This is a genomic window from Parasphingopyxis sp., assembly GCF_052168295.1.
GTDB lineage: Bacteria > Pseudomonadota > Alphaproteobacteria > Sphingomonadales > Sphingomonadaceae > Parasphingopyxis.
In genome coordinates this window covers 1-54,911 of the sequence record NZ_JBQLZN010000015.1, presented here as the reverse complement: position 1 = coordinate 54,911, position 54,911 = coordinate 1, and the positions used below count along the sequence as shown (strand labels likewise).

General features: G+C 63.4%; 57 protein-coding genes and 1 tRNA gene. 36 read left to right on the top strand and 22 right to left on the bottom strand.

The genetic code is table 11. The features are described 5' to 3' along the window. Nucleotides 1-49: 49 nt before the first annotated feature. Genes rimI through ACTS1Z_RS02245 form a run of 4 tightly spaced genes read right to left on the bottom strand, consistent with a single transcriptional unit; the run spans nt 50 to nt 2,356 of the window. Complete coding sequence (rimI, locus tag ACTS1Z_RS02260; RefSeq protein WP_442622809.1) at nt 50-541, bottom strand: ribosomal protein S18-alanine N-acetyltransferase; 492 nt, start codon at nt 539-541, stop codon at nt 50-52. After that, the gene (tsaB, locus tag ACTS1Z_RS02255) at nt 538-1,152 is read right to left on the bottom strand and encodes a tRNA (adenosine(37)-N6)-threonylcarbamoyltransferase complex dimerization subunit type 1 TsaB (RefSeq protein ID WP_442622808.1); all 615 of its coding nucleotides are present in this window, start codon (nt 1,150-1,152) and stop codon (nt 538-540) included. The genes rimI and tsaB overlap by 4 nt, the downstream gene beginning before the upstream one ends. A gap of 15 nt (nt 1,153-1,167) precedes the next feature. Further along, complete coding sequence (locus tag ACTS1Z_RS02250; protein ID WP_442622807.1) at nt 1,168-1,758, bottom strand: malonic semialdehyde reductase; 591 nt, start codon at nt 1,756-1,758, stop codon at nt 1,168-1,170. A gap of 28 nt (nt 1,759-1,786) precedes the next feature. Next, entirely contained in the window at nt 1,787-2,356 is a 570-nt protein-coding gene (locus ACTS1Z_RS02245; protein WP_442622806.1) for a NifU family protein, read from the bottom strand. A gap of 112 nt (nt 2,357-2,468) precedes the next feature. Between ACTS1Z_RS02245 and ACTS1Z_RS02240 the strand changes: the two genes are divergently transcribed. The 4 genes from ACTS1Z_RS02240 to ACTS1Z_RS02225 all read left to right on the top strand — a co-directional run bounded on the left by ACTS1Z_RS02240 (nt 2,469) and on the right by ACTS1Z_RS02225 (nt 6,025). Further along, a complete protein-coding gene (locus ACTS1Z_RS02240) occupies nt 2,469-2,843 on the top strand; it encodes a DoxX family protein (protein ID WP_442622805.1) in 375 nt (124 codons plus the stop codon). Between the two features lie 15 nt (nt 2,844-2,858). Further along, complete coding sequence (locus ACTS1Z_RS02235; protein WP_442622804.1) at nt 2,859-3,515, top strand: DUF2461 domain-containing protein; 657 nt, start codon at nt 2,859-2,861, stop codon at nt 3,513-3,515. A 253-nt stretch (nt 3,516-3,768) separates the two neighbouring features. After that, nucleotides 3,769-5,103, top strand: a complete 1,335-nt coding sequence (locus tag ACTS1Z_RS02230; RefSeq protein WP_442622803.1) for a DEAD/DEAH box helicase — start codon at nt 3,769-3,771, stop codon at nt 5,101-5,103. Between the two features lie 142 nt (nt 5,104-5,245). Next, complete coding sequence (locus ACTS1Z_RS02225; RefSeq protein ID WP_442622802.1) at nt 5,246-6,025, top strand: class I SAM-dependent methyltransferase; 780 nt, start codon at nt 5,246-5,248, stop codon at nt 6,023-6,025. On the opposite strand, the gene ACTS1Z_RS02220 is transcribed toward ACTS1Z_RS02225, so the two are convergent. After that, complete coding sequence (locus ACTS1Z_RS02220; RefSeq protein ID WP_442622801.1) at nt 6,022-6,636, bottom strand: peroxiredoxin family protein; 615 nt, start codon at nt 6,634-6,636, stop codon at nt 6,022-6,024. The two genes, ACTS1Z_RS02225 and ACTS1Z_RS02220, sit on opposite strands and share 4 nt — an antisense overlap. A gap of 172 nt (nt 6,637-6,808) precedes the next feature. On the opposite strand from ACTS1Z_RS02220, the gene ACTS1Z_RS02215 reads away from it, so the two are divergent. Next, entirely contained in the window at nt 6,809-7,342 is a 534-nt protein-coding gene (locus ACTS1Z_RS02215; protein ID WP_442622800.1) for a hypothetical protein, read from the top strand. A 15-nt stretch (nt 7,343-7,357) separates the two neighbouring features. On the opposite strand, the gene ACTS1Z_RS02210 is transcribed toward ACTS1Z_RS02215, so the two are convergent. From ACTS1Z_RS02210 to hslV, 4 genes are all read right to left on the bottom strand, one after another. Then, a complete protein-coding gene (locus tag ACTS1Z_RS02210; RefSeq protein ID WP_442622799.1) occupies nt 7,358-8,407 on the bottom strand; it encodes a phosphatase domain-containing protein in 1,050 nt (349 codons plus the stop codon). A 96-nt stretch (nt 8,408-8,503) separates the two neighbouring features. Continuing rightward, nucleotides 8,504-9,814 (bottom strand): ATP-dependent protease ATPase subunit HslU, encoded by a 1,311-nt coding sequence (gene hslU, locus ACTS1Z_RS02205; protein WP_442622798.1) that lies wholly within the window; start codon nt 9,812-9,814, stop codon nt 8,504-8,506. Between the two features lie 60 nt (nt 9,815-9,874). Further along, complete coding sequence (locus ACTS1Z_RS02200; protein WP_442622797.1) at nt 9,875-10,930, bottom strand: FAD-dependent oxidoreductase; 1,056 nt, start codon at nt 10,928-10,930, stop codon at nt 9,875-9,877. 81 nt (nt 10,931-11,011) lie between these two features. Next, on the bottom strand, nt 11,012-11,572 hold the full coding sequence (hslV, locus tag ACTS1Z_RS02195) for an ATP-dependent protease subunit HslV (RefSeq protein ID WP_442622834.1): 561 nt from the start codon (nt 11,570-11,572) through the stop codon (nt 11,012-11,014). Between the two features lie 108 nt (nt 11,573-11,680). On the opposite strand from hslV, the gene ACTS1Z_RS02190 reads away from it, so the two are divergent. After that, nucleotides 11,681-13,588 (top strand): PAS domain S-box protein, encoded by a 1,908-nt coding sequence (locus tag ACTS1Z_RS02190; protein ID WP_442622796.1) that lies wholly within the window; start codon nt 11,681-11,683, stop codon nt 13,586-13,588. A gap of 9 nt (nt 13,589-13,597) precedes the next feature. Here the strand turns inward: ACTS1Z_RS02190 and ACTS1Z_RS02185 are convergent, their stop codons facing one another. Both ACTS1Z_RS02185 and ACTS1Z_RS02180 read right to left on the bottom strand, forming a co-directional pair. Continuing rightward, the gene (locus tag ACTS1Z_RS02185; RefSeq protein WP_442622795.1) at nt 13,598-14,215 is read right to left on the bottom strand and encodes a DUF6969 family protein; all 618 of its coding nucleotides are present in this window, start codon (nt 14,213-14,215) and stop codon (nt 13,598-13,600) included. Beyond that, on the bottom strand, nt 14,200-14,499 hold the full coding sequence (locus ACTS1Z_RS02180) for a hypothetical protein (protein ID WP_442622794.1): 300 nt from the start codon (nt 14,497-14,499) through the stop codon (nt 14,200-14,202). The genes ACTS1Z_RS02185 and ACTS1Z_RS02180 overlap by 16 nt, the downstream gene beginning before the upstream one ends. A gap of 190 nt (nt 14,500-14,689) precedes the next feature. Here ACTS1Z_RS02180 and ACTS1Z_RS02175 point away from each other — a divergent pair, with 190 nt between their 5' ends. Beyond that, nucleotides 14,690-16,024: a hypothetical protein gene (locus tag ACTS1Z_RS02175; RefSeq protein ID WP_442622793.1), complete on the top strand. Its 1,335-nt coding sequence runs from the start codon at nt 14,690-14,692 to the stop codon at nt 16,022-16,024. Nucleotides 16,025-16,033: 9 nt separating this feature from the next. Here the strand turns inward: ACTS1Z_RS02175 and ACTS1Z_RS02170 are convergent, their stop codons facing one another. From ACTS1Z_RS02170 to ACTS1Z_RS02155, 4 genes are all read right to left on the bottom strand, one after another. Beyond that, on the bottom strand, nt 16,034-16,447 hold the full coding sequence (locus ACTS1Z_RS02170) for a holin family protein (RefSeq protein WP_442622792.1): 414 nt from the start codon (nt 16,445-16,447) through the stop codon (nt 16,034-16,036). Between the two features lie 135 nt (nt 16,448-16,582). Next, a tRNA-Pro gene (locus tag ACTS1Z_RS02165) sits at nt 16,583-16,659 on the bottom strand. A 75-nt stretch (nt 16,660-16,734) separates the two neighbouring features. Next, the gene (locus ACTS1Z_RS02160) at nt 16,735-17,421 is read right to left on the bottom strand and encodes a nitroreductase (RefSeq protein WP_442622791.1); all 687 of its coding nucleotides are present in this window, start codon (nt 17,419-17,421) and stop codon (nt 16,735-16,737) included. A 3-nt stretch (nt 17,422-17,424) separates the two neighbouring features. Next, nucleotides 17,425-17,742 carry a putative quinol monooxygenase gene (locus tag ACTS1Z_RS02155; protein WP_442622790.1) on the bottom strand — a complete coding sequence of 106 codons (318 nt, stop codon included), beginning with the start codon at nt 17,740-17,742 and terminating at the stop codon, nt 17,425-17,427. Between the two features lie 169 nt (nt 17,743-17,911). Between ACTS1Z_RS02155 and yajC the strand changes: the two genes are divergently transcribed. The 4 genes from yajC to ACTS1Z_RS02135 are packed head-to-tail and all read left to right on the top strand — an operon-like array spanning nt 17,912 to nt 21,218. Then, a complete protein-coding gene (gene yajC, locus ACTS1Z_RS02150; protein WP_442622789.1) occupies nt 17,912-18,235 on the top strand; it encodes a preprotein translocase subunit YajC in 324 nt (107 codons plus the stop codon). A gap of 15 nt (nt 18,236-18,250) precedes the next feature. Continuing rightward, nucleotides 18,251-19,855 carry a protein translocase subunit SecD gene (gene secD, locus ACTS1Z_RS02145; protein ID WP_442622788.1) on the top strand — a complete coding sequence of 535 codons (1,605 nt, stop codon included), beginning with the start codon at nt 18,251-18,253 and terminating at the stop codon, nt 19,853-19,855. Continuing rightward, a complete protein-coding gene (gene secF / locus ACTS1Z_RS02140) occupies nt 19,855-20,832 on the top strand; it encodes a protein translocase subunit SecF (RefSeq protein WP_442622787.1) in 978 nt (325 codons plus the stop codon). The genes secD and secF overlap by 1 nt, the downstream gene beginning before the upstream one ends. After that, on the top strand, nt 20,832-21,218 hold the full coding sequence (locus ACTS1Z_RS02135) for an Mth938-like domain-containing protein (protein ID WP_442622786.1): 387 nt from the start codon (nt 20,832-20,834) through the stop codon (nt 21,216-21,218). Before secF ends, ACTS1Z_RS02135 begins: the two co-directional genes overlap by 1 nt. Here ACTS1Z_RS02135 and ACTS1Z_RS02130 read toward each other — a convergent pair. Further along, a complete protein-coding gene (locus ACTS1Z_RS02130; RefSeq protein WP_442622785.1) occupies nt 21,198-22,364 on the bottom strand; it encodes a glycosyltransferase in 1,167 nt (388 codons plus the stop codon). The two genes, ACTS1Z_RS02135 and ACTS1Z_RS02130, sit on opposite strands and share 21 nt — an antisense overlap. Before the next feature lie 102 nt (nt 22,365-22,466). Here ACTS1Z_RS02130 and ACTS1Z_RS02125 point away from each other — a divergent pair, with 102 nt between their 5' ends. The 4 genes from ACTS1Z_RS02125 (at nt 22,467) to ligA (ending at nt 27,593) form a co-directional block, all read left to right on the top strand. Continuing rightward, the gene (locus tag ACTS1Z_RS02125) at nt 22,467-23,267 is read left to right on the top strand and encodes an outer membrane protein assembly factor BamD (RefSeq protein WP_442622784.1); all 801 of its coding nucleotides are present in this window, start codon (nt 22,467-22,469) and stop codon (nt 23,265-23,267) included. Nucleotides 23,268-23,307: 40 nt separating this feature from the next. Next, complete coding sequence (gene recN, locus ACTS1Z_RS02120; RefSeq protein WP_442622783.1) at nt 23,308-24,969, top strand: DNA repair protein RecN; 1,662 nt, start codon at nt 23,308-23,310, stop codon at nt 24,967-24,969. A 61-nt stretch (nt 24,970-25,030) separates the two neighbouring features. Continuing rightward, nucleotides 25,031-25,411 (top strand): putative quinol monooxygenase, encoded by a 381-nt coding sequence (locus ACTS1Z_RS02115; RefSeq protein ID WP_442622782.1) that lies wholly within the window; start codon nt 25,031-25,033, stop codon nt 25,409-25,411. Between the two features lie 49 nt (nt 25,412-25,460). Then, a complete protein-coding gene (gene ligA, locus ACTS1Z_RS02110; RefSeq protein WP_442622781.1) occupies nt 25,461-27,593 on the top strand; it encodes an NAD-dependent DNA ligase LigA in 2,133 nt (710 codons plus the stop codon). Between the two features lie 171 nt (nt 27,594-27,764). Here ligA and ACTS1Z_RS02105 read toward each other — a convergent pair whose 3' ends face one another. Next, complete coding sequence (locus ACTS1Z_RS02105) at nt 27,765-28,484, bottom strand: TIGR02117 family protein (protein ID WP_442622780.1); 720 nt, start codon at nt 28,482-28,484, stop codon at nt 27,765-27,767. 35 nt (nt 28,485-28,519) lie between these two features. On the opposite strand from ACTS1Z_RS02105, the gene phhA reads away from it, so the two are divergent. Next, nucleotides 28,520-29,401 (top strand): phenylalanine 4-monooxygenase, encoded by an 882-nt coding sequence (phhA, locus tag ACTS1Z_RS02100; RefSeq protein ID WP_442622779.1) that lies wholly within the window; start codon nt 28,520-28,522, stop codon nt 29,399-29,401. Here phhA and ACTS1Z_RS02095 read toward each other — a convergent pair. From ACTS1Z_RS02095 to ACTS1Z_RS02085, 3 genes are read right to left on the bottom strand one after another with little or no spacing between them, the layout of a single operon-like run. Then, nucleotides 29,346-30,305: a 50S ribosomal protein L11 methyltransferase gene (locus ACTS1Z_RS02095; protein ID WP_442622833.1), complete on the bottom strand. Its 960-nt coding sequence runs from the start codon at nt 30,303-30,305 to the stop codon at nt 29,346-29,348. The two genes, phhA and ACTS1Z_RS02095, sit on opposite strands and share 56 nt — an antisense overlap. Continuing rightward, nucleotides 30,277-30,999, bottom strand: a complete 723-nt coding sequence (locus ACTS1Z_RS02090; protein ID WP_442622778.1) for an SDR family NAD(P)-dependent oxidoreductase — start codon at nt 30,997-30,999, stop codon at nt 30,277-30,279. Before ACTS1Z_RS02090 ends, ACTS1Z_RS02095 begins: the two co-directional genes overlap by 29 nt. 39 nt (nt 31,000-31,038) lie before the next feature. Beyond that, nucleotides 31,039-32,355 carry a methyl-accepting chemotaxis protein gene (locus ACTS1Z_RS02085; protein WP_442622777.1) on the bottom strand — a complete coding sequence of 439 codons (1,317 nt, stop codon included), beginning with the start codon at nt 32,353-32,355 and terminating at the stop codon, nt 31,039-31,041. Between the two features lie 154 nt (nt 32,356-32,509). Between ACTS1Z_RS02085 and sdhC the strand changes: the two genes are divergently transcribed. From sdhC to ACTS1Z_RS02055, 6 genes are all read left to right on the top strand, one after another. Beyond that, nucleotides 32,510-32,947 carry a succinate dehydrogenase, cytochrome b556 subunit gene (gene sdhC / locus ACTS1Z_RS02080; protein ID WP_442622776.1) on the top strand — a complete coding sequence of 146 codons (438 nt, stop codon included), beginning with the start codon at nt 32,510-32,512 and terminating at the stop codon, nt 32,945-32,947. After that, the gene (gene sdhD, locus ACTS1Z_RS02075) at nt 32,947-33,327 is read left to right on the top strand and encodes a succinate dehydrogenase, hydrophobic membrane anchor protein (RefSeq protein WP_442622775.1); all 381 of its coding nucleotides are present in this window, start codon (nt 32,947-32,949) and stop codon (nt 33,325-33,327) included. The genes sdhC and sdhD overlap by 1 nt, the downstream gene beginning before the upstream one ends. Continuing rightward, nucleotides 33,327-35,129, top strand: a complete 1,803-nt coding sequence (gene sdhA / locus ACTS1Z_RS02070; RefSeq protein WP_442622774.1) for a succinate dehydrogenase flavoprotein subunit — start codon at nt 33,327-33,329, stop codon at nt 35,127-35,129. Before sdhD ends, sdhA begins: the two co-directional genes overlap by 1 nt. Nucleotides 35,130-35,131: 2 nt before the next feature. Further along, nucleotides 35,132-35,470, top strand: a complete 339-nt coding sequence (locus tag ACTS1Z_RS02065; RefSeq protein WP_442622773.1) for a hypothetical protein — start codon at nt 35,132-35,134, stop codon at nt 35,468-35,470. Nucleotides 35,471-35,489: 19 nt separating this feature from the next. Then, nucleotides 35,490-36,803: a M20/M25/M40 family metallo-hydrolase gene (locus ACTS1Z_RS02060; RefSeq protein ID WP_442622772.1), complete on the top strand. Its 1,314-nt coding sequence runs from the start codon at nt 35,490-35,492 to the stop codon at nt 36,801-36,803. Nucleotides 36,804-36,871: 68 nt separating this feature from the next. After that, nucleotides 36,872-37,894 carry a C13 family peptidase gene (locus ACTS1Z_RS02055; RefSeq protein WP_442622771.1) on the top strand — a complete coding sequence of 341 codons (1,023 nt, stop codon included), beginning with the start codon at nt 36,872-36,874 and terminating at the stop codon, nt 37,892-37,894. Here the strand turns inward: ACTS1Z_RS02055 and ACTS1Z_RS02050 are convergent. After that, nucleotides 37,891-39,039, bottom strand: coding sequence for an alpha-hydroxy acid oxidase (locus ACTS1Z_RS02050; protein ID WP_442622770.1), 1,149 nt, complete (start codon nt 39,037-39,039; stop codon nt 37,891-37,893). The two genes, ACTS1Z_RS02055 and ACTS1Z_RS02050, sit on opposite strands and share 4 nt — an antisense overlap. 173 nt (nt 39,040-39,212) lie before the next feature. Here ACTS1Z_RS02050 and ACTS1Z_RS02045 point away from each other — a divergent pair, with 173 nt between their 5' ends. The 5 genes from ACTS1Z_RS02045 to zapE all read left to right on the top strand — a co-directional run bounded on the left by ACTS1Z_RS02045 (nt 39,213) and on the right by zapE (nt 44,069). Continuing rightward, nucleotides 39,213-40,154 (top strand): D-alanine--D-alanine ligase family protein, encoded by a 942-nt coding sequence (locus tag ACTS1Z_RS02045; RefSeq protein ID WP_442622769.1) that lies wholly within the window; start codon nt 39,213-39,215, stop codon nt 40,152-40,154. Between the two features lie 84 nt (nt 40,155-40,238). Continuing rightward, nucleotides 40,239-41,606 carry a cell envelope integrity protein CreD gene (gene creD, locus ACTS1Z_RS02040; protein WP_442622768.1) on the top strand — a complete coding sequence of 456 codons (1,368 nt, stop codon included), beginning with the start codon at nt 40,239-40,241 and terminating at the stop codon, nt 41,604-41,606. Nucleotides 41,607-41,713: 107 nt separating this feature from the next. Next, a complete protein-coding gene (locus ACTS1Z_RS02035) occupies nt 41,714-42,496 on the top strand; it encodes a succinate dehydrogenase iron-sulfur subunit (RefSeq protein WP_442622767.1) in 783 nt (260 codons plus the stop codon). 14 nt (nt 42,497-42,510) lie between these two features. Next, on the top strand, nt 42,511-42,963 hold the full coding sequence (locus tag ACTS1Z_RS02030; protein WP_442622766.1) for a PaaI family thioesterase: 453 nt from the start codon (nt 42,511-42,513) through the stop codon (nt 42,961-42,963). Beyond that, entirely contained in the window at nt 42,960-44,069 is a 1,110-nt protein-coding gene (zapE, locus tag ACTS1Z_RS02025) for a cell division protein ZapE (RefSeq protein ID WP_442622765.1), read from the top strand. The genes ACTS1Z_RS02030 and zapE overlap by 4 nt, the downstream gene beginning before the upstream one ends. A gap of 3 nt (nt 44,070-44,072) precedes the next feature. On the opposite strand, the gene ACTS1Z_RS02020 is transcribed toward zapE, so the two are convergent. After that, the gene (locus ACTS1Z_RS02020) at nt 44,073-44,603 is read right to left on the bottom strand and encodes a winged helix-turn-helix transcriptional regulator (protein ID WP_442622764.1); all 531 of its coding nucleotides are present in this window, start codon (nt 44,601-44,603) and stop codon (nt 44,073-44,075) included. Nucleotides 44,604-44,677: 74 nt separating this feature from the next. Between ACTS1Z_RS02020 and ACTS1Z_RS02015 the strand changes: the two genes are divergently transcribed. The 9 genes from ACTS1Z_RS02015 to ACTS1Z_RS01975 all read left to right on the top strand — a co-directional run bounded on the left by ACTS1Z_RS02015 (nt 44,678) and on the right by ACTS1Z_RS01975 (nt 54,736). Continuing rightward, complete coding sequence (locus ACTS1Z_RS02015) at nt 44,678-45,058, top strand: VOC family protein (RefSeq protein WP_442622763.1); 381 nt, start codon at nt 44,678-44,680, stop codon at nt 45,056-45,058. Between the two features lie 5 nt (nt 45,059-45,063). Beyond that, entirely contained in the window at nt 45,064-45,570 is a 507-nt protein-coding gene (locus ACTS1Z_RS02010; RefSeq protein WP_442622762.1) for a hypothetical protein, read from the top strand. Nucleotides 45,571-45,735: 165 nt separating this feature from the next. Continuing rightward, nucleotides 45,736-46,698 (top strand): malate dehydrogenase, encoded by a 963-nt coding sequence (gene mdh / locus ACTS1Z_RS02005; RefSeq protein ID WP_442622761.1) that lies wholly within the window; start codon nt 45,736-45,738, stop codon nt 46,696-46,698. Continuing rightward, a complete protein-coding gene (locus ACTS1Z_RS02000; protein WP_442622760.1) occupies nt 46,695-47,339 on the top strand; it encodes a hypothetical protein in 645 nt (214 codons plus the stop codon). Before mdh ends, ACTS1Z_RS02000 begins: the two co-directional genes overlap by 4 nt. Continuing rightward, nucleotides 47,336-48,220: a succinate--CoA ligase subunit alpha gene (gene sucD / locus ACTS1Z_RS01995; RefSeq protein WP_442622759.1), complete on the top strand. Its 885-nt coding sequence runs from the start codon at nt 47,336-47,338 to the stop codon at nt 48,218-48,220. The genes ACTS1Z_RS02000 and sucD overlap by 4 nt, the downstream gene beginning before the upstream one ends. Nucleotides 48,221-48,276: 56 nt before the next feature. Next, nucleotides 48,277-51,180, top strand: coding sequence for a 2-oxoglutarate dehydrogenase E1 component (locus ACTS1Z_RS01990; RefSeq protein WP_442622758.1), 2,904 nt, complete (start codon nt 48,277-48,279; stop codon nt 51,178-51,180). 2 nt (nt 51,181-51,182) lie between these two features. Continuing rightward, the gene (gene odhB / locus ACTS1Z_RS01985; protein WP_442622757.1) at nt 51,183-52,457 is read left to right on the top strand and encodes a 2-oxoglutarate dehydrogenase complex dihydrolipoyllysine-residue succinyltransferase; all 1,275 of its coding nucleotides are present in this window, start codon (nt 51,183-51,185) and stop codon (nt 52,455-52,457) included. 31 nt (nt 52,458-52,488) lie between these two features. After that, nucleotides 52,489-53,898 carry a dihydrolipoyl dehydrogenase gene (lpdA, locus tag ACTS1Z_RS01980; RefSeq protein WP_442622756.1) on the top strand — a complete coding sequence of 470 codons (1,410 nt, stop codon included), beginning with the start codon at nt 52,489-52,491 and terminating at the stop codon, nt 53,896-53,898. Between the two features lie 145 nt (nt 53,899-54,043). Then, on the top strand, nt 54,044-54,736 hold the full coding sequence (locus ACTS1Z_RS01975; protein ID WP_442622755.1) for a PepSY domain-containing protein: 693 nt from the start codon (nt 54,044-54,046) through the stop codon (nt 54,734-54,736). The last annotated feature ends 175 nt before the right edge of the window (nt 54,737-54,911 follow it).

Genomic DNA, 54,911 nt, shown 5'->3' with positions numbered 1-54,911 from the left:
ATTGATGTAGGTCCGAAACGGATAAATCAACCGTTTTGGGACGAATTGACTATGCTGTCTGCGGATCTAGTTGAAGCGCCAAGGTAATTGCATCGAAGCGCTCGCCATTCCGGCCGCTATAATAGTCTTTTCGTCTTCCGATTTTCTCGAAACCGACTGCCGAATACAGATCGGAGGCGGCATTTCCGTCGCGTACTTCAAGGTGCAGCCGGGTGGCGCCGCGGGCCGCTGCGGTCCGCGCTACTTCCATCAGCATGTTCCGCCCGATCCCGCGCCCCCGATATTCGGGCTGCACGGCGATCAGCAGGAGTTCCGCCTCGTCGACGATCATCCGCGAGAGCGCAAAGCCGGCGGGACGGTCCCCCTGGCGATCGACGATGATCCAGCTATTGGCGTCGCCGAGCATGCCCCGGCATTGCGCCCGGGACCAGCCTTCGCCGAACCGCGGGTCGAATGCCTCTTCCATTATCGCCATGACATCGTCCAGATCGCGGGCGGCCGCGCTGCCGGTGGGCAGCTCGCGGGAGGCGATCACCGTCATTGCGAGGGACGGGCGTCGGGCGCCCGGCCATAAATCGGTTTCGGCGGCAAAGCGCGGAATGCTTCGGGGAGCAGGCGTACATCGGCCGCGCGCGGGAACAGGCTCATCGCCTCTCCGGTGCCCGCAAGCGCAACGAGTTCCTGTGCCGCATTGCCCACCAGCAGCGGTTCTTCGATCGCCGCAATCGCGGCCTCGGGTTGCAGCGATGCGAGCGGCGCTATTTCGGCAAAGGGTTCCTTGCTGAAGCGCTGCACGAACATTTCGCCATGACCTCCGAGAATCGTTACCGCCAGTCTATCGGCTGCGCCGCCATCGGAAAAGGCCATCGCGGCCATCAAGGCGAGCGCGGAATAGCCATACACGTCGACGGACCAGCCAAGGCCGAGCGCGCGGGCGGTGGCGAGGCCGACGCGCAGCCCGGTGAAGCTGCCCGGCCCGCAATCGACGAGTATGGCATCCGCGCGGCCACTATCAGGCAGTTCGGCGATCATCGGGACCAGTTTCTCGGCATGGCCGCGGCCGACGATTTCGTGCCGTTCGGCCACGATCGTGTCGCCATCTATCAGCGCCACCGAACAGGTGTCGGAGGCGGTATCGATTGCGAGGAACATGCCGGTCCGCGCGGATCAGACGATTGTGTTGAACGTATCGAATTCGGGCCGCGGGCTGCGATCGAAAATCGTTTCCGGATCGCCATAGCCGAGCGTCGAGATGAAATTCGCCTTGTGCTTGGTGCCGTCGAAAAAGGCCGAATTGACCTTGTCATGATCGAAGCCCGACATCGGGCCGGTATCGAGGCCGATGGCGCGCGCCGCAATGATGAAATAAGCGCCTTGCAAGGAGCTGTTGCGGAACGCGTGATCCTTGCGGCCTTCCGGATCGCCTTCGAACCAGCTTTTCGCGTCGGTATGCGGAAAAAGCCAGGGCAGTTCTTCGTGGAAATCCGGATCCATGCCGATCACGACGGCGGCGGGCGCCGCGCGGATCTTGTCCTTGTTGCCCTCCGATGCGCAGTCGGCGAGCCTGTCTTTCGCGTCTTGGCTCATGCACCAGACGAAGCGTGCCGGTTGCTGGTTCGCCGATGTCGGCCCCATCTTCAGCAGCTCGTATATCCGGTGGATATGGTCTTCGGTGACCGGCTTGTCATGATAGCCGTTATAGGTGCGCGCGGTGCGAAAAATCGTGTCGAGCGCGTCGTCAGACAGCGGCTTTCCCATCAATATCCCCTCTTGGAAACGGTTCGGATCAGATCGCGCGGACTTCGGTCACTTCCGGCACATAGTGTTTGAGCAGCTGTTCGATGCCCTGTTTCAGCGTCGCGGTGGAGGACGGGCAACCCGAACAGGCGCCCTGCATCTGCAGGAATACCTTGCCCTGCTGGAAGCCGCGATAGACGATATCGCCGCCGTCCTGGGCGACGGCCGGACGCACGCGCGTTTCGATCAGCTGACGGATCTGCGCGACGATCTCGGCGTCCTCGGGATCGTCCTCGAAGCTTTCCGCCGGCACCGAGATGTCGGCCGCGCTGCCTTCCTTGAACAAGGGCGCGCCGCTCGCGAAGTGGTCGAGCATGACGCCCAGCACATCGGGTTTGAGTGTGGCCCAGTCGACGCCCTGCGCCGCCGTCACCGAAACGAAATCATATCCGTAGAACACGCCGGTTACGTCGCCGAGATTGAACAGCGCTTCAGCCAGCGGCGAGGCGCTCGCCTCTTCGGGCGCCGCGAAATCGCGCGTGCCGGTCGCCATAACCTGCTGACCGGGCAGGAATTTGAGAGTCGCCGGATTGGGCGTCGCTTCGGTTTCTATCAGCATGGTTCGGACATGGCGTTTCGGCGCTTGGGGATCAAGAGGTTGCCGGTTTTCCATTTGACAGTGAACGGGTTCCCGAACAGGTTGAACGCGGGTTTATGAGAGGAGAATTGCAATGGTCGTATTGCTGGGTCGGATTCTGCTGGGCGCGCTGTTCGTCATGGCCGGTTTCAACAAAACGCAGGGCATCGAAGGACTTGCCGGATTTCTCGAAACTGGCCCCGTCCCGGCCTTCATGGCCTGGCCCACCGCGATCTTCGAAATCGTCGCCGGGCTCATGGTCATTCTAGGGTTCTACACGCGCTATGCGGCAATCGCACTCGCGCTCTTCTGCGTGGCGACCGGCGTATTCTATCACCCGGCCGAGGGTGGCGGGATCGATATCGGCGCGATGCTCAAGAATTTCTCGGTCGCGGGCGGATTCCTGATGCTCTACGCGCATGGCGCGGGCATGCTCAGCATCGATGCACGCCGCGGCGGCATCGACTAGGCGCGAGCGTCGGTCATGATCCCCAAGAGCCTGTTCGATTTTCTCCGGGAACTGGCCGACAATAACAACCGCGACTGGTTCAACGCGAACAAGGATCGCTACAAGGCGGAGGTCGTCGCGCCGGTCTCCGCCTTTATCGAACGGATGGCGCCGCGCGTTCATGCGATCAGCGAGCATATCGTCGTCGACCCCCGGCCCAATGGCGGATCGATGTTCCGCATCTATCGCGACACGCGTTTCTCGAAGGACAAGACGCCCTACAAGACGCATGTCGGCTGCCAGTTCCGTCATGCGGCTGGCAAGGATGCGCATGCGCCGGGCTTCTACGTGCATTTCGAACCGGGCAAATGTTTCTTCGGTGGCGGCATCTGGCAACCGCCGTCCGAACCGTTGCGCGCCATCCGGCAACGGATCGTCGACAAGCCGAAAGAATGGCAAGAGGCGGTTGCGGGGATCGACGTCCGGGGCGATCAGCTGAAGCGAGGGCCCAAGGGCTTCGATCCCGAGCATCCGCTGATCGAGGACCTGAAGCGCAAGAGCTTCTTCGCCATGCATGAGGGCAAGGAAACGCTCGCCCGGTCGAAAAAGCTCGAGGATGAAGTGGACGCGCAGTTCCGCAAGGCCGCGCCGCTCATGCGGTTCGTTGCGGAGTCGATCGGGGTCGCTTTTTAGCCTTTAGCGCAATTTGCTTGCGTATTCGCGCAACATAACCCATATGCGCTGCAGCGCAGCATGAAGCGGATATCCCGCTTCTCCCAACAATCGGCAGCGTGATCGTCCGCCACTAAGCGGAACCGGCCGGTAACCAGCGCACGAATTTCCTGAGGCTTCCCTTATCACGCGGGTCGTTTCGCAACCCGCGGACATGCGGTTGCGCACCCGAACGATGGCGCGCGCCCGCATCCGCTCAATATGAGTATATCCATTGACAAAATTTTCCGATCTCGGCCTGGCCGAACCCATTCAACGCGCGCTTGCCGCAAAAGACTATACGACGCCGACGCCGATTCAGGTGCAGGCAATTCCGCCGCTGCTCGACGGCCGCGATCTGTGCGGCATCGCGCAGACCGGCACCGGCAAGACGGCCGCCTTCGCGCTGCCCTCGCTCGATTATCTGGCGGAGGAGGAAGTGGCGCGCATGCCCAAGGCGTGCCGCATGCTGATCCTCTCGCCGACCCGCGAGCTGGCGAGCCAGATTGCCGACAACATGCGCGGCTATGCCAAATATCTGCGGATGCGGATCGAGACCGTCTTTGGCGGCGTGCCGATCAACAAGCAGAAGCGCAAACTCGAAAACGGTGTGGACGTGCTGGTGGCAACGCCGGGCCGGCTGCTCGACCTGATCGATCAGCGTGCGCTGACACTGAGTGAAGTCGAAATCTTCGTGCTCGACGAAGCGGACCAGATGCTGGATCTCGGCTTCATCCACGATTTGAAGCGCATCGAGCGGCTCCTGCCGCAGCGCCGCCAGAGTCTGTTCTTTTCGGCGACCATGCCGAAGAACATCGCCGCTCTCGCCGACAAATTCCTGTACCAGCCGGTCAAGGTGTCGGTCGCGCCGCAGGCGACGACGGCCGAGCGCGTCGAACAATATGTGACGTTCGTCGGGCAGAAGGAAAAGCAGGCGCTGCTCACGATGACGCTGCGCGACGAGGATATCGAGCGCGCGCTCATCTTCTCGCGCACCAAGCATGGCGCGGACCGCATTGTCCGCTTCCTTGCCGGCGCGAAGATCGGCGCTGCCGCGATCCATGGCAACAAGAGCCAGCCGCAGCGCGAGGCCGCGCTCGCCGCGTTCCGGTCCGGCGAGATCAAATATCTGGTCGCGACCGATATCGCGGCGCGCGGCATCGATATCCCGGCGGTCAGCCATGTCTTCAATTTCGACATGCCAAACGTGCCCGAGCAATATGTGCACCGGATCGGCCGCACGGCCCGGGCCGGCGCGAGCGGAATCGCCATCTCCTTCGTCAATGACGAGGACGAGCGCGGTTATCTCAAGGCCATCGAACGGCTAACCGGCGTTCGTCTCGAAAAGCGGGCCTTGCCGGAAGATTTTATCGCCAAGGCCGCGGAACTGCCCAAGGCCGCGCCGCGTAGCCATGGCAAGGGGCCGCGCAACGGCAAGCCCAAATCGAACAATCGCCGCCGCGGCGAGCGCAACGACGGGCAGGGGCAGAAGCGCCGCCGTCGCCGCAATCGCAACGCCAATGGCGTGGGCGCGCATCGCGGCGCGGTAAAACGCCAGGGCGGCCGCTAGAGCCTGAAAACCCGAGCGAATGCGGATTGTCGGGCGCCATCGGTGCGTTCGACGATCCGCGTCCGCTCTAGGTCGAAAACGGATTGCCGCGCCGCGTGGACTGTTCTGGTCCTGACCAATGATGTCAGGAAAGGACAGAATCATGGGGAAATTCTTTACATTGATCGCGGCGGCCGCGTGTCTGGCGATGCCGGGCATCGCACAGGCGGCGCCCGCCGACATAGAGGCGGCGCTCGCGCACACGGACCGAACCGATGCCGATCGCGAGCAGGACGAAGCACGCCAGCCCGTTCGCGTGCTCGGCTTTCTCGGCCTCGAAACCGGCGACCGCGTGTTCGATTTCATCGCAGCCGGCGGCTATTACTCGGAACTGATGGCGCGCGCTGTCGGGCCTGACGGCTTCGTCATGGCGCAGAACTCGCCGCGGCTCATCGCGCAATTCGATGGGCGCAACGGCATCGACGCGCGCGGCTATGGCACGCGTATTCCGAACAGCACGTCCTACGAATATGAAGTCGACGAAATCTCCTTCGAACCGGAGAGCATCGATTTCGCGCTGTTCAATCTGGTCTTCCACGATTTCTGGTTCGTGTCGGGCGAGGACGCGCCGATGCTGTCGGAGGATCCCGATGCTTTCCTGGCCGAATTATATGCGGGCATGAAGCCGGGCGGCATCGTCGGCATCGTCGATCATGTCGGTCTCGCCGGATCCGATCCCGCCACGGAAACGGCGCGCGCGCACCGGATCGATCCGGCGGTCATCCGGTCGATGATGACCGAAGCCGGTTTTGTGCTCGAGGAAGAAGCGGATTTCTTCCGTAACCCAGCGGACGATCATCAGTTGCTCGTCTTCGATCCGGAGATCCGCGGGCAGACCGACCGGGTCGTCTACCGGTTCCGCAAACCCGGCGGCGAGGATTAGAGCGCGTCGACGGCGGCCACGATGTCGCTGAGTGCGGGCCGTTCGCGATAATCGGTTTCGACCATCGTCGCCTGCACCACGCCGTCCGTGCCGATCACGATGATCGCCGGCCGCGGCACGCCATGGGCGAAGCTGCCCTCGCGATATTGCGGATCGCGCAGGTCGAACGCGTCGATCATCGCCGAACCCTCGTCTGAGAGCATCGTGTAACCGATATCTTCGCGCTCGGAGAATTCGGCTAGGATTTCGGGCGCGTCGTAGCTTAGCGTCGCAAAATTGTAGCCGCGCTGTTCGAGCTGCGGCTGCAGGTCGCGGAATTCGACCATCTGCGCCTGGCATACGGTGCACCAGTCGGCCGATCGGTTGAACGCGAGCACTACGCCGTTTTCGCCGACCAGATCGGCGAGGCGCCGTTCCGCGCCGGTCGCGTCGCGGGTTACGAAATCGGCCGGAATGGATTCGCCGACGGCAGGGCCGCCATTTTCCATCGGCGCGCTGGCGGCCGTTTCGACCTGCTCTGCAGGATCGTTTTCGCTGGCCGTGTCTTGCGTACAGGCCGCAATGCCGAGTGTCGCGGCAGCGGAGAGAAAAAAGATGGTTGTCGCACGCATGGTGTGGGCTCCTGAAAAAACTGTCCGTTTCCTGTTCGCGATTCTCACGCGAAAGGTTACGATCTAGATCACAGTTTTGAACGATATATGGCATTCGAGGCATATTCGTCAGCCCGGCCTCTTGCCTGCTAGCCGTCCGGCGTGAAATATAGCGACGAAGGGGTGGGGCACCATGAACAAGAATATCATCATCATCATCGGCGCGGCGGTCACGGCTTTTCTCGCGGTGCTGCTCATTCCGCGATTGCTCGATAGTGACGAGGATGCGTCCGATGCGCCGGCCTCTTCGCAGGCGGCCGGGGAAAGCGGATCGGCGGGCAGCGACGGTTCAGCGTCCGACGACGAAAAAGATGAGCCGGCCGCATCCACACCGTCTCGCAGCGGTTCCAATCCCGTTCTCGAAGCGCAGCTAGAGGAGGCCGTGCGCCAGGTGAATGCCGGCGGCCCGATCGTTATCGACGAATTCACGACGATGACCTCGGCCCGGGCGCAGGGCAATCGCATCCTCTACCGCTATGAGATTTCGGAGAATCTGAACGCCGCCCAGGTGTCCTCGTTCCAGCAATATGCGTCGAGCCAGAACCAGCAGACAATCTGCACGCGTACCGAAACGCGTCAGCTCATCGATATGGGCGGCGAAATCGAATATGTATATTACGGCCCCGGCAACCGGTACCTGTTCAGTACGGCGATAACCGGCTGCTGATCGGCTCGGGGCGGATCAGCCCCGCGATTCCGCGGCATCCACGACCCGCGCCGTTTCGCCGGCCGGATCGAAGCCCAGTTCGGACAGCATGTCATGCCCGGCATCGAAAGCCGGGCCCGTCCAGACGGGTACGCCCGCCGCCCGAAGACTGTCGAGCGCCGCCTGCTTTTCCGCTGCGATCACTTCCCCGGTTGCCATGCGGATAAAGGTTGCGGCGACCCGGCCAGGATGGTCGCGCGCCACGTGCCAAAAGGCTTCGGCATCGCCCTGGGTGTCGTCGCCGATCAGGACGAAGCGCAAATCGGGATAGAAATCGAGGATGCGGCTGATCGCGTCGGTCTTGTGCGCGCCATGGCTCGATTTCCCGAGCGTTTCCTTGTTGAACCCCCAGTCGCGCAGCAGCATCGGTCCGCGCGGGATATCGTTGAGCCGTTTGAACTCGGTGAGGAAGCCGTAGAGATTCCAGGGGCTCGACGAGACGTAAAAAAAGGCGCGACGCGGATCGGCATCGGGGCTGGGCCCTGCCGGATTGCCGAGCTGGCCGAACAGGTCTGCCGCCCCCGGCACCGCCAAGCGGTCGCCGGGCATCTCGAACAGGAACCGGCGCCAATTGCTGAAAAATTCATGCGCGCCGGATTCGATCACCGTATCGTCGATATCGGAAATAACGCCGAGCCGGCCGTCGGTCCCCGGGCTGAGGATCGGGGCCTGCTCGTCATCGGCCATGTCGAATTCGGGGAGCGAGAGCGTTATCTCGTGCCATTCGGAATGGAGGGGCAGCGGCGTTTCCTCGATCTGCAGATCGAAATCGACAAAGCCCTCGGCGTCGGTTTTCGCCTCTGCCGATACGCCGAGCCCATCGAGCTTCACGGTCACGCCCGGCACCTCGTGCGACGAGTAAAGGCGCAATAAACCGATCAGCTTTTCCGATGCGCCCTCGCCGTCCCAGAGCGGCTTGTCGCGCCGGAGCACGCGGGCGCGGGCCGATAGCCGGCTTTCGTTCCGGAAACCCGCATAGGCGGCGATGGATAGCGGCAGATCGTTTTTGAACAGACCGAGCGGCATGGTTTCTCCTTTCGCTACCAGCGCTTCGGCCCAGCGGAAGGTTCCGTCACGCCAGCGGACGATGCCGATCCGCTGTCCTGTGCTCAGGCGATCCGGCTAAAGCACATATTTGCTCAAGTCGGTGTCGCGCGCGACTTCGGCGAGCTGTTTTTCGACATAGGCCGCGTCGATAACCAACGTGTCGCCATCTTCGCGCTCCTCCGAGCCGGCGGCGAAGCTGACATCTTCGACCAGCTTCTCCATCACGGTCTGCAGCCGCCGCGCGCCGATATTCTCGACCGACTGGTTCACCTCGGCGGCGATCTTCGCCAGCGCGGCGATCGCGTCCTCGGTGAATTCGATCTCGACGCCCTCGGTGCCGATCAGGGCGCGATACTGTTCGGGCAGATTCGCCTTCGTTTCGGTCAGGATGCGCACGAAATCTTCTTCGGTCAGCGCGCGCAGCTCGACACGAATCGGCAGGCGGCCCTGCAGTTCGGGCAGCATGTCGCTGGGCTTGGCGACGTGGAAGGCGCCGGAGGCGATGAAAAGGATATGGTCGGTCTTCATCGGGCCGTACTTGGTCGCGACCGTCGTGCCCTCGATCAGCGGCAGGAGATCGCGCTGGACTCCTTCGCGGCTCACGGAGCCCCCGCGCACGTCGCTGACGGCGATCTTGTCGATCTCGTCGAGAAACACGATTCCGTTCGCCTCGGCGTTGGCGAGCGCGACGCGGGCGACATCGTCCTGATCGAGGCGTTTCTCGGATTCTTCCTCGACGAGTTTGTCCCAGGCGTCCGCAACCCGCATCTTGCGTTTCTTGCGTGGCTGCTGGCCGAACGCTTTGCCCATCATGTCGGAGAGATTGATCATGCCGACCTGGCCGCTCATCCCCGGGATTTCCATCGGCATGTTCGGCGTGTCCTCGACCTCGATCTCGACTTCGGTGTCGTTCATGTGATTGTCGATGATACGCTGGCGGAAGCTTTCCCGGGTCGCATCGCTAGCGCCCTTGCCGGTCAAAGCGTCGAGCAGCCGCTCCATCGCTGCCTTGGAGGCATCTTCGCGCACGGCTTCGCGGCGGCGGTCCTTTTCGAGCCGCACCGCATCCTCGACGAGATCGCGGGCAATCTGCTCGACATCTCGGCCGACATAGCCGACCTCGGTAAACTTCGTCGCTTCGATCTTGACGAAGGGCGCATCGGCGAGCTTGGCGAGGCGCCGGCTGATCTCGGTCTTACCGCAGCCGGTCGGCCCGATCATCAGGATATTCTTCGGCGTCACTTCGTTGCGCAATTCTTCGGGCAGGCGCTGCCGCCGCCAGCGGTTGCGCAATGCCACGGCGACCGCACGCTTCGCATCGGTCTGCCCGATAATATGCTCGTCGAGCGCAGCCACGATGGCTTTGGGAGTAAGGGCGTCGTTCATGGAGTCTCGTCAGGAAAAGAGAAAAAGTTCAGGGCAAACATGGGTGCTGGATGGGGAGCGTCAAGCCTCCGCCGCGCAGCGCCAGCTCTCCGCCAAGGCGCGGTGCCGGTCGACAATGCGCGCAATGTCCTCCGGTTGGGGTTCGGCCGTCCATTCGCCATGTTCGAACGTACCGCCCAGGACGATGCCGTCCGGGCGCGGGAACATGTATCCCTGGCGCAGGGTATAGGCATAGTCGATCTCGGGTTGCGGGATCAGGATGGCGAGCTGACCACGTACCGGTTCGAGCTCCTCGTCGCCGAACAATGCGCGGGCGCCGAGCCCGGTACAGTTGAATACGAGCCGTTCGGGCAGCGCGGAGATCTCGGACGGTTCTGCGAAGTCGCGGACGGCGATCGACCCGCCGGCAATTCTGATGTCGCGCATCAGCGACGAGAGGAAACGGCCGGTTTCGACATACATGGTCCGGTAACGGAGCATGTTCTCCGCTGGGAAGGGGTGCGCCGCGTAGGATAGCGCCTGCCGGTCCGGAAAGACCGGATTATGGGCTTCGGAGCGCAAACGGCCCTCGTCATAGGTCGGCAGCCAGCGGATTCCGTAATCGTCGCCGATCATGATCTGCATGCGGCGGCGGGTGAAGTCCGCAGCCAGTCTCTGCCTTGAGAGCCAGTCCTGCGTTACGCTGCCGCGATCGTAATGGCTTGCCGGCATGATCTGGCCGCCGGCGATATTCGAAACCGTGTTGGGTGGGAGCGCTTTGGCGTAAATGTGAACGACAAAGCCTGCCTCCTGCAAAAGTCGGGCGGTCGTGAGCCCTAAAGCGCCCGCACCGATCACGGCCACCGGACCGGCATGCCCGGGCAGGCCGAGCGCAATCGCCTCGCGCGACGATCCCCAGCATAAGGATATGCCGCCGCCGCCATGGCCGTAATTATGGACGACCGTCTTGCCGTCGAACAGCTGGGCTTCGACCCGATAGCCTGAGGGTCTGTAAGGCCGCAGCCCTGCGACCGTCCGGATTACACGGTTGGGCGAAACATTGACGCGCGGCAGGCAGGCGACACTGGATAGTGAAGGAGGGCGGGGGGTGGTTGTTGCGCAGCCGGTTACCGTCATTGCCGCCGATCCCGCCACAAAGGCGCGCCGGGAAAGCAAAAGGCGTGATGGACTGCCGGTCACGCCCGCTTGCATAAAGAACTAGCTGTCAGAGTCGATTGTTTCGATCGTAAGCTGATCGTTGGTGTAGACGCAGACTTCGGCGGCGATCGCCATCGCGCGGCGCGCGATCTTTTCCGCATCTTTTTCATAGTCTTTGAGGGCGCGGGCCGCGGCAAGCGCATAATTGCCGCCGGAGCCGATCGCCGCGACGCCATCCGCCGGTTCGAGCACATCGCCGTTACCGGTCAGGATCAGCGTGATCTCCTTGTCGGCGACGACCATCATCGCTTCCAGGTTGCGCAGATATTTGTCGGTCCGCCAGTCCTTGGCGAGTTCGACCGCCGCGCGCATGAGTTGTCCGTTATGGCGTTCGAGCTTGCTTTCCAACCGTTCGAACAGCGTGAAGGCGTCCGCCGTCGCTCCGGCGAACCCTCCGATAACCTTGCCATCGCCCAGCTCGCGCACCTTGCGCGCGTTCGGCTTCATCACGGTCTGGCCCATCGAGACCTGGCCATCGCCCGCGATCACTACTTTATCGGAATCCCGGACGGCGAGAATGGTCGTCCCGTGCCAGGGTGCGTTGCTGCGATTATCGTCCATGCGCGCCGATATATGCCTGCTGCGCGCCGCCGCAACCGTGCCGGGTCTTAAGATCGTGGTAACCATTATTCGTTACTGGTTTTTCAGACGGTTAGGGGGTCATCCGGAATGGCGTTGATCGACGATCCACTGGTGGCGGAATTGCTCGCCGAAGTCAGCGACTTCGGCATATTTGCGATCGATCTGGAAGGGGTCTGTACGGCCTGGCAGCCGATCTCGAGCAATTATCAACTGGCGCCCATGGACTCGGTTATCGGTCACACGCTCGACAAATTCTATTCGCCCGAAGACCGCAAAGCCGGTAAATATTGGGACAATCTGCGGATTGCGAAAGAAACCGGCCGGATGGATACCGAAGGCCTGCGCGAACGCTGGGACGGCAGCTATTCCTGGACCCGCGTCAGCATCGTCAGGAAGGACGATGATGACGGCAACCATGTCGGCTATATCGGCGTGGCCTATGATGCGACACGTCAGCGCGATGCCGCCCGGGCGCTGCACGCCAGCGAGCAGGCATTGCGCACGCTCGTCGACGGGCTGCGCGATCATGCGCTCTATATGCTGAGCAACGATGGCCGGATCACCAACTGGAACGCGGGCGCGGAACAGATAACCGGCTACTCCGCGGACGAGGCGCTCGGCCAGCATTTCTCGATCTTCTTCAGCAAGAAGGACATTGGCCGCGGTATTCCCGAACAGATACTCGAACAGGCGCGCGTGGCGGGCAGCTATCGGGAGAAAGGCTGGCTCGTCAAAAAGGGCGGCGAACGGTTCCGGGCCAAATTGTTCGCCCAGGCCCTCTATGAAGAGAATGGCGAGATACTCGGTTTTGGCGGTATCGCGCGCGATATCACCCGGCAACATGCGGTGGAGCGCGATCTTGCCGCCGCAAATGAAGCGCTGATCCAGTCCGAAAAGCTTCGCTCGCTCGGCGAACTGACCGGCGGCATCGCGCACGATTTCAACAATCTCCTGACGGTCGTGCGCGGATCGGCGGAGCTGCTGAAACGCGATACGCTATCGCCCGAAAAAAAGGCGCGGCATATCGACGCGATTGTTGAGACAGCGGACCGCGCGGCGGAACTCACCGGACAATTGCTCTCCTTTGCGCGGAAACAGCCGCTGCAGCCCAAGCGCATCAATATCAACACGATCATTGCGGGGATGACGCCGCTTCTCGACCGCACGCTCGGCGGCAGCGTCAGCATACTCAATGCGCAGGACGCAACCTTGTCGGACGTTCTCGTCGACCCCGTTCAGCTCGAAAACCTCATCCTCAACGCTGCGATCAATGCGCGCGATGCGATGGATGGCACCGGCATGCTGACGCTGTCGACCCAGAATGTGCACGGTCACAGCGGCGGCGAAGTGTGTCTGTCGATCTCCGATACCGGCGCCGGCATTCCCCCCGAAAATCTCGAACGGGTCTTCGAGCCATTTTTCACGACGAAAGGGCCCGGAAAGGGCACTGGGCTTGGCCTGTCGCAAGCCTATGGTTTCGCCGCCCAGTCCGGCGGGCGGCTGGAGATCAAGAGCGAGGTCGGGCGCGGCACGACCTTGAGCCTTTACCTGCCGTGTGCCGAGCCGGCCTCGGACTGTGCGGACGGTAGCGCCGTCGGAGACGCGATGCGGGATATCCCGGTCGGTACGCGCGTCCTGTTGGTCGAAGACAGCCGCACGGTAGCCGTGTTCGCCCAATCGCTGCTCGAAGATATGGGGTGTAACGTCGTTCACGCGAAGAACGCGGAAGAGGCCCTTCTGGCTGTCGAGACCGATCCGCAAGAGTTCGACATTATCTTCTCCGACATCGTGATGCCGGGGATCAGCGGGCTCGATCTCGCGGCCCGGATACGAAGCCAGAAGCCGACGCTGCCGATCCTACTTGCAACCGGCTATAGCGAAGCCGCCGCGCGCGGCGAGGGCAGCGAGTTCCCGATCCTGCCCAAACCCTACAAGCGCGAAATATTGTCGGAAAAACTGTGCGAGACGCTGAACAGGTTTCGGCAAGCCGCCTAGTTTGTCTTCCTAAAGGTCAAACGGTCCGCTGGACAGAATCTCCAGCTGGCGATCGTCGAGCGAGTGGCCCGCCAGCGCGCTATCCCGTTCGCGGATAAGCTCCGCAATCTGGTCACGAAAGGTCGCGACCGCGGCGGTCAGCCAGCCGTTGACCAACGGATCGCCCGGTGCATCGTCGACATCGAACAGGCCGAGCCGGTCGACGATAGCCTCGGCCGGCATGAAATATTCGTTCGTGACCCATTGATTGGTCGTGAACCAGTGGGTGGGAACACCCTGTACGTTGCACGATAGCGCGACGAAATGGACGACGGCCGCGGGCGTCTTGCCCTCGGTTTTCGGTTTCGCCTCTGCGAGTGGCGTAACGCCATCAAAGGCGTCGAGCGGCAGGAACAGGTGGAAGTGCCCGTGTTCGCCCGGTTCGCGCTGTTCGGGCGGATGCGCGTGATAGAACCAGCGCGACTTCGTCGACGGGCTGACCGCGTCCTTTTCGGGATAATGGTCCCATTGCCGGAAGTCACTATCCGGCGGTACGACGCGCGGGACGAGCGGCGTCCCCTGCGACGCCATTCGCTCGGTCAGAGCGAATAGCGTCGCCTCCGGGGAATCGTTTAATAGGCTGCGCAACAGCCTTCCGCTGCGGCACAGCAGCCTTCGGCCGCCGCGGTTTCAACGGCGGCGCAGCAGCCCTCGGCGGCCGCGGCGCAACAGCCTTCGGCCGTTGCCGCGCAGCAACCCTCGGCAGCGCAGCACCCTTCGGCGGCACAGCAACCGCCGGTCGCATCGCCGGCCGCAGCCGCGCAACAGCGTGCGCCGCAGCTGCAGGCCTGCAGCGCAGGCGCGGCAAGTGCGAGGCCGCCTGCCACCGCGAGCATGGATGCGAGACTGCGCTTCTCGGTCTTGTCAGTCATGTGGTTCTCCTTTGACCCTGATTGGCTAACCCGGTTCGTGCCGGTTCGGAAGCCGGTTACTATGTGCCGGAAAAAATGTCGGATGACCATGGGCTCGCCATTGCCCGGACGCTTGCAAACCGCCGTATCGGCAGACTCAGCCGGCCGGCCGGGGGTGGCATATCTGGCTGCGAATGCCCATTGAAGTGGCATGGCCGATACCGAACACCCGTCATCCATCGCCTATCGCGCACCGGCTCCGCCGGACCGGTCCGCTCGCCTTTCGGGCATCGCCGATGCCGTCGATCGCGGCAATGAAGCGACGCATTTCGTGCCCTTCCGCGACGGCTATTGCGAAACGCCGGTCGTCACGATCCCCGACGAAATACTGCTCTATCGCGCGGACAACGGCCGGCTCTTCGCGGAACTCGTTGCCGCGGGCGTATCGCGCGAACAGCGGAACGACGAGGCGCAGCAGCAGTTGCTGCACGGACTGCTTCTGGAAAAAGCGCAGGATCCGGCCGGCCCGATCTTCCAGGAACTCGAACGGCACGCCAAGCAGACCGAGCCGCTTTTGATCGCGGCCGACGGCGTGATCGTCAACGGCAATCGGCGGCTCGCCAGCATGCGCGAACTTCGCGCGCGGGAGCCGGAACGCTTCGCCGGTTTCGACAATGTGTCGGTCGCGGTGCTGCCCGATACGATGTCGCATGAGGACATCGAGTTTATCGAGTCGGCGCTGCAGCTCGCGCCCGATCTCAAGCTCGATTACAGCTGGACCAACCGCCGCCTTAAGCTGCGCGACCATGTCGAGCGGATGCCGATGGGCGAAGAGGCGATCGTCGCGGCCTATCGGTTCGAGGACGCCTCGGCCATCGACCGCGAACTCGCGGAACTGGCGCTGGCCGAAGCCTATATGCGCTACGCGGGTGCGTCCGGCGACTACACGCTGGTCGGCGGCATGGAAGAGCCGCTGACCGCCATGCATCGGGAGCTCAACGTTTTCGAAAACCGCAAGGTGATCGATCTCTGGACGCTGGCCGGTTTCGCCATGCTGTATGCGCGCGAGTCGCTCGACCGGCCGCCCGAGCAGTATTTTCCGTTCACTCGCCCGGTGCCGTTCGAACTCGTCCATTGGGTGTTGCGCACGCTGGCCGAAGAGGAAGGGCTGGTCGCGCCCCAAGCGGCTGGCGAAAATCGCCCCGTCGACCAGATGATCGTCGACGGACTCACGCCGGTTTTGCGCGACGCCGGCAATGCCGAGCGGCTGGCCAAGACCGTGTGCGCGCTCAGCGACCGGCTTCGTGCCGATGCCGAGCATGCGATCGGCGCCGCACAGACGCTCGCCCATCTGAGCAAGGCGACGAAGAGCCTCCAGAAGCTCGATCCGGCGACCGTATCGGTCACGCAGTCGCGCGAAATCCGCGCGCAGTTGCTGGCATTGCTCGACTATATGGAGGCTTTCCGGTCGCCCGATGCCGCGCGGACGTCGGGCGAGGACGAGCACCGGAAGGGTATGCTCGGGCGGCTCTTCGGCCGCGAATGACGTTCGGCCCTAGCGGTCGACGCCCTTGATCTTGCCCCATTGGCGGGCGGCCGTATAGCCCAGATAGCCGGTGCCGAAGAGCGCGTAGAGCGGCTCGGGTATGCCTTCGAGATAGGCGTTCATCCCGGCTGCGATATTGTGTGCGGCTTCGGGCCGGACGGCGGCGAGCAGCCCCATCGGCAAGGCCCAGAGCAGCAACACGTACATCACGTAGAGAAAGCTCGGCCGGGCACGGCTCGTCCAGGGGTCGGGCGACTGCGCCTCGGCAATGATCGCCGACATCTGGGTGCGGATCGTCTCGGCCGCCTGGGTGCCTTCGAGTTTCAGCAGTTCGAGCTTCGCGCGGTCGCGCGCGTCGCGGTCGGGCAGGACACGGTCGATAACGGTGGTCAGCGGCCCGAGCAGGCCGGACAGGATGGACATCATCTTTCTCCTCGGTACGAATCGAGTATCGAGAATAACCTATATGGTTACGTGTAGGACAGCGCTTTCACGACAGCGGGCGCGCGGGGCATTGCGCCGCACTGCGCCGATCACCGATTTCAGGAGGAGAAAGGCTGGTCGGGGCGACTGGATTCGAACCAGCGACCTCCACACCCCCAGTATGATGCGCTACCAGGCTGCGCTACGCCCCGACCAAGGGGGCGCGATGTAAATCCGATATGCGCGCAATGCAAGCGCGCTTCCGTGAATCCGGATATGCCGCGACGCTATGCGCCGATGAAGGTGGTGAACTCCGACACCGGTACGCGGTCGGTCCTCAGGCTGTTGATCGGCGCATCGGGATCGTGATGGCCGAGCGCCATGCCGCAATAGAGCATGTGGCTGTCGGGAACTCCGAGCCAGGGGCGCAGCATTTCGTGCAGAACGGCCCAGGCTTCCTGCGGACAGCTGTCGATCCCTTCGGCCTGGGCGGCGAGCATCAGCGTCTGGATGAACATGCCGAGATGCGCCATCTGCCCGTTGCCGACGGCGAGCGCCCGGTCGATCGTGAAGAACAGCCCGACCGGCGCGTCGAAGAACCGGAAATTGGCCGCCATCTGCATCATCCGCCCGGCCTTGTCGTCCCGTGCGATGCCGGCCGCGCCGAACATCTCATCGGCGTTGCGCATCCGGCGCTCCGTATGCGTCTCGCTCATTCCCGCCGGGTAGATTTCGAATTCGGCCGCACCGAGATCGACGCCGCCGGCAATGGCTTCGAGCGCGCGTTCTTTCAGCTCAGCGAGTTTCTCGCCCATCACGACATAGACAGTCCAGGGCTGCATATTGCTGCCCGAAGGCGAACGGCTTGCCAATGCGAGCAGGCGCTCGACGGTTTCGCGCGCGATGGGCGTATCGAGAAAGGCGCGCCGCGACTGGCGCGCATTGATGGCCTCCGAAACGGTGAGTTCCGCCATGGCTCAATCGTCGCCCAGCAATGTGCGGCCGGGCTCGGCCGTATAGCTTTTGACGCTCACGCCGGTGATCTTGGCGCCGGATAGCGCCGCGTTGAACGTCGCCATATGCGGGGCTTTGAAATGCGCGTCGAGCGCCGCCTGGTCTTCCCAGATCTCGGCGATCCGCATCACGTCGGGCTCTTCGAGGGCGCGGCCATAGGCGTAGCTGATGCAGCCCGGTTCCTTCCGCGTTTCTGCGATCATGGCGGTGGCGGCATCGTGCAGCCTGTCCAGCTCGCCGGGTTCCATCCGCACCCATCCTTCGACGATAATCATCGGCATTCCCTCCCTCGTGTTTTCGGCGCCACTGCTAGCGCCGGGCAGAGCGGATGCAAATAAATTCGCCGGCGATGGATGGCAGTTGCGCGAAACGCACCTTAGGTGATAGAGGCGCGCCACTTACATGGGGCGTTAATGTGACGCCCGATCCACCAGCTTACAGGTCCGCATCATGTCCGCCACACCCGTTCTCGCCGCAGCCGCGCCATCCGGAGGCGCGGGCGCTTTCATTATTCAGCTCGTACCGCTGATCCTGATCTTCGTGATTTTCTGGTTCCTGCTGATCCGCCCGCAGCAAAAGCGCATGAAGGATCATCGTGCGATGATCGACGCGGTGAAGCGCGGCGACAGGGTCGTTACGGGTGGCGGGCTGCTCGGCAAGGTCACGAAGGTCAAGGACGACGAGGTCGAAATCGACCTCGGCGGCGGCCAGAAGGTAACGGCGATCAAGGCGACGCTTTCCGACGTTCGCAATCCCAGCGCAGCCAACGATTAAGGCGTATAGCTACCGATGAACGATTTTCCGACATGGAAGGTCTGGATGCTCACGGCGCTGCTCGTCGTCGGCGTGTTGACGGCCGTACCCAGCATGCTGAACGAAGAGCAGCGGTCCTACATCCCCGATTTCCTGCCGCAGCCGACGATCAATCTCGGCCTCGATCTGTCGGGCGGGGTGCATATCCTGCTCGAGGCGCAGACCGAGGAGTTCGAGGAGCAGCGGCTCCAGACCATGTCGGACCGGATCGAAGACGCGATGGAGGACGATGGGCCCGAGATCGACATTGGCGGCCTGTCGCGCAGCGGCGGCGAGATCAGCTTCACGGTACGTGACGAAGCGGATCTCGACGACGCGATGGAGCGCGTTCGTGCGCTGACCCAGCCGGTCGGCTTCACCGGCGAACGCGATTTCAGCGTCGAGAATGAGGATTCGCTGACCGTCGTCGTCCGGCCGACCGAGACCGGCACGGCCGAGGCCGTCAACACGGCCGTCGAAACCGCGACCGAGGTCGTCCGCACCCGGATCGACGAACTCGGCACGCGCGAACCCACGATCATCCGCCAGGGCGCCGAGCGCATCGTCGTGCAGGTGCCCGGGCTCGACAGTCCGGAATCGCTGATGAGCCTGCTCGGCCGCACGGCCAGCCTCGAATTTCGCATGGTCAATTACGAGGCCGATCCCAATATGGCGTTGGCCTGCCAGGCACCGATCGGCAGCGAGGCGTTGCCCTATGCCAATCAGGACGAGGGCACGGGCTGCGTCATCGTCCAGCGCCGCGTAATGGTGTCGGGCGATCAGCTTGTTAACGCGCAGCAAGGCTTCGATCAGCGCACCGGCGAAGTGACCGTCAACCTGACCTTCGACGGGGCGGGCGGCCGCGCTTTCGGCCGGGTGACGCAGGAAAATGTCGGTCGGCCCTTTGCAATCATCCTCGACGGAGAAGTGCTCTCCGCACCCAATATCAACGAACCCATTCTCGGCGGCAACGCGCAGATTACCGGCAGCTTCTCGGTGCAATCGGCCAACGAACTCGCAATCGCGCTGCGCTCCGGCCGCCTGCCGGTCGAGCTGGCGGTGATCGAAAACCGTACGGTCGGTCCGGAACTGGGCGCCGATTCGATCCGTCTCGGCGGCCTTGCCGGGCTCATCGCCGCAGTTGCCGTGATGAGCTTCATGTTTGTTACATATGGCCGGTTCGGGATCTATTCGAACATCGCCCTGATCCTGAACCTCACGCTCGTCCTGGCGATCATGGCCATGATGGATGCAACGCTCACCCTGCCGGGCATCGCCGGCTTCGTGCTCACCATCGGTGCGGCCGTCGATGCGAACGTGCTCATCAACGAGCGGATACGCGAGGAACAGAGACGCGGGCGGAAGATCATAGACGCCGTGCAGATGGGTTATAAGGAAGCCAGCCGCGCGATCTTCGACGCGAACATCACCAACTTTATCGGCGGCGCGTTGATGTTTTCCTTCGGCTCGGGGCCGGTGCGCGGCTTTGCCGTCGTGCTTGTCATCGGTATCATCACTTCGGTCTTCACCGCGGTGACGATCACACGGATGATGGTGTCCGTCTGGATCAAGAATAAACGGCCCAAGGAGCTCGTGGTCTGATGCGCCTTCTCAAGCTCGTTCCCGAGAATACCAATATCGGCTTTCTCAAATGGCGGAACATCGCCATCGCGATCTCGATCATCCTCACGGTCGCGTCGATCGCGCTGACGGTGACGCGCGGCCTGAACTTCGGCGTCGATTTCGCCGGCGGTCAGATGATCCAGGCGACCTTTACCGAGGACCAAGAGGCGCCGGTCGTCCAACTCCGCGAGGATATTGCCGCCCTCGATATCGAGGGCGCGTCGATCCAGCGTTTCGGCGAACCCAACCAGGTCTCGATCCGCATGCGTGTGACCGAGGGTGCGGACGACGATCCGGAACTGGCAAACGCTGTATCCGAACGCGTGACGCAAATGATGGAAGCCGAATATCCGGGCGTGCGGATCGATTCGGTGGACTCCGTATCGGGCAAGGTGTCGGACGAACTGTTCCGGGCCGGCGCGCTGGCGCTGGGTCTCGCGATGGTGGCGATCGCGCTTTACATCTGGCTGCGGTTCGAGTGGCAGTTCGGCGTCGGCGCGCTGTTCGCGCTGTTTCACGACGTCGCGCTTACTTTCGGTTTCTTCGCGCTGACCCAGCTCGAATTCAATCTCAACATCGTTGCCGCGCTGCTGACGATCATCGGCTACTCGCTCAACGATACGATCGTGGTCTACGACCGGATTCGGGAGAATCTGCGGAAATATCGTAAGATGGAGATCGTGCCGCTGCTCGACCTCTCGGTGAACGAAACGCTGGCTCGCACGGTCATGACCAGCTTGACCATGGTCATCGCGCTGGTCGTGCTCATCTGGGTCGGACCCGAAGTCCTGTTCGGTTTCACGGCCGCGATGCTGCTCGGCATCTTCATCGGGACCTATAGCTCGGTCTATATGGCCGCGCCGATCCTGATCTGGCTCAAGGTCGGCCCGGATACCTTCGTGCCTGTCGAGACCGGCGACGGCCCGAAAGTCCATAAGGAGGGCTACGGCCGCTAATGGTTTCGCTGAAGCGCGAAGGTCCCGCCTCCGGCCCGGTCATCACGGGCTTTGCCGGTTCGGGTTTTCGCGTCGACGAAGAGATCATCGATAGCGGTTTGTGGCTGACTCCCGAATGGGCGCAACCCTGGGGCCTGTCCGATATCGGCGCGCTGGATGTCGGTATGCTCGAACCGTTGCTGTCCATTGATCCGTTGCCGGAGTTTCTGTTGCTCGGGACCGGCGCGAGCCTCACGCGGCCGTCATCCGCTTTCGTAGCCGCACTCGAGGCGCGGGATATCGGGGTGGAAGCGATGGACAGCCGGGCGGCTGCTCGCAGCTGGGGCTTGCTCCGCAGCGAAGAGCGCTGGTTCGTGGCTGCGCTTTTACCGCTCGACCAGAGCTGACAGATGCGCGAACAGCGCGTCGCTGTTCCGCTCCCATGAAAATCGATCGACCGTGGCGCGAACCGCGTCCTGATCCGGCGGGTCGGCGAGGATCCGTCGGATCGCGACAGCGATCGCGGCCGGTTCTCGTGCGACGATCTCACCAGCCTCGGGCCGATCGATCAGTTCCGCCGCGCCGCCTGCCTCGCTGATGACGATAGGCGTGCCGCACGCAAGCGCCTCGACCCATGCATTCGCCAGCCCTTCCGATGTGGAGGGGAGCGCCATCACGTCCGCTGTCGCGAGTAGTGCGGCGACCTCCGCGTGCGGCAGGTTTCCGGGCATGCGCACCCGGTCGCCGAGGCCCGACGCGCTGATCCGCTCTTCCAGCATGCGCCGATCCGAACCCTCGCCGATACACCATAGGGTTGCATCGGAAATGTCGCGCAACGCGTCGATCACGAGCCGCTGGCCCTTGCGTGGAATCAGCGCGCCGACCGTGACGATCAGCGGTCCCGTTATCCCGAGCCTTGCCTTTTCGGCCGCCCGGTCGACGGGACGGAACAGCTCTTTGTCGATGCCGGTGTAATGGACCGCGATCTTGTCCGCGGCCATGCCGAGCCCGACCATATCGGCTTTGAGAGCGGCGCTGACCGCGAGCAGTCCGCCCGCCTCCCTTCCGGCATCCAGCACCTGGCCGGCGCAGCCCGGCTTGCTGCCCCAATAATGGATGTCCGCGCCGCGTGCCTTTACCGAGAAGGGGACGGCGAAATCTTTGGCGAGCCGCATCGCCGCCGGGCCGTCCGGATAGAAGAATTCCGCATCGATCACATCGAACGCGAAGCTTTCGCGGATCGCGCGAAGCAGCGGCCCGACCGACCGCGCAACCGCGCCGGGAGCGAGCGGGCCGCCGATCTCGGGGATCACGGTGAAGCGCGGCCGGTGGACGATGACGCCCTTCCATTCCTCGCGTTCGGGAACGGCCGCGAAGGGCCGGTAGCGGGCATGGCTGCGCAGTGGCCAGGGCGGCACCCCGATCGGCGCCACGACCTGCAGCTCGACATTGTCGCGCGCGGCGAGCGTCAACGTCTGGCGCTCGACGAAACTCCCGAAAGTCGGCCGCGACGCGTCGGGAAACAGGGTCGCGAGGGTGAGCACGCGGAGCATGGCCCAGCGCTATAGCCGAACATCGCGCCTGCGGAACCCTTTGCGCGATCCGGCTTACATGCTCTCTTGGCGGCGGCGATCCGCTGCGCTAGAGGCAAGGCCATGCGTATCCAGTTCCGCCCCGCAGCCACGCTTCTTGCCGCTGCCGCTCTCGTGCCGCTCGCATCGTGCGCCGGCCCGAGCGCCCAAACCCGCGCCGACACCCAATATGTCGCGCGCGACGTCAACACGCTCTACAATCTGGGGAAAGACCGGCTTGACCGAAACCAGTACAGTATCGCAGCGGCGATCTTCTCCGAGGTCGAGCGCCAGCATCCCTATTCGCCCTGGGCGCGGCGGGCACAGCTTATGGGCGCTTTCAGCTATTATCTCGCGCGCGAATATACCGAGGCGATATCCTCGGCCCGCCGTTTCCTCTCGATCCATCCGGGCAATCGCGATGCGCCCTATGCCTATTATCTGATCGCGATCAGCTATTATGAGCAGATTTCGGACGTGACCCGCGACCAGTCGGTCACGCGCCAGGCGCAGGCGGCACTCAACGAGGTCGTCCGCCGCTATCCCGAAAGCGTCTACGCGGCCGATGCCCGGCTGAAGCTCGATCTGGTCAACGATCATCTGGCCGGCAAGGAAATGGAGATCGGCCGTTTCTACCAGCGCCGCCGCCAATGGCTGGCCGCGACCGTCCGCTTCCGCAACGTGGTCGACAGCTACGATACGACGACACATGCGCCCGAGGCGCTGATGCGGCTCACCGAAAGCTATCTCGCGCTCGGCATCGTCGAAGAAGCGCGCCGCGCCGCCGCCGTGCTCGGCAACAACTATCCGACGACGCAATGGTATGAGCGCGCTTATGAGCTCATGCAGCGCCATGGCAACGTCGCGAGCGCCAGCAGCAATTAGGGCGCTGGCCTGACCGCCAAAATCCGGTAAAAGCGGCCCGATGCTGACCGGGCTTTCCATTCGCGATGTCGTGTTGATCGAAGCGCTGGATTTGCGTTTCGAGAACGGGCTTGGCGCGCTGACCGGGGAGACGGGCGCGGGCAAGTCGATACTGCTCGATGCGTTGGGCCTGGCGCTCGGCGTGCGCGCCGATAGCGGGCTCGTGCGGCAAGGGGCCGAGCGGGCAGTCGTCAGCGCCACGTTCGACATTCCGGCGAGCCATCCGGCGGGCGCGCTGCTGACCGAGAGCGGTCTCGACGCCGAGCCGGGCGAACCGCTGATCCTGCGCCGGATCGTCAAGGCCGATGGCGGCAGCCGCGCGAGCGTCAACGACCAGCCGGTGTCCGCGGCGCTGCTGCGCGAAATCGGCGGGCTGCTCGTCGAGATTCACGGCCAGCATGACGATCGCGGGCTGCTCAACGCCAGGGGGCATCGTGCGTTGCTCGACGCTTTTGGCGATGTGGAACTGACGAAGACCGCTACGGCCTGGGCCGAATGGCGCGCTGCGGAGGACGCGCTGGCCGATGCACGCGCCGAAGCCGAGGAAGCCGAGCGCGACCGCGATTTCCTCGACCATGCCGTGAAGGAATTGCAGGCGCTCGCGCCGCAGCCGGGCGAAGAGGCCGAACTGGCCGAGGCCCGGGCGACGATGCAGAAGGGCGACCGGATTTCGGGCGATCTCAATGAGATTACCGAGCTACTCGACGGCTCCGAAGGCGGGCTTGCCAAGCTGCGTCAGGCTGCGCGCCGGGCGGACCGGATCGCCGGCGAGCATGAAGTTCTGGGCGCGGCGCTGGCCGCGCTCGATCGGGCGTTGATCGAAGCCGATCTTGCCGAAGAGAAGCTGGCCGAGGCCTCGCATATCCTCGCCTTCGATCCGGCCCGGCTGGATGAAGCGGAGACGCGGCTCTTCGATATCCGCGCGCTCGCCCGCAAGCATCGCGTGGAGCCCGATGCGCTGCCCGCGCTGGCCGAGGAGATGGCGGCAAAGCTCGAACGGATCGAGGCGGGCGGCGCGCATCTGGCGAAGTTGGAGGCGGACGTTGCGGCGAAGCGCGACGCTTATGTCGCGGCGGCCGAGGCGTTGCACGCGAAACGGATGAAGGCGGCGAAGGCGCTCGACAAAGCCGTCGCGGCCGAACTTGCCCCGCTCAAGCTCGACGCGGCGCAATTCCGCACGGCGGTCGAAACGCTGGACGAGGCGCAATGGACGGCGGACGGACAGGACCGGGTCGCCTTCGAAATCTCGACCAATCCCGGCGCGCCGTTCGGCCCTCTGGCGAAGATCGCGTCGGGCGGCGAACTCTCCCGCTTCATCCTCGCGCTGAAGGTTGCGCTGGCCGAGCAGGGCGGGGCGGCGACGATGATATTCGACGAGATCGACCGCGGCGTCGGCGGGGCTGTGGCGAGCGCGATCGGCGAACGGCTGGCGCAGCTCGCCGAGGGCGCGCAGCTCCTCGTCGTCACCCACAGCCCCCAGGTCGCTGCCCGCGCGAGCCATCAATGGCAGATCGCGAAGACGAGCGATGGACTTGTGACGCGCACCAGCGTCCAGCGGCTGGACGATACGGAGCGGCGCGAGGAAATCGCACGGATGCTGTCGGGCGCCGAGATTACCGACGAAGCCCGGGCGCAGGCAGATCGGCTGTTGGAGAGCCAATAGCGGGTTAGTCATTGTAACCGGCAACGGCGTTGCCGCGAACAGGCAATCGGGAGAGGGGATGATGAACAGTTCCAGACGCGAAGTGATAAAGCTGACCGGCGCGCTTGCTGCCGCCGTGGCGCTGGGAGCCCCCGTCAGAGCACAGGAGGGATCGACCATGTATGGACTTATCGGACAATTGATCGCGCAACCCGGAAAACGGGGCGACTTGATCGCGATCCTGTCGGCGGCGACCGGGGATATGCCGGGCAATCTCGCCTATGTGATTGCCGAAGATCACGAGAACGAAGACGCGATCTGGGTCACGGAAATCTGGGATTCCGCGGAAAGCCATGCGGCGTCTCTCGGCCTGCCCGCCATCCAACAGGCGATGGCCGAAGGCCGTCCGCTGATCGCCGGCATGGGCCATCGTTTCGAAACCACGCCGGTGGCTGGCGTCTGAGCGAAAATTCGCTGTCCAATGCGTCCGGCCGCTGGCATTGTCCCGGCCGATGAGCGAGGACGAGATTACCGAAGCCGAGGCCGCGAACGAATTGATGCGGCTGGCGAAGCAGATCGCCAAACATAACCGGCTTTATCATACCGAGGATTCGCCCGAGATTTCGGACGCGGACTATGATGCCCTCGTCCGGCGCAATGCGGAACTCGAAGAGCAGTTCCCGCATCTGGTGCGCGAGGACAGCCCGTCGAAACAGGTCGGTGCGGCCGTCGCCGCATCGCCGCTGTCCAAGGTGCAGCATGCGCAGCGCCTCTATTCGCTCGATAACGGATTCTCGGACGAGGACATCGCCGAATGGCTGGCGCGCGTCCGCCGCTATCTGAGCCTCGCCGAGGACGAGCCTGTCGCGGTGACGGCGGAGGACAAGATCGACGGGCTGTCGCTCTCGATCCGCTACGAGGATCGCAAACTCGTGCTCGCGGCGACGCGGGGGGACGGCGAGGTCGGCGAGGATGTGACGGCCAATGCCCGCACCATCGCCGATATCCCGGACACGCTGCCCGCCGATACGCCCGATATCTTCGAGGTCCGCGGCGAGGTTTACATGTCGAAACAGGCCTTTGCCGATCTCAATGCGCGGCAGGAAGCGGCGGACGAGAAGATTTACGCCAATCCCCGCAACGCCGCGGCGGGCTCGCTGCGCCAGCTCGATGCGTCGGTGACGGAGAGCCGCAACCTCAACTTTTTCGCCCATGGCTGGGGCGTGGCTGCCGATGTGCCCGGCGGTACGCAGATGGCGGTGATGGAGGCGATGCGGGCCTGGGGCATCCCCGTTTCCGACCGGCTGGTTCGGGTCGACACGCTCGGCGCGCTGCTCGACCAGTATCGCGCCATCGAACAGGACCGCGCGGACATGCCCTATGATATCGACGGCGTCGTCTACAAGGTCGACCGGCTGGACTGGCAGGCGCGGCTCGGCTTCGTCGCCAAGGCGCCGCGCTGGGCGCTCGCGCATAAATTCCCGGCCGAGCGCGCCGAAACGACGCTCGAAGCCATCGATATCCAGGTCGGGCGCACGGGCAAGCTGACGCCGGTCGGGCGGCTGACGCCGGTCACGGTCGGCGGCGTGGTCGTCTCCAACGTCACGCTCCACAACCGCGACGAGATCGAGCGGCTGGGCGTCCGGCCGGGCGACCGGGTGGTGGTGCAGCGCGCGGGCGACGTCATCCCGCAGGTCGTCGAAAACCTGACGCGCGACGAAAAGCGCGACGCCTATGTCTTTCCCGACGCATGCCCGCGCTGCGGATCGGAGGCCGTCGCCGAGGAGGGCGAAGTCGATGTCCGCTGTACGGGCGGGCTGATCTGCCCGGCGCAGCAGGTCCAGCGGCTCATCCATTTCGTCAGCCGCGTCGCGCTCGATATCGATGGGCTGGGCGAAAAAAGCATCGTGGAATTTTACGAGCTCGGCTGGCTCGACAAGGGGCCGGCCGATATTTTCCGGCTGCACGAAAAACGCGAGGAGCTGCTGGCCCGCGAGGGCTGGCAGGAGAAATCGGTCGATAACCTGCTCGCGGCCATCGAGGCGCGGCGCCAGCCGGATGCGGCGCGTCTCCTGTTCGGCCTTGGCATCCGCCATATCGGCGCGGTGACGGCGCGGGACCTGCTCAAAGGGCTGGGCGATATCCGCAAGCTGCCGGACAAGGGGAGCGAGATATTCGCTTATCGGCGAGACCATCCGCAGGGCGAAGACGAATCCGACGGCAAATATCGCGACCGGCTGACCGAAGCCGTGAAGTCGATCCTCGAAGTCAGCACGGACGGGATCGGCACAGCAGCCGGTTTCGCGCTCGCCGATTTTTTCCATGAAGCTCATAACCGGGCGGCGTGGGACGATCTGTTCGGCGAGGTCGATCCGCCGCTTTACGAGGTCGAAGTCACCGAAAGCGCGGTGTCGGGCAAGACGATCGTCTTCACCGGCAAGCTTGAAACGATGAGCCGGGATGAAGCGAAGGCACAGGCGGAGCGTCTGGGCGCAAAGGCTGCCGGTTCCGTCAGCGCCAAGACGGATTTGCTCGTCGCGGGCCCGGGCGCCGGCTCGAAGCTCAAAAAGGCAGCGGAACTCGGGATCGAGGTGATCGACGAAGCCGGTTGGGCGGAAATCGTCGCGGCTGCCGCTGGGAAATGAAGGAATCCTTCCACGTCATCCCAGCTTTCGTTGTGATGACGACAGCGTTCATCGATTAGCTCCAGGAATCGCTGTCCTACAGACGTCCGGCTATGGCAATCGTGCAGTATGGCCGGCTCAGATCAGTGCATATCGTTTTCGGTCCAGAGGGGGGGACATACCGGGGCAGTGTCAACCAGTGTCAACCGGGGCATCGAACCAGCGCATCACGCCCGTGTTGAACGGCGTCCAGACGCCGATGCGTATGCCGGCGTCGCGGAGGATCGCGCCGGTCCACTCGTTGCAGGTGCGGAAGGCCGTGTACCGGCCATGCGCTTCGTAGAAGACGTCATTGGGTCCGTAAGCGCCGGCCGGTTGCGAATTCCCGTCGGCATCGAGCGCGAACTGCGCACGGATGGCGGCGGCGATCTGGACATATTGCTCGCGCGTGACCGTCAATGGGCGCAGATCGTCGGCGATTTGCGGCGCGGCGATATGATCGACATGGACGAGGCTGGCGTCGCTGCCGAACAGGGCCGTCACGGCCGTGGAAAGCCGCAGATCCGCCCAAGTCGGCGTTTCGAGATAGAAGGTCCGGTCGCCCCAGCCGAACAGCAGCCAGTCGCTCGCATAGCGGGGATCGGCCAGATGTTCGGGCCGCACGAGGTCGCTCCAGTCCGCGATGGCATTGGCGCGGGGCAGGACGAGACCCGTATGGATGCCATTGTCATGGACATAGAGCGTGACGCCGGTTTCCGGTTCGCGCCAATCGCCATTGGCGGGTATCAGCGCGCCGCCGATACCGGCGAGCGGATAGACGAGCAGCAGCAGGCCGATAATCGCAATAGTGCGGCCGATGCCGCGCAAGACCCGTTTGATCGCCTCTCTCCGCTGGATTTTGACCTCGGTCATTCGTTCTTTACGCGCTTTGATGCTATATCGTCCGCATGACAGCAGAAACACATGTTTTCGAACGCCCGCCAGAAGGCGCCGCCGAGGATTGGTCGATCCCGCAGCAATGGGCGAACTATACGGCGGAAGAGCATGAAACCTGGGACATTTTGTTCAAGCGCCAGCTCAAGCAGTTGCCGGGCCGCGCGAGCCAGGCCTTTCTCGACGGGATCGATGTCCTGAACCTGTCGAAACCGGGCATTCCGGATTTCGAAGAACTGTCCGAGCGGCTGATGAAAGCGACTGGCTGGCAGGTGATCGCCGTGCCGGGGCTCGTCCCGGACGATGTGTTCTTCGACCATCTGGCCAATCGCCGTTTCGTCGCCGGCAATTTCATCCGCGAGCGCGACCAGCTTGACTATCTGCAGGAACCCGACGTCTTTCACGACGTGTTCGGCCATGTGCCGATGCTCGCGAACCCTGTGTTCGGCGATTATATGGAGGCCTATGGCCGGGGCGGGCTGCGCGCGCTCGAATTCGACAGTCTCGACCATCTCGCACGGCTCTACTGGTATACGGTCGAATTCGGCCTGATCGACGAGCCCGAGGGCCTGCGCATCTATGGTTCGGGCATCGTGTCGAGCCATGGCGAGAGCCTGTTCGCGCTTGACGATCCGAGCCCCAACCGCATCCGCTTCGACATGAAGCGCGTGATGCAGACCAATTATCGGATCGACGATTTCCAGCAGGTCTATTTCGTGATCCCGAGCTTCGAGGAACTGCTGCGCGTGACGGTCGAGACCGATTTCGCGCCGCTCTATGACGAACTGGAAGACGCGGTCGATTACGCGCCGGACGATATCGCCGCTGGGGACGAGGTGATCACGCGCGGGACGCAGGCTTACGCCCGCGAACGCGCCGCCGCTTCTCCAGCCTGAGGATCGCCCATTCTCCGCGGTCGAGTCGTTCGCCCAGCCGGAAACGCTGGCGGCGATAGGCGGCGATCACGGCTTCGGCCTGGCTGTCCAGAAGTCCGGCGAGGACCAGCGTACCGCCCGGCGCGACAGCATTGCCGAAAGCGGGCGCCAGATCGATGAGCGGCCCGGCGAGGATATTGGCGATCAACAGGTCGTAAGGCGCGCGGGCGCGCAACCGGCGATGGACGAGCCCTGCGGCCGTCACCAGTTCGATCCGTCCGGGCCCACTGCCAAGCGCGACGGCGTTGACGGCCGCATTGTCTCTCGCCACTGCGATCGCCACCGGATCGATATCGGATGCCACAACGCGTGCCCGTGGCCATAAAGCGAGCGCCGCGAAGGCGAGTAGGCCCGTGCCGGTGCCGATATCCGCGATTTCGCGATATCGGCGGCCGGCCGATTTGAGGCCGTCCAATATGGCGAGGCAACCGGCGGTGGTCTCGTGATGGCCGGTGCCGAAGGCCTGGCCGGCGTCGATCTCGAAGGCGATGCTACCGTCGGGCACCAGATCACGATGGATCGGTGTATGGACGAAGAAGCGGCCCTCATGGATCGGCTCCAGGCCCTGCTGGCTGACGGCGACCCAGTCCTCGTCGCCGAGCCGGGTGATAAAGGCATCGTGACCGGCCGCGCTCGGCACCAGATGCATTGCGGTCGCTATCGTTTCTGCGGACGGTTCCTGCTCGAAATAGATGTCGAGCTGCCACTCGTCCGGTCGTTTCGGATCGATCTCGCTCGTCATGAGCACCGGCACAGGCTCCATCAGCGCGAACGGCGCGATATCGTCCTTGAGAATCTCCGCCTCGGCACGCGTGCAAGGCAACGTCAGCTTCCAGCTACCGGACAAAGCTCGCCCCGTTGATATCGAGCACCGCCCCGGTCATCGAGTGCGGCGCATCGAGCGCGCAGAAGCGAATCGTTTCCGCCACCTCCTCCGGCGTGGCGACCCGGCCGAGTGGGATATCGCGCAGCAATTGCTCGCCGCCGCGGCTTTCGAGATAGTCCTCGGCCATGCCGGTCATCGTGAAGCCGGGGCAGATAGCAAAGGCGAGGATGTTCTCGGCCGCATAAGCGCGCGCGATCGTCTTCGTCATCGCGACCATGCCGCCTTTCGACGCCGCATAATGCCAGTGATCCGGGCTATCGCCGCGATAGGCGGCGCGGCTCGCGACATTGACGATCCGGCCGCCCCCGCGTTCGCGGAAGTGAAGGACGGCGAGGCGGCACAGTTCGGCGCTGGCGGTGAGGTTCACGCGCAACGTCCGCTCGAAATCCGAGCGCCACGTCTCGTCATCCTGATCGATGGACGAGGCTTCGAAAATGCCGGCATTGTTGACGAGCACATCGATCCGGCCGTCCAGCAGGTCGAGTGCCGCACCCCAGGCATCTTGCGCCGCCCCCGGTACATTGAAGTCTGCGGCGATCGTCACATCGCCCTCGCGCTGTGTCGCATGCCGCGCGAGACGTGTGTCGGGCCCCGAGAGCGCGTCGGCGGCCGCCTTGCCGATACCCCGGCGCGCGCCGGTGATGAAGATATGGGTGTCGCTGGCGTCGGTCATCCGCCCTCGATAGGCGGGCCGGCGCGCGAGTGGAAGCGCTTAGCCTTCGGCCATGCGGCGGACGAACTCGCCGGTCGCGCCGGTCAGCTTCTGAAGATGGCCGTCGACACCATGAAAGCCGTCCGAAACCCGGTTGATGTCGGACGAAACACTCTCGCTGTCTTCGCGAATGGCGGCGATCGTGCCGGACATCGAATCGGCAGCAAGCGCCGTCTCGTCGACGGCGGCGGTAATCGTCGTCACGGTTTGGGCCTGCTGTTCCATCGCTTCGCGGATGCGCGTCGCGGACGCCTGGACCTCGTTGACCGTCGTGCGGATCGATTCGTTCGTTTCGACCGTCTGCGCCGTTGCCGCCTGGATCGCCGCGATCTTGTTGGCGATATCGTCGGTCGCCTGCGCCGTCTGATTGGCAAGGCTTTTCACTTCCTGCGCGACGACTGCGAAACCGCGTCCCGCATCGCCGGCACGCGCCGCCTCGATCGTCGCGTTGAGCGCGAGCAGGTTCGTTTGACCGGCGACATCGCGGATCAGGCCGAGGATCGATTCGATCGATATCGTATGTTCGGAGAGCGCCTCGCTCACGCGCACTGCTTCCTGCGCCTGTTCCGAAGCGCGCGTTGCCACGTCGGCAGACGTCTCGACCTCGCTGCGCGCCTCTTCGATGGCGCGGATGAGACCGGCCGCGGTTTGCGCCGCTTCGCGCATCGCGATCGCCGATTGTTCGGCCGCGGCAGCGACTTCGGACGCCTTGCCGAGCATTCCCTGCACCGATTTCGACGCGTCGCCGGTATTGGCGATGACCGCCATACTGTCTTCGGTCGCACTCTTGACTGTCTGCTCGATCTTCTCGCGGAAGATGCGCGTGATCTCGCGCCGTTTTTCGTCCTCCTGCTTGAACAGGAATTCGTTGATGAAAGACGCTTTGACCTCGACCTCCATTGCGGCGAATACGACCAGTGCCTGATTGAGCTTCAGGAAGCGGTCGGGATCGTCGCCGGTCTTCTCGCGGATGAGCGTCAGGACAGACTGGTTCACATAGGCGAGCGCGGCGAACAGCTGCATCGCGGAAATACCCGATTCCAAAATACGCGCGGCATTCTTCTGGGCAATCTCCACCCAGCGTTGCTCGCCCGGTTTGTTGAGCTTCTCTTTTGTATATTCGGTGGCGAAATCCACCGCTTTTTCAAGCTGTTCGGGGCTCAATGCGCGAAGCGACGGATTGATCGCGATGAAGCGCTGCCAGAATTCCTCTGCCAGAGCGCGCTCATGCCCTTCGACCAGAGCGCCGATCTGTTTCACACTGTCTTCCAGGCTTCCGTCATGGTCGAAAACCGCGATATGATCCTTGATGCTCATTAAGGCCTCGCCCGCAATAAAGTCGCGATCGACAGCATTAAATGCGATTGGTTAAGAGCACGTTAGTATTGTCCGCGCTGTCCTCAGGCCTAGGTTGCATGGATAGGCGGTTCGTCTAAGAGGAACCGCACACAGGAAAGCCGCAAGAGACCATATGTCACGCAATCAATCACGCCCCCTATCGCCGCATCTCATGCATTGGAGATGGGGCGCCAATATGCTGGTATCTATCCTACACAGGATCACCGGTTTCGGCCTCGCCATCGTCGGCGGGCTGCTGTTCGCCGGATGGCTGCTGGCGGCGGCCAGCGGACCGGAGAGCTATAACTGGTTCCTCGGCCTGCTGACTGTGGAAAGCGGTGCCATCAACATGGTCGGTGCGGTGCTCGGCATCGGGCTGAGCTGGGCGTTTTTCACGCATCTGTTCAACGGCATACGCCATTTCGTTCTGGATGCGGGCGCCGGCTATGAATTGAATACTAACCGGACCTGGTCGATCGCCGTCGTTGCGGGGGCGATCCTGGCGACGGTGGCGCTGTGGGCGTGGCTGCTCTGGCCGACGATCGGCGCGCTGATCGGGGGAGAAGGCTGATGGGTACGGGGCTCGGCCGCGTTCGCGGTCTCGGTTCGGCGAAACAGGGCACGCATCACTGGTGGATGCAGCGGCTCACGGCTGCCGGCAATCTGCTGCTCGTCAGCTGGTTCGTCGTTTCGCTCGTGCGCCTGCCGGATCTCTCGCATGCCGTGGTGACCGAATGGCTCGCCAAGCCGCTGGTCGCTGTCGCGATGATCCTGCTCGCCGGTAACGTCTTCTGGCATTTGCGGCTTGGGCTGCAGGTTTTCATCGAGGATTATGTGCATAACGAGGCCTCCAAGCTCGGGCTGCTCGTTTTGCTCAACTTCTTCGCGATCGGGGCAGGCGCGATCGCCATTTTTTCCATCGCCAGGATTGCTTTCGGAGGCGCCGCATAATGGCCGACGCGTACAAGATTATCGATCACACCTATGACACGGTGGTCGTCGGTGCTGGCGGCTCCGGTTTGCGCGCGACCATGGGCAGCGCCGAAGCGGGCCTGAAAACGGCCTGCATCACCAAGGTTTTCCCGACGCGCTCGCATACGGTTGCCGCGCAGGGCGGGATCGCCGCTTCGCTCGGGAACAATACGCCCGATCACTGGAGCTGGCACATGTACGATACCGTCAAGGGATCGGACTGGCTCGGCGATCAGGATGCCATCGAATATCTGGTGCGCGAAGCGCCCGAGGCGGTCTACGAGCTCGAACATGCGGGCGTCCCGTTTTCGCGCAACGACGACGGCACCATCTATCAGCGCCCGTTCGGCGGCCATATGCAGAATATGGGCGAGGGGCCTCCGGTCCAGCGGACCTGCGCTGCGGCCGACCGGACCGGCCATGCGATGCTCCATGCGCTCTACCAGCAGAGCCTGAAATATGACGCGGATTTCTTCATCGAATATTTCGCGATCGACCTGATCATGGAGAATGGCGAGTGCCGGGGCGTTGTCGCCATGTGCCTCGAAGACGGATCGATCCACCGGTTCCGCTCGCAGGCTGTCGTGCTGGCGACTGGCGGCTATGGCCGCGCCTATTTCAGCGCGACGAGTGCACACAGCTGCACGGGCGATGGCGGCGGCATGGTGCTGCGCGCCGGGCTACCGCTGCAGGATATGGAGTTCGTCCAGTTCCACCCGACCGGCATCTACGGCGCGGGTGTGCTTATCACCGAAGGTGCACGCGGCGAGGGCGGTTATCTCACGAACTCCGAAGGCGAGCGTTTCATGGAGCGCTATGCACCGAGCGCGAAAGACCTCGCCTCGCGCGATGTCGTTTCGCGCTGCATGGCGACGGAAATCCGGGAGGGCCGCGGGGTCGGTGACGAGAAGGACCATATCTTCCTCCATCTCGACCATATCGACCCGAACGTGCTGGCCCAGCGCCTCCCGGGCATCACCGAAACAGGCAAGATCTTCGCCGGCGTCGATCTAACGCGGCAGGCGCTGCCCGTGGTGCCGACCGTGCATTACAATATGGGCGGCATACCCTGTAACTATTGGGGTGAAGTCGTGAACCCGACGGCGGAAAACCCCGACGCGACCGTGCCCGGTCTCTATGCGGTCGGCGAGGCGGCCTGCGTGTCCGTGCACGGCGCCAACCGGCTCGGCTCCAATTCGCTGATCGACCTCGTCGTGTTCGGCCGGGCTACCGGCCTGCGGCTGAAGGACAAGCTCGAGGCGGGCGCATCGCAAAAACCGCTGCCCGACGACAGCGCCGATATGGCACTCGAACGGCTCGACCATTTCCGCCACGCCGATGGCGGCATGCCGACGGCCGAACTGCGGCTCGACATGCAGAAGACGATGCAGGCCCATGCCGCCGTGTTCCGTGACACGAAGCTGCTCGACGAAGGCGTCGAGAAGATGGGCGGCGTTTATGCGAAGCTTGCCGATGTCCGCGTCAGCGACAGATCGCTGATCTGGAATACCGACCTCATCGAGACTCTCGAGCTCGACAATCTGATGGGCCAGGCCGTCGTGACCATGGCGAGCGCCGCCAACCGCAAGGAAAGCCGCGGTGCGCATATGCATGAAGACTATCCGGATCGCGACGACGAAAACTGGATGAAGCACACGGTGACGACCTTCACCGGCTGGGGCGGCAAGGACGGCACCGTCGGTATCGATTATCGCCCCGTCCACGATTTCACGCTGACCGACGAGGCCGAATATATCGAGCCGAAAGCCAGGGTGTACTGAGCATGGCGTGGCCGGCCTGGATTGTCTCCGCGCTGGCGCATCCGCAGGTTCGGCGCGCGGGTATCGAGGCCGCGACCAAGGCGGGCGGCCTGCTCGTCGACCGTTTGGCGAAGCGGCAGGGCGGCACCGAGGTGCTGCCGCCGGAAAAGGGCGAGCCGTCCGATGCGGAACTGCTGCGCGAGGCGATGGAGAGCCTGCCGACCAAGCAGGAACTGGCCGAGGCGATCGCCGCGCTCGATGCGCAGAGCGAAGCGCGCGTGGCGCGGCTGCGCGGTACGGTGATCCTGATCGCCATCGTCCAGTTCGCCGCGCTTGCCATCCTCATGGCCATTTTGATCTAGGACGAGTTCAACGGAGACGATGATGAAGGCTTTGGCGGTTACGGCCATGTTCGGGCTTCTGGCGGGCGGGCTACCTGCAGCAGCCGACGCCCAGCTTTCTCCCGCGGAGGAGCAGATCGTCGAGACGGTCGATGCTGAATATGAACGGCACGTGTCACTGCTGGAACGGCTGACCAACCAGAATAGCGGCACGCGCAATATCGAAGGCAATCTCGCGGTCATGGAAATGCTGCGGCCAGAGTTCGAGGCGCTGGGTTTCGCGGTGGAGATTATCGACCAGAGCGAAGTTGATCGCGCCGGCCATTTCTTCGCGCGGCACGAAGGCGATCCGGACGGCACGCGATTCCTGCTGATCGCGCATACCGATACCGTTTTCGAGGTCGATTCCGACTTCCAGACGTTCGAACGAAACGGTGAGCGTGCGACGGGCCCCGGCGTCTATGACGACAAGGGCGGGATCATCGTCATCCTCTCCGCGCTGCGGGCGATGGAGGCGGCAGGCACGCTGGACAGCGCGAATATCACGGTCGCGATCACCGGCGATGAAGAGGATTTCGGCGAACCCGCAAGCATTTCGCGCCGCGACCTGATCGCGGCCGGGCAATGGGCCGATGTCGCGCTCGGTTTCGAAAGCCTGTCGATCGAGGATGGACGCGATATGGGCGTGATCGCGCGGCGCTCGTCCAATGCCTGGACGCTGGTGACGCGCGGCAACGAAGGCCATAGCTCGGGCATATTCAGTGAGCGGATGGGCGACGGCGCGATATTCGAGATGGCGCGGATCATCGCGGCCTTCCGCACCGAGTTGCCCGAGCCGAGCCTGACCTTCAATGTCGGGCTGATCACCGGCGGCACCACGGCTGCGTTGAGCGAGAACCAGCTTGCGGCGGAAGCAACCGGCAAAACCAATATCGTCCCACCGATCGCGATGGCGCGTGGCGACTTCCGGACGCTGACGCAGGACCAGACCGACCGGGTGCGCACGCGCATGGAGGAAATCGTCGCCGATCACTCGCCGGGCACGAGCGCGACGATCAGCTTCGACGAGGGCTATCCGCCGATGGCGCCGACGGACGGCAATCGCGCGCTGCTCGCGCGGCTCAATGCTGTGAATGCCGATCTCGGGCTTGAAGAGCAGCCGGTGCTGGATCCGCTGCGGCGCGGGGCCGCGGACATATCCTTTGTCGCGCCCTATGCCGACAGCCTTGCCGGGATGGGGCCGTCCGGCGAACGTGCGCACGCGCCCGGCGAGACTATTCATCTCGACAGCATAAGGCGGCAGGCGACACGCACGGCGATCCTCATCTCGCGCCTGGCGGTCGAGCCGCGCTAGAGCGGCGATGCTTGACTCGGGCATGGCCGCGCGGGAGGGTTGGTCGGTTTCCTGACCGGAGGGATATATTGACTGACGCGCTTGGTCTCCTCGCACTGATACGCGCCGCGTTTTTCTTTACGCTTGTGTGTCTCGCCGGCGTGAATCCGGTGTCTGCTCAGACGGGTGGTGAGGAGGCGATCAGTCACACGCGGCCGCTGCCCTCGTTCCTGTCGCGCGTACAGCCGCACGAAGCGGTGCTCGGTGCCAATGCCGGTACCGAATTTGCCTACGATATCGATCCGGAGCAGGCGCTTGCCGACCATCGCCGGCTGTCTGCGGCACTGGCGGAACTTGCACCGCAGGAGCCAGGCACGGTCGACGCTTATATTCTGTCGATCGCGCTCGATAGCGATCCGGTCTTCGGACGCGAGGCGCGCGAGGCTGCGCGTGTCCTGGCCCGGCGCTATGGCGCGGAAGGCCGCGTGCTGACCTTGGCCGCCCCAGACGGAAATGGCGGCGAAAGCCTGCCGCATGGTTCCCTGACGTCGCTGACCATTGCTCTCGCGCGGATCGCCGAGCTGATGGACCCGGTTGAGGATGTGCTGGTCCTATACGTGACGAGCCACGGCCTGCCGACGGGTATCGTCTATTATTATGGCGATCAGGGTTACGGGACGATGTCGCCGCTGCGCCTGTCCAACCTGTTGGGCGAGCTCAGGATCGTGAACCGGCTCCTGATCATGAATGCCTGTTTTTCAGGTACGTTCGTGCGCGGCCTCTCCTCACCGACCAGTATCGTGGTGACGGCCGCGGCCGCCGACCGCTCGTCTTTCGGCTGTTCGCCGACCAACGATTGGACCTATTTCGGCGACGCTTTCGTCAACCGGTCGCTGCGCCGGCCCCAGCCGCTCGCCGCCGCGTTCGATCAGGCGCGCACCAAGATTGCCCAATGGGAGGCCGGTATCGCGATGACGCCGTCCGAGCCGCAGATCGATATCGGGCGGCAGGCGGCCAACTGGCTCGATGCGCTTGAAGGCCGGATGCCGCAAACGGCGACGGCACCGGTTGGCCGCCCCGCGAACGAAGACGCCCGCTCCGCCAGCCGCTAGCGCCAGCGCAGATTGTCGCGGCTTAGCGCGCCGACATTCGTTACGCCCATCAGCTTCATGTCCCGCTCGATCTCGGCGCGCAGATTGCCGAGCGCGCGTTCGACGCCTGCCTGTCCGGCTGCGGCGAGCGCGTAAAGATAGAGCCGCCCGCCCGAACACGCCTTTGCGCCGACGCTAAGCGCTTTCAACACATGGCTGCCGCGCCGGATGCCGCCGTCGCAGATCACCTCTAGCCGGTCGCCGACCGCGTCGACGATTTCGGCCAGCTGGTCGAACGGCGCGCGGCTGCCGTCGAGCTGCCGCCCGCCATGGTTGGACACCATGATCGCGGTCGCCCCGATATCGGCGGCGCGCTTCGCGTCCTCGACCGACATGATCCCTTTCAGGCAGAACTCGCCGCCCCAGTCCGCACGGATCCGCTCGGCCATTGTCCAGTCGAGTGACTGATCCAGCATCGTCGTGAAATAGTCGCCGATCGACAGGGCGACGCTGCTGCCTTCGCCGATATGGCCGGAAAGGTTCGGCAGTTCGAACTTTTCGCGGAACATATAGTTGAGTCCCCAGGCGGGCTTGGCCGCATAGCTGAGAAATGACCGTGGCGTGATGCGCGGCGGGGAGGTGAAGCCGGTGCGCAGACAGCGTTCGCGATTGCCACCGACGATCGTGTCCACGGTGAGCGTTAGCGCATCGAACTCGGCCGCCTTGCACTGTTCGACCATGGCGCGGTTAAGGCCCTTGTCCTTGTGGACGTAGAGCTGGAACATCTTGGGGCTCGATATGGTCGCGCCGATCTCTGCGATACCGACCGTTGCGAGCGACGAGATCCCGAAATAAGTGCCGAACTTCTCCGCCGCCCGGCCGACGGCGCGCTCGCCCTGCCAGTGGAAAAGGCGCTGCAGCGCGGTGGGCGACAGGAACAGCGGCATGTCGATGGTCCGCCCCATGACCGTAGTCGTCAGATCGACCTCCTCGACGCCGGCCAACACGCTCGGGACGAGATCGCATTCCTCGTAAGTACGCGTATTGCGGGCAAGCGTGCGCTCGTCGTCCGCCCCGCCGTCGATATAATGGAAGACCGGTCCGGGCAGCCGGCGCTTCGCCAGGGCCCGGAAGTCGTTGACATTGTGACAATCGGTCAATCGCATCGTCGCACCGTCTAATGCAGCCGGGGCGCGTTGCCCACCATGCTATCTGGCGGCGGCCGAAATATGGGTCTAGGGAGCGGCTTTCGGGCGCAATAATGGAGGTCGCCATGGCACAAGCCTTGCAGCCGCTGAGAATACCGGACGCAGACAAAGAACGGATCCGGATCATGTTTATGGCCAAGCATGCCCTATGGGGCGGGGGCATGCATCCCGAGGACGGCAATCATGCCATCTACCATCATGAAGTGCGCACCACGCTCGAAGGCCTCGACCTGAATTTGCGCATCGAGAACAGCTATGACGTACTGTTCACCTATCCCAACGTCGATTTCGTCTTTCCGCTGTTGAATCGCGGCGGGTTCGTCAATTCGGAAATGCTGATCCCGCTGCTCTGCAACATGCATCGCATTCCCTATGTCGGCGCGATCCCGTTCGTGCGCGGGCTCGGCGACGACAAATCCGGTTCGAAACTCGTCTGCGTTCATGCCGGTGTGCCGACCGCGCCCTGGTTCTGCTACCGGCGCGGCGCGCCAGTCGAAGAGGCCGATTGTCCGAAGGCCGATCGCTGGGTGATCAAGCCCAACGCATCATCGGCGAGCTGGGGCATATCGGATGCACATGACTGGGCGGGCGTCGCCAATGCCGTGGCCGACATGCACGGCCAAGGGCATGACGCGATCGTCGAGCCCTATCTCGACGGTTATGACGTGCAGGTGGCCTTTATCTCGATGGGCGACCCCGTGATGCTGCCCATGCTGATCTATGAGCGCGAGGACACGCAAAAGCTCTGGACCTATTATGAGAAGCGCGACCTTGTCGCGAATACCGAAAAGTCCACGCTCAAACAGTTCGAAGAACCCGAATTCGCACCGAAGATCGCCGAGTATGCGAAGAAGGTCGCTCGTGAGTTCCAGCCCTTCGATTATGGCCGGATCGAGTTCCGCCTCGATCGCAATACCGGCGATATCAACTTCATCGAGATCAACCTCAATTGCAATCTCTGGTCCGAAAAGGTGATGGCGAAATCCGCCGCTATTGCCGGTTTCAGCCATGCCGATTTACTGGAAACGATCCTTGCCGACAGCCTCCGGCGCAACGGATTGATCAGCCTGTAGACTATTAAGCCGGGGTTCAGACGCCTCCCGCCACTGCCGTCGACGAAGCGAGTGATTTTGTCGATGAGTTGAGTGGAGGGTGATATGAGCGAGACAGCAAACGGCCGGTCGCCGGGGTTCAAGCTGGCCATGGTTCTATTGGTCGCGTTCCTGCTGTCGATCCCGCTCTTCACGATCTGGCTGCTCGTTTACGACCGTGAACAGCAGTCCCAGACGGCGCTGACATCCATAGCCGAAGGCTGGGGCGGTCCACAGGTCATCAGCGGGCCCTATCTCGTGATACCCTATCGCGCGGAAGCCAATGAGACGGTCACCGAGAATGGCCGCGAGACGACGCGCACGCGGCAGGTCTGGCGCGAATTGACGCTCGCGCCCGAGCGTTTCGAACTGGCCACCCGGATCGATCCCGAACGGCGCCAGCGGTCCATTTACGAAGCGATCGTCTATACCGCGGCCAATGAGGGGCAGGCCGTCTATCGTCTGCCCGCGGACCTGGCGCGCCAGGGCGTCGATCAGGCGACGCTGGCGTTCGACCGCGCCGAACTGCGCTTCGGCCTGTCCGACATGCGGGGCATTCAGGAGGCGGAGATCCGGTTCGACGGAGAGCCTGTCGCACTGACGCCGGGCGGCGGGAATCGCGCGGGGTTTTCGGCCGCCATAGATGCGAGCGGGCTCGCCGAACGACCGCTCGAAGCATCCGTCACCTTTTCCGTGCGTGGCAATCAGCGCCTGTCACTGATGCCGCATGCCGGTCATACCGATTGGCGGGTCAGCTCGAGCTGGCCGCATCCCTCCTTCACCGGCGGATTTTCGCCAGAGCGCGAGATCGACGGCGAGGGCTTCACCGCCTCCTACAGCGTTCCGAACCTCGCATTGGGGCGGTCGCTTGTGATGACCGGCGATGCGGCGGCCGACGAGATGATCGCACCGCAGCCAAGCCTCGATCCGCGCTATGATGTCCCGGCGGCAACGACCGAAGCGCGTGTTGGCCTGTTCCAGCCCGTCGATCTCTATTCGCAGGTCGACCGGTCGGTGAAATATGGCTTCCTGATCATCGGTTTCACTTTCCTTGCCTATCTGATGTTCGATCTGATCGGCGGCGTGCGCGTGTCGACGATCGAATATCTGCTCCTGGGCGCAGCGCTCGTGCTCTTCTTCGTGATGCTGCTCGCCTTTGCCGAAATTATCGGTTTCGCCTGGGCCTATGTGGTAGCGGCGGCCGCGATCGTCGGGCTCAATACAGCCTATTCCGCCGCCGTGCTCGGCAGCTGGCGGCGGGCCGGCATGATGGGCGCGCTGATGATCGGCCTTTATGCGGCGATCTATGCGCTGCTCAATCTTGAAAGCCTCTCGCTGCTGATCGGTTCGCTGATGCTCTTCGCGGCGCTGGCAGCCGTGATGTACCTGACGCGCAATATCGATTGGGGACGGTCTGCAGTCGAAGCGCAATAGGCGCGCCGCTCGATTGCGCCCATCGAAAATTTGCGTGCGGCAACCCCTTCCGCAGTGTGGCATGACGCGCTATCTCGCTGCTGCACGGGAAGGAAATCGAACGCATCATGGCTGAATTCACGCTTCCGAAGAACAGCAAGGTCAGGAAGAACGGCAAGGTCCATAAATCGGACGGCGCCCGTACGGTTACCTTCAAAGTCTATCGCTACGATCCCGATAGCGGCGAAAATCCGCGCTACGACCGCTTCGAGGTCGATCTCGACAATTGCGGGCCGATGGTTCTCGATGCCCTAATCAAGATGAAGGGCGAGCAGGACAGCACGCTGACCTTCCGCCGCTCCTGCCGCGAAGGGATTTGCGGTTCCTGCTCGATGAATATCGATGGCTCCAACGGCCTCGCCTGCACGACCGCCATCGAAGATTGCGACAAGAAGGAAATCACGATCACGCCGCTGCCGCATATGGACGTGATCAAGGATTTGGTGCCCGATTTCACCCATTTCTACGCGCAATATGCCTCGATCCAGCCCTGGCTGAAGACGGAGACGCCCGAGCCGTCGGGCAAAGAGCGCCTGCAATCGCCGGAAGAGCGCGCGAAACTCGACGGCCTCTATGAGTGCATCCTGTGCGCCTGCTGCTCGACAAGCTGCCCCAGCTATTGGTGGAATTCCGACAAGTTTCTCGGTCCCGCGATCCTGCTCCAGGCCTATCGCTGGCTCGCCGATAGCCGCGACGAGCATACGGGCGAGCGGCTTGATGAGCTCGAAGACCCGTTCCGCCTCTATCGTTGCCACACGATCATGAACTGCGCGAATGTCTGTCCCAAGGGCCTGTCGCCGGCCAAGGCGATCGCCGAAACAAAGAAGATGATGCTCGAACGCTCGGTTTGAGCGGAGCCAAAGTCTTGTCAGACTCCAAATTCCGCCACGAACCCGATCCCGACAATCCGGGCTGGATGATCTGGGAGCTGGTCGGCGAGGAGCGTTTCAATACGGTGCTAGGGCCGTTCCGCGTCCGCAAGGAAAGCGAAACGACGTCCCGCTGCCGGATGTGGCCGCAGCCGATCCATGCCAATCTGGCCGATGTCGTCCATGGTGGCGCCGTGATGACCTTTATCGACGCCGCCCTGTTCGCCGGTTCGGCGGTGCTAGGCATCCATCATATGGGGCGGTCTGTCACGGTCGATATGTCGGTACAGTTTATCGGGCCGGGTTTCCTCGATCGCCCGCTCGATGCCGAAGTCGAGGTCTTGCGCGAAACCGGCCGGCTGGTCTTCCTGCGCGGGCTCGTCGTGCAAGAGGACGCACGCGTCGCGGCCTTTTCGGGCACTATTCGCAAGGCCAGCCCGCAAAAATGACGGCGCTCGCCGCGCGCTATCGGGAGCTGGTTACGGCCGAAGAGCTACGGCCCGATCCCGATCAGGAGCGGGCGGTTACGTGTCTTGCGGAACTCAGCAAGGCGCTGGAGGCCGCACCGCGGCGCGGCAGCATTCTCTGGCGCGCATTGGGGCGCAAACCGGACCCGATACGCGGCGCCTATCTCTGGGGCGGCGTCGGCCGCGGCAAGTCGATGCTCATGGACCTGTTCTACGAATGTCTGGCGATACGCTCGAAGCGGCGCGTCCACTTTCACGAATTCATGCTCGATGTGCACGGCCGGTTGCGCGCCGAACGGGCGAAGGAGAAGGGCGACCCAGTCCTCCCCGTGGCCGATGCGCTGCGCGACCAGGCGCGGCTGCTCGCGCTCGACGAGATGGTGGTGAACAACACCGCGGACGCGGCGATCCTGTCCCGCCTGTTCACGGCGCTGCTCGAAAAGGGCGTTACCGTCGTGACGACTTCGAACCGGCCACCCGAGGATCTCTACAAGGATGGGCAGAATCGCGAGCTGTTCCTGCCGTTCATCGATTTGATTACCGAGCGGCTCGATATCGTCTCATTGAACGGACCGACCGATTACCGGCTCGACCGGCTCGGCGGCATGCCGACCTGGTATGTGCCCAATGGCGAGGAGGCGACCGCGAAGCTGCGCGAGGCGTTTTTTCGGCTAACGGACTATTCGCCGGATGATGCGGACAATGTACCGAGCGAGGATATCGACGTGGCCGGTGGGCGGTCGCTGCATGTCCCGAAGTCGTTGAAGGGCGTCGCCGTGTTCTCCTTCAAACGCCTGTGCGGCGAAGCGCGGGGCGCGCCCGACTATCTCGCCATTGCGCGCAAATTCCACACGGTGATTATCGTCGGCATCCCGGTCATGGGACCGGAGAAGCGCAACGAGGCAGCGCGCTTCAAGACGCTGATCGACGCGCTGTACGAATATAAGGTGAAGCTGTTGGCCGCGGCCGATGCGCAGCCGACGGGTCTCTACGAAAGCGGCGACGGCGCGTTCGAGTTCGAGCGCACGGCATCGCGGCTGATCGAGATGCAGTCGGCCGATTACATGGCGGCCGGGCACGGGATTTAGACGCTAGATCGCGCGGGCGAGCTGCGTGCCCCGATCCGTGAGGCCATAGAGCGGCACCGGCGGAAAATCCTCGACGATATCGCGCGCGACCAGTTCATGGGCCATCATCTGCTTCAGCGTCAGCGATAATGCGCGCGGCGTTGCCGGAGCGAGCCCAGTCTTGAGCTGGGTGAAGCGCAGCGGGGCAGGGCGCAACGCCGATGCGAGCGGGAGCGTCCAGCGCTGAAAGGCGTCCGGGCCGAGCCCCAGCTCGGTCGATGCACCCAGAATATCCTGCGCGCGCAGCGCTATCGCGGTGCCCGCTTCGGTGAGAATATATTCGGGGCGCAGCGGATGGCCGTGCCCCGGATTGTGCGCCACCCAGCCATGACGCTTGAGATGATCGAGCGTGCTCACGAGCGCGGATCGGGCACATCCCAGCCGGTTGAGCAGGACGACGAAACGCGCGCCGCCGCCCTCGGCCGCCAACGCGGCCAGCACCGGCACGGCCCAGCGCCGTTCGCCCAATTTCCGCATATCGTCGGCCGAAAGCATGCACTACCCAATCGCGATTGACTCATTCTATATATGGTATAAAATCAAGACTATCAATTCGGGAGGAGGAGAAAATGGGGATAGATTTCGATGGCGGGCTGACCTGCACCTTGGGCGTGTCCGATCTCGACAGGTCGATCGACTGGTACGAGAAGATGCTGGGTTTCACACTCCTGTACCGGGTCGACGAGATCGGCTGGTGTGAAGTTGCGACTGCGGTCGACAATGTCGCGATGGGCCTGTCTCAGGTCGAATCGGTTGCTGTTGGCGGCGGCGTGACACCGACATTCGGAACGACCGATATCGAGGCGGCCAAGGCCGATCTGGATGCCAAGGGAGTCAGGCAGGATGGACCGATCCAGGACGTGCCCGGCATGGTGCGCCTGCTGACATTCTACGACCCCGACGACAATCCTCTGATGCTCTATCAGGACATGCGCGACGCAGCGGAGTAGGAGCGATGATGAAAAGGCTCGTTTCCGCCGTGTTCGCCGCGACACTGTTTGCTTTCGTTCCGGCTCAGGCGCAGGATGGCGCGACGTTCGCCGAATGGATCGCCGGTGAGTGGGCAGGACCAGGGCAGTTTTCCGGACAGGACAGCATGGCGACGCTGTCCGTCGACGCCGCAATTGGCGGCCGGTTTCACGCTTTCCGATATCGCTTCGCAGCCGCCGGGGCCGATGGCGATACCACCTATTTCGAAGGGCTCGGTCTCTATCACGCGGAGGGCGAAAGCGCATGGACCGGGCAATGGTTCGACAGCATGGGTAACGTCCACGCGCTGAACGCTACTGTCGACGGCGAAGGGCTCGTCGCGCGTTGGGGCGAGCTGGGCCGCACTCATTATCGGCGTGTTGCCGACAATCGCCTTGAAATCGTCGACTCGATGCGAAATGCCTCTGGTGAATGGCAGGAATTTGCCCGCTATTCGCTGAACCGGATCGCAATCCGCGCACCGGCAGACTGATCTTCGCCGCCATTCCGTTCCGGCCGGCAGGCCGCGACCTGCACGGCAATCGCAAAGCGAGCGAAAAGCGGCAAAAATAGCCGTCTCGAACGGTTGCCGACTCATGCCTCACCGTCTAAGCCCGGCGCGTTTCAGGGACGTTGGCCAGCAGACAAGAGGATAGACATGGCTCGCAACAAGATCGCGCTTATCGGCGCCGGCATGATCGGCGGCACTCTCGCTCATCTCGCCGCGATGAAGGAAATGGGGGATGTCGTTCTGTTCGACATCGCCGAGGGCATGCCGGCAGGCAAGGCGCTCGATTTGGCGCAGGCCGGACCGGTCGAAGGCTATGACGCGGCGCTCAAGGGTACGAGCGACTATGCCGACATCGCGGGCGCCGATGTCTGCATCGTCACCGCCGGTGTCCCGCGCAAGCCCGGCATGAGCCGCGACGATCTCCTCGAGATCAATCTCAAGGTGATGAAAGCGGTCGGTGAGGGCATCAAGACGCACGCGCCGGACGCGTTCGTCATCTGCATCACCAACCCGCTCGACGCGATGGTCTGGGCGCTGCGCGAATTTTCCGGGCTGCCGCACGCCAAGGTCTGCGGTATGGCCGGCGTGCTGGACAGCGCGCGTTTCCGGCACTTCCTGGCCGAGGAATTCGGCGTCTCGGTCGAAGACGTGACCGCCTTCGTGCTCGGCGGCCATGGCGATACGATGGTTCCAGTCCCCGCCTATTCGACGGTCGCTGGTATCCCGATCCCCGATCTTATCAAGATGGGCTGGTCGACACAGGAAAAGATCGACGCGATCGTCCAGCGTACGCGCGGCGGCGGCGGCGAGATTGTAGGCTTGCTCGGCAATGGCAGCGCCTATTATGCGCCGGCAACGAGCGCGATCATGATGGCCGAGAGCTATCTGAAGGACAAAAAGCGGGTGCTGCCTGCAGCGGCGCATCTGACCGGACAATATGGCGTCGACGATCTCTATGTCGGCGTGCCGGTGGTGATTGGCGCGGAAGGCGTCGAGCGGATCGTGGAGATCGAGCTCGGCGATGAGGCGCGCGAAAACTTCAACGTATCGGTCGACGCGGTGAAGGAACTGCTCGAAGCATGTAAGGGGCTCGACGAAAGCCTCGCATGACGCGCCGGCGCCATCTTTTTGCCGGACTGTCTTTCGCTGTGCTGATTGCGGCGACACCTGCCGTCGCGGCGGACGATCCGGCGGCCGCGCCCTATCCTTTGAACGATATTCTCGAAGCTTTTGCGACGGCCTGTTCCGGCGTCGAGGATCCCGCGGTCAATCGCGCGTCCGTCGAAGCCGCCGGCTGGGAAGCCTATGAGCCCGAAGCCGATAGCGTGATGGGCCGGCTGATCGCGTTCGGCCGTGCGGCCATCGAGAATGAAGAATTGGAAGACGGCGAAACGCCGACAGAGATACTCGAAAACGGCGTGTTCCGGCGGACCGTCTCGGGGCGGCCGCTGCATATCGTCCTCTCCGGCGCTCGGATCGACGAGATTGTGACGACCGGTTGCCGGATGTACGATTTCGATGCCACGGACGAGCCCGACGCGGAAATGCTGGCAAGCTGGGCGCGCCGCGCGCCGGAAGCCACATCCCGCCCGGCTGACGGTCTGGTCGCCTATAAATGGAATGGCGGGCTCAAGCCCGGCCATCTCGATATGGAAATCTTCTTCGCCGCCCCGGGCGCCGAACTTCCGATGAATATTCCCATTTCCGGACTGACATTGTCCGCCAGCAATTTGGAGTTTGAAGGTCTATGAGCATTCTTGTCGACCGGAATACGAAGGTCATCACCCAGGGCATGACCGGCGATACCGGCACGTTCCATACGCAGCAGGGCCTCGATTACGGCACCAAGATGGTCGCCGGCGTCACGCCGGGCAAGGGCGGGACCGAGCATCTGGGCCTTCCGGTGTTCGATACGGTCGTCGAGGCGCGTGATGCGACGGGCGCCGATGCGAGCGTCATCTATGTGCCGCCCAAATTCGCAGCCGCCTCGATCATCGAGGCGATCGAGGCGGAGATTCCGCTGATCGTTGCGATTACCGAGGGCATTCCGGTGCTCGACATGGTCACGGTGAAAGGCCATCTCGAAAAATCCAATTCGCGGCTGATCGGGCCGAACTGTCCGGGCGTGCTGACTCCCGACGAGTGCAAGATCGGCATCATGCCGGGCAGCATCTTCTCCAAAGGCTCGGTCGGCGTGGTCAGCCGTTCGGGCACGCTGACCTATGAGGCCGTGCATCAGACCACGGCGGTCGGGCTCGGTCAGTCGACGGCCGTGGGTATCGGCGGCGATCCGGTCAACGGCACCAATTTCATCGATGTGCTGGAGATGTTCCTCGCTGACGACGAAACCGAATCCATCGTCATGATCGGCGAGATCGGCGGCAGCGCGGAAGAAGAAGCCGCGCAGTTTCTCGCCGATGAAGCGAAGGCCGGCCGCTCGAAGCCGGTTGTCGGTTTCATCGCCGGTCGCACGGCGCCGCCGGGCCGCCGCATGGGCCATGCCGGCGCTATCGTTTCGGGCGGAAAGGGCGGCGCGGACGATAAGATCGCGGCGATGGAAGACGCGGGGATCACGGTATCGCCCAGCCCGTCAGAGCTCGGCACGACACTCGCCGAACTGCTCAAGGGTTGATAGAAGACGTGCCGGACGCCAGATCGGCGCGGTGGGACAGCTAGGGATCACATTTCATGGGCTATGAGGGCATGGACTTCTCAGAGCTGGAAGGCGTCAGCCCGTCCTTCGTCGAAGGCCTTTATCGCAAATATCGGGAAAATCCCGACGCAGTAGATGCGAGCTGGCGCGGCTTTTTCGACGGCCTCGAGGCCACCGCTAGCGGCCCGAGCTGGCAACGCCCGGGTTGGCCGGTCGTAACGACGGATGCGGTCACGTCGGGGCTCGATCCGACGCAGATGACGATCGCCGATCCCAATCATCCGCCGGCCGCCCCGTCCTACTCCCGGAAACCGCTATCGTCGGACGAAATCGAACGGGCCGCGGGCAACGCGATCCGTGCGATGATGCTGATCCGCACCTATCGCGTGCGCGGGCATCTCGCAGCCAACCTCGATCCGCTAAAGCTGCATGAGCGAGAGCTTCCGGCCGATCTGACGCCCGAATTTCACGGCTTTACGGCGGACGAACTCGACAAGCCCGTCTATCTCGGCGGCGCGCTCGGCATGGAAGTCGCGACGGTCAACGAGATCGTCGCGATCCTCCGCGAGAATTATTGCGGGCCGGTCGGCCTCGAATATATGCACATCAACGATCTGGAGGAGCGTCGCTTCCTGCAGGAGCGGATGGAGGGCAAGGAAGCCTCGATCCAGTTCACGCCGGAAGGCAAGGAGGCGATCCTTCGCAAGGTGATCGAAGCCGAGCAGTGGGAGAGCTTTCTCGGCAAGAAATATGTCGGCACGAAACGCTTCGGGCTCGATGGTGGCGAGTCCATGGTCCCGGCGCTCGAGGCGATTATCAAATATGGCGGCGCGGACGGCGTGCGCGAAATGGTGATCGGCATGGCGCATCGCGGGCGGCTCAACGTGCTCGCCAATGTGATGGCCAAGCCCTATCGCGCGATCTTCCACGAATTCGCAGGCGGCGCGGCCAATCCCGAGGATGTCGGCGGGTCCGGCGACGTCAAATACCATCTGGGCACGTCGACCGACCGCGAGTTCGACGGAATCAGCGTGCACATGTCGCTGGTGCCCAATCCCTCGCACCTCGAAGCGGTCAATCCGGTGGTGCTGGGCAAGACCCGCGCGACGCAGGTCAACCGCGAAGACCTGGAAGAGCATAAGGAAGTGCTGCCGGTACTTCTTCATGGCGATGCCGCCTTTGCCGGCCAGGGCATTGTCATGGAATGTTTCGGTTTCTCCGGCATTCGCGGCTATAATACCGGCGGCTGCATCCATTTCGTCATCAACAACCAGATCGGCTTTACGACGAGCCCGCAATTTGCGCGTTCCTCGCCCTATCCGTCGGACATCGCGAAGATGGTCCAGGCGCCGATCTTGCATGTGAATGGCGACGATCCGGAAGCCGTGACCTTCGCCTGCAAGCTCGCCATCGAGTTCCGCCAGACCTTCCACCGCGACGTCGTCATCGACATGTGGTGCTATCGCCGTTTCGGCCATAATGAGGGCGACGAGCCGAGCTTCACCCAGCCGGTGATGTATCGGGCGATCCGCTCGCATCCCAAGGTCTCGAAAATCTATGGCGAGCGGCTCGTGACCGAGGGCGTGATCGGCGAAGACTGGGTCGACGAAGCGACGGATGTATTCAACGCGATGCTCGACGAGGAGTTCGAGGCCGGGAAGAGTTACCTGCCGAACAAGGCAGACTGGTTCGGCGGGCGCTGGGAAGGGCTCGGCATGCCAGCCGATCCCGAATCGGCGCGCCGCGGCATCGTCTCGGGCGTTGAGGAAAAGACGCTGCGGTCCATCGGCGATATCCTGACCAGCGTTCCCGAGGATGTGACGATCCACAAGACGCTCGGCCGTATCCTCGATGCCAAGCGCGCGATGTTCGAAAGCGGCGAGGGCTTCGACTGGGCGACGGCCGAAGCGCTGGGTTTCGGCACCTTGATCAACGAGGACTATAATGTCCGCCTGTCGGGCCAGGATTCGGGGCGCGGCACGTTCAGCCAGCGCCATGCCGAATGGGTCGATCAGGAAACCGCCGAACGCTACACGCCGCTCCAGCATGTGCCGGGCGGACGGTTCGAGGTTCTGAACAGTCCCCTGTCCGAATATGGCGTGCTCGGTTTCGAATATGGCTATGCGCTGGCCGACCCGAAGACGCTCGTGCTCTGGGAAGCCCAGTTCGGCGATTTCGCGAACGGCGCGCAGATCATGATCGACCAGTTCATTGCGTCTGGCGAAGCGAAATGGCTGCGCGCGAATGGCCTCGTGATGCTCTTGCCGCACGGCTATGAGGGACAGGGCCCGGAACATAGTTCCGCCCGGCTCGAACGCTTCCTGCAGCTCTGCGCGGGCGACAATATGCAGGTTGCGAACATCACCGAGCCGGCCAACTATTTTCACGTGCTGCGCCGCCAGATGCTCCGCCCGTTCCGCAAGCCGCTCGTTATCATGACGCCCAAATCGCTGCTGCGGCACAAGGCGGCGGTGTCCGGCATCGAGGATTTCCTCGGCGACAGCCATTTCATGCGGATCAAGTCCGATCCCAACGCGCCCGCGGACAAGGATGTGAAACGGCTAGTGCTCTGCTCGGGCAAGGTCGCCTACGACCTGTTCGAAGCGCGCGATGCGGCAAAGGACAAGAATACGACTATTGTCCGGCTTGAACAGCTCTACCCTTTTCCCGGAGAACCTCTGGTCGTGCGGTTGAAGCGCATGACCAATCTGGAGACCGTCGTCTGGGCACAGGAAGAACCGAAAAATCAGGGTGCGTGGATGTTCGCCCGGCACTATATCGAGGAATGTCTCGAAGAGGCCGGCCTCGGCCCCGAACGACCCGAATATGCGGGCCGCGAGCCGAGTGCGTCGCCAGCGACCGGCCTCGCGAAACGGCACGCCGAACAGCAGGAAGCGCTGGTCGCCGCGGCGCTCGGCCATAGCCAAGGAAAGAAGTAGAGATGGCAACCGATGTTGAAGTCCCGACGCTGGGCGAATCGATTACCGAAGCCACGCTCGGCGAATGGCTGAAACAGCCGGGCGATGCGGTCGGCCGCGACGAACCGATCGCGAGTCTGGAGACGGACAAGGTCGCCGTCGAAGTGCCGTCACCTGTTGCCGGCGTGCTCGAAGAGCATGTCGTGGCGGTCGGCGATACGATCGAGGTTGGCGCAGTGATTGCGCGCATCGGCGAGGGTGCCGGCGCATCGGCTGGCAAGAGCGAAGAAAAATCCGAGCCACCGGCCAAGAAGGCTGCCGCCGCCAAGCAGGAGAGTGCGCCCGCCGAAACAAAAACCGAGGCACCCGATACGGACGGCCCGCCCTTGACCCTGTCTCCCGCCGTACGCCGGCTGGTACTGGAGCACGGGCTCGACCCGTCCAAGATCAAGGGCACCGGCAAGGACGGCCGGCTGACCAAGGACGATGTGCTTACCGCGGCCAAGGCGGAAAAAGCCGAAGCGCGTGAACCGAGTCTGGAACGCACCGAGCCGCCCGCCGCCGCCCCGCAATCGGCGCCTGCCGTTGCCGGAGAGCGCAAGGAAGAGCGGGTCCGCATGACGCGGCTGCGCCAGACGATCGCCAAGCGGCTGAAGGATGCGCAGGATACCGCCGCGCTGCTCACGACATTCAACGATGTCGATATGACCGCCGTCATGGATGCGCGCAAACAGTATAAGGAACTCTTTGAGAAGAAGCATGGCATCCGTTTGGGTTTCATGGGTTTCTTCGTGAAGGCGGCCTGCCTCGCGCTGCGCGATGTCCCCTCGGTCAACGCGCAGATCGACGGCGACGAGATCGTCTATCACGATTATGTCGATGTCTCGGTTGCCGTGTCCGCGCCGAATGGCTTGGTCGTTCCGGTGATCCGCAACGCCGAGAGCATGAGCTTTGCGGAGATCGAAACGACGATTGCCGATTTCGGCCAGCGGGCGAAAGACGGTACGCTCTCGATGGACGAGATGAAGGGCGGCACCTTCACGATTTCGAACGGCGGCGTATTCGGCTCGCTGCTCTCGACGCCGATCATCAACCCGCCGCAATCCGCAGTACTCGGCATGCACCGGATCGAGCAGCGCCCGGTCGTTCTGCCCGACGGCTCGATCGCCGCGCGGCCGATGATGTATCTCGCGCTCTCCTACGACCACCGCCTGATCGACGGCCGCGAGGCCGTGACCGCGCTCGTCCGCATGAAAGAAGCGCTCGAAGATCCGATGCGGCTCCTGATCGACCTTTAGAAATTTCGCTCCCCGCGCCCGAGGAAAGACAATGGCTGAGAAGACTTACGACTATGACGTGCTGGTGATCGGCGCTGGTCCGGGCGGCTATGTCGCCGCTATCCGGGCCGCGCAGCTTGGCCTGAAGACGGCCTGCGCGGAAAGCCGCGAAACGCTGGGCGGCACCTGCCTCAATGTCGGCTGCATCCCGTCCAAGGCGATGCTACACGCGTCCGAGCTCTACGAGGAAGCGCATGAGGGCGCGCTCGAGAAATTTGGCATCAAGCTGACCGGCGCGAAGCTCGATCTCGATCAGATGCACGCCGAAAAGTCGAAAGCAGTCAGCGAACTCACTGGCGGAATTGAATTCCTGTTCAAGAAGAACAAGATCGACTGGCTCAAGGGCCATGCCAAGTTTACCGGTGAGAACACGGTCGAGGTCGACGGCAAGAGCGTCACGGCCAAGGATATCGTGATCGCCACCGGCTCCTCGGTTACGCCGCTGCCGGGCGTGGAGATCGATAACGACAAACACCAAATCGTCGATTCCACGGGCGCGCTGGCCTTACCCAAAGTGCCCAAGCATATGGTCGTGATCGGCGGCGGGGTGATCGGGCTCGAACTCGGTTCGGTCTGGCGGCGCCTGGGCGCGGAAGTCACGGTCGTCGAGTTTCTCGATCAGATCCTCCCCGGCATGGACGGCGATATCCGCAAGGAAGCGGCGAAGATTTTCAAGAAACAGGGTTTCACGATCCGCACCGGCACCAAGGTGACCGGTGCCGAGACGCTGAAGACCAAGGTCAAGCTGACGGTCGAACCGGCCGCAGGCGGCGGCGAGGAGTTGCTCGAAGCCGATTGCGTGCTCGTGTCGATCGGCCGGCGGCCGAATACCGAAGGGCTGGGCCTCGATGCGATCGGGCTCGCGCTCAACGAGCGCGGCCAGGTGCCGATCGACCATGAGTTCCGCACGAGCGTCCCCGGCGTCTGGGCGATCGGCGATGTCGCGCCGGGCCTGATGCTCGCGCACAAGGCCGAGGATGAAGGGATCGCGGTCGCCGAAAATATCGCGGGCCAGGTCGGCATCGTGAATCACGATGTGATCCCCTCGGTCGTCTATACGATGCCGGAGATTGCCGGGGTCGGTCTGACCGCCGAGGAGGCCAAGGACAAGGGCTATACGATCAAGGCCGGCAAGTTTCCGATGATGGCGAACAGCCGGGCCAAGACGAACCGCGATACCGATGGCTTCGTGAAGGTGATCGCCGATGCGGAGACCGACCGTGTGCTCGGCGTTCACATCATCGCCTCGCTTGCCGGCACGATGATCGCGCAGGCCGCGCAGGCGATGGAATTCGGCGCGACGAGCGAGGATATCGCCTATACGTGCCATGCGCATCCGACCCATGCCGAAGCGGTCAAGGAAGCGGCGATGGCGGTGCAGGGCAAGCCGATCCATATCTGATTTGGACGATGGTTTCGTTTACACAGAACGGGGTGTCGGCAAATCGGCCCGGCCAATCCTATTCGGCAATATTGCCAATAGGATAAGCCGCGGTTCGGGTCGTTGACGGCCGGCCCGCGCCGTAACGCGAAAGATGGAGCTGGCGATGCGCCTGAAGCTTACCAAATGGCATATCTGGCTCGGCTGGCTGGCCGGCGTGCCGCTGCTGCTCTGGACGGTGTCGGGCCTGTTCATGGTCGCCCAGCCGATCGAGACGGTGCGCGGCGAGCATCTGCGCGCGGAGGCCCCTGTGGTTGCTACGCCCGCCAACCCCCCGGTCTTCCCCCGCATCGACAGCACTGTCCGCGCGGTCCGCAGTGTCGAGCTCGCCCAGCGGCCGTCGGGCACGCAATGGATCATCCGCTACGCCGATGGCGGGGGGCGGCGGGCGTCGATCGAAACGGGCGCCTATCTCGCGCCGCAACTCACGAGCGACGAGGCGGCCGGCATCGCCGAGGCCGCCTATGCCGGCGACGAACCGCTCGCGCGGATGCAGCGCTTCGATGCCGACGCCAACCCGATGGACTTGCGCCGCGGCCGCCCCGCCTGGCAGGCGCGGTTCGGCGACAGCCATCATGTCTATGTGGACGCGGAAACCGGCGATGTGCTGGCCGTCCGCACCCGGTTCTGGCGCGCCTTCGATTTCATGTGGGGGCTCCACATCATGGACCTCCAAGACCGCAGCGATACGAGCCACCCGATCCTGATCGTCTCGGCCATCCTTGCGCTGCTGATGACGCTGTTCGGTCTGATCGTGCTCCCCTGGCGCTACCTGAAGAAACGGCGTCGAAGCGATTGACATAGGCCGATTATCCGCCTTACTGATATATATATCTAATACAGTAAGGATGACGCCGTGATCCGCACTCTCTCGTCTGCCGCGCTCGCGCTCGCCGCGCTAAGCTCTCTAGCCATCGCTCAACCGTCGGCGGCGAACCCTGCGCCGTACGAACCTCCTGCGGCGCTCGCGCCGG

Coding starts and splice junctions, on each gene's coding strand:
- rimI (WP_442622809.1), bottom strand. CDS start 541: ATGACGGTGATCGCCTCCCGCGAGCTGCCCACCGGCAGCGCGGCCGCC.
- tsaB (WP_442622808.1), bottom strand. CDS start 1,152: ATGTTCCTCGCAATCGATACCGCCTCCGACACCTGTTCGGTGGCGCTG.
- ACTS1Z_RS02250 (WP_442622807.1), bottom strand. CDS start 1,758: ATGGGAAAGCCGCTGTCTGACGACGCGCTCGACACGATTTTTCGCACC.
- ACTS1Z_RS02245 (WP_442622806.1), bottom strand. CDS start 2,356: ATGCTGATAGAAACCGAAGCGACGCCCAATCCGGCGACTCTCAAATTC.
- ACTS1Z_RS02240 (WP_442622805.1), top strand. CDS start 2,469: ATGGTCGTATTGCTGGGTCGGATTCTGCTGGGCGCGCTGTTCGTCATG.
- ACTS1Z_RS02235 (WP_442622804.1), top strand. CDS start 2,859: ATGATCCCCAAGAGCCTGTTCGATTTTCTCCGGGAACTGGCCGACAAT.
- ACTS1Z_RS02225 (WP_442622802.1), top strand. CDS start 5,246: ATGGGGAAATTCTTTACATTGATCGCGGCGGCCGCGTGTCTGGCGATG.
- ACTS1Z_RS02220 (WP_442622801.1), bottom strand. CDS start 6,636: ATGCGTGCGACAACCATCTTTTTTCTCTCCGCTGCCGCGACACTCGGC.
- ACTS1Z_RS02215 (WP_442622800.1), top strand. CDS start 6,809: ATGAACAAGAATATCATCATCATCATCGGCGCGGCGGTCACGGCTTTT.
- ACTS1Z_RS02210 (WP_442622799.1), bottom strand. CDS start 8,407: ATGCCGCTCGGTCTGTTCAAAAACGATCTGCCGCTATCCATCGCCGCC.
- hslU (WP_442622798.1), bottom strand. CDS start 9,814: ATGAACGACGCCCTTACTCCCAAAGCCATCGTGGCTGCGCTCGACGAG.
- ACTS1Z_RS02200 (WP_442622797.1), bottom strand. CDS start 10,930: ATGACGGTAACCGGCTGCGCAACAACCACCCCCCGCCCTCCTTCACTA.
- hslV (WP_442622834.1), bottom strand. CDS start 11,572: ATGGACGATAATCGCAGCAACGCACCCTGGCACGGGACGACCATTCTC.
- ACTS1Z_RS02190 (WP_442622796.1), top strand. CDS start 11,681: ATGGCGTTGATCGACGATCCACTGGTGGCGGAATTGCTCGCCGAAGTC.
- ACTS1Z_RS02180 (WP_442622794.1), bottom strand. CDS start 14,499: ATGACTGACAAGACCGAGAAGCGCAGTCTCGCATCCATGCTCGCGGTG.
- ACTS1Z_RS02175 (WP_442622793.1), top strand. CDS start 14,690: ATGGCCGATACCGAACACCCGTCATCCATCGCCTATCGCGCACCGGCT.
- ACTS1Z_RS02170 (WP_442622792.1), bottom strand. CDS start 16,447: ATGTCCATCCTGTCCGGCCTGCTCGGGCCGCTGACCACCGTTATCGAC.
- ACTS1Z_RS02160 (WP_442622791.1), bottom strand. CDS start 17,421: ATGGCGGAACTCACCGTTTCGGAGGCCATCAATGCGCGCCAGTCGCGG.
- ACTS1Z_RS02155 (WP_442622790.1), bottom strand. CDS start 17,742: ATGCCGATGATTATCGTCGAAGGATGGGTGCGGATGGAACCCGGCGAG.
- yajC (WP_442622789.1), top strand. CDS start 17,912: ATGTCCGCCACACCCGTTCTCGCCGCAGCCGCGCCATCCGGAGGCGCG.
- secD (WP_442622788.1), top strand. CDS start 18,251: ATGAACGATTTTCCGACATGGAAGGTCTGGATGCTCACGGCGCTGCTC.
- secF (WP_442622787.1), top strand. CDS start 19,855: ATGCGCCTTCTCAAGCTCGTTCCCGAGAATACCAATATCGGCTTTCTC.
- ACTS1Z_RS02135 (WP_442622786.1), top strand. CDS start 20,832: ATGGTTTCGCTGAAGCGCGAAGGTCCCGCCTCCGGCCCGGTCATCACG.
- ACTS1Z_RS02130 (WP_442622785.1), bottom strand. CDS start 22,364: ATGCTCCGCGTGCTCACCCTCGCGACCCTGTTTCCCGACGCGTCGCGG.
- ACTS1Z_RS02125 (WP_442622784.1), top strand. CDS start 22,467: ATGCGTATCCAGTTCCGCCCCGCAGCCACGCTTCTTGCCGCTGCCGCT.
- recN (WP_442622783.1), top strand. CDS start 23,308: ATGCTGACCGGGCTTTCCATTCGCGATGTCGTGTTGATCGAAGCGCTG.
- ACTS1Z_RS02115 (WP_442622782.1), top strand. CDS start 25,031: ATGAACAGTTCCAGACGCGAAGTGATAAAGCTGACCGGCGCGCTTGCT.
- ligA (WP_442622781.1), top strand. CDS start 25,461: ATGAGCGAGGACGAGATTACCGAAGCCGAGGCCGCGAACGAATTGATG.
- ACTS1Z_RS02105 (WP_442622780.1), bottom strand. CDS start 28,484: ATGACCGAGGTCAAAATCCAGCGGAGAGAGGCGATCAAACGGGTCTTG.
- phhA (WP_442622779.1), top strand. CDS start 28,520: ATGACAGCAGAAACACATGTTTTCGAACGCCCGCCAGAAGGCGCCGCC.
- ACTS1Z_RS02090 (WP_442622778.1), bottom strand. CDS start 30,999: ATGACCGACGCCAGCGACACCCATATCTTCATCACCGGCGCGCGCCGG.
- ACTS1Z_RS02085 (WP_442622777.1), bottom strand. CDS start 32,355: ATGAGCATCAAGGATCATATCGCGGTTTTCGACCATGACGGAAGCCTG.
- sdhC (WP_442622776.1), top strand. CDS start 32,510: ATGTCACGCAATCAATCACGCCCCCTATCGCCGCATCTCATGCATTGG.
- sdhD (WP_442622775.1), top strand. CDS start 32,947: ATGGGTACGGGGCTCGGCCGCGTTCGCGGTCTCGGTTCGGCGAAACAG.
- sdhA (WP_442622774.1), top strand. CDS start 33,327: ATGGCCGACGCGTACAAGATTATCGATCACACCTATGACACGGTGGTC.
- ACTS1Z_RS02065 (WP_442622773.1), top strand. CDS start 35,132: ATGGCGTGGCCGGCCTGGATTGTCTCCGCGCTGGCGCATCCGCAGGTT.
- ACTS1Z_RS02060 (WP_442622772.1), top strand. CDS start 35,490: ATGATGAAGGCTTTGGCGGTTACGGCCATGTTCGGGCTTCTGGCGGGC.
- ACTS1Z_RS02050 (WP_442622770.1), bottom strand. CDS start 39,039: ATGCGATTGACCGATTGTCACAATGTCAACGACTTCCGGGCCCTGGCG.
- ACTS1Z_RS02045 (WP_442622769.1), top strand. CDS start 39,213: ATGGCCAAGCATGCCCTATGGGGCGGGGGCATGCATCCCGAGGACGGC.
- creD (WP_442622768.1), top strand. CDS start 40,239: ATGAGCGAGACAGCAAACGGCCGGTCGCCGGGGTTCAAGCTGGCCATG.
- ACTS1Z_RS02035 (WP_442622767.1), top strand. CDS start 41,714: ATGGCTGAATTCACGCTTCCGAAGAACAGCAAGGTCAGGAAGAACGGC.
- zapE (WP_442622765.1), top strand. CDS start 42,960: ATGACGGCGCTCGCCGCGCGCTATCGGGAGCTGGTTACGGCCGAAGAG.
- ACTS1Z_RS02020 (WP_442622764.1), bottom strand. CDS start 44,603: ATGCTTTCGGCCGACGATATGCGGAAATTGGGCGAACGGCGCTGGGCC.
- ACTS1Z_RS02015 (WP_442622763.1), top strand. CDS start 44,678: ATGGGGATAGATTTCGATGGCGGGCTGACCTGCACCTTGGGCGTGTCC.
- ACTS1Z_RS02010 (WP_442622762.1), top strand. CDS start 45,064: ATGATGAAAAGGCTCGTTTCCGCCGTGTTCGCCGCGACACTGTTTGCT.
- mdh (WP_442622761.1), top strand. CDS start 45,736: ATGGCTCGCAACAAGATCGCGCTTATCGGCGCCGGCATGATCGGCGGC.
- ACTS1Z_RS02000 (WP_442622760.1), top strand. CDS start 46,695: ATGACGCGCCGGCGCCATCTTTTTGCCGGACTGTCTTTCGCTGTGCTG.
- sucD (WP_442622759.1), top strand. CDS start 47,336: ATGAGCATTCTTGTCGACCGGAATACGAAGGTCATCACCCAGGGCATG.
- ACTS1Z_RS01990 (WP_442622758.1), top strand. CDS start 48,277: ATGGGCTATGAGGGCATGGACTTCTCAGAGCTGGAAGGCGTCAGCCCG.
- odhB (WP_442622757.1), top strand. CDS start 51,183: ATGGCAACCGATGTTGAAGTCCCGACGCTGGGCGAATCGATTACCGAA.
- lpdA (WP_442622756.1), top strand. CDS start 52,489: ATGGCTGAGAAGACTTACGACTATGACGTGCTGGTGATCGGCGCTGGT.
- ACTS1Z_RS01975 (WP_442622755.1), top strand. CDS start 54,044: ATGCGCCTGAAGCTTACCAAATGGCATATCTGGCTCGGCTGGCTGGCC.